At 60.6% G+C, this 57,671-nt stretch carries 34 protein-coding genes (1 of these 34 only partly in view); 12 read left to right on the forward strand and 22 right to left on the reverse strand.

What is annotated here, in order from left to right:
* Positions 1–4 precede the first annotated feature (4 nt).
* Both I6L33_RS18015 and I6L33_RS18020 read right to left on the reverse strand, forming a co-directional pair.
* Positions 5–1,021, reverse strand: a complete 1,017-nt coding sequence (locus I6L33_RS18015; RefSeq protein WP_017764176.1) for an aspartate-semialdehyde dehydrogenase — start codon at positions 1,019–1,021, stop codon at positions 5–7.
* A 140-nt stretch (positions 1,022–1,161) separates the two neighbouring features.
* Positions 1,162–2,292: a 4-phosphoerythronate dehydrogenase gene (locus I6L33_RS18020; RefSeq protein ID WP_216973052.1), complete on the reverse strand. Its 1,131-nt coding sequence runs from the start codon at positions 2,290–2,292 to the stop codon at positions 1,162–1,164.
* Between the two features lie 315 nt (positions 2,293–2,607).
* Between I6L33_RS18020 and I6L33_RS18025 the strand changes: the two genes are divergently transcribed.
* Positions 2,608–3,354 carry a phosphatase PAP2 family protein gene (locus I6L33_RS18025; RefSeq protein WP_254204982.1) on the forward strand — a complete coding sequence of 249 codons (747 nt, stop codon included), beginning with the start codon at positions 2,608–2,610 and terminating at the stop codon, positions 3,352–3,354.
* Positions 3,355–3,424: 70 nt separating this feature from the next.
* Here the strand turns inward: I6L33_RS18025 and I6L33_RS18030 are convergent, their stop codons facing one another.
* Entirely contained in the window at positions 3,425–4,255 is an 831-nt protein-coding gene (locus I6L33_RS18030) for a MetQ/NlpA family ABC transporter substrate-binding protein (RefSeq protein WP_216973053.1), read from the reverse strand.
* A gap of 501 nt (positions 4,256–4,756) precedes the next feature.
* On the opposite strand from I6L33_RS18030, the gene I6L33_RS18035 reads away from it, so the two are divergent.
* The 6 genes from I6L33_RS18035 to I6L33_RS18060 all read left to right on the forward strand — a co-directional run bounded on the left by I6L33_RS18035 (position 4,757) and on the right by I6L33_RS18060 (position 13,358).
* Positions 4,757–6,367 (forward strand): DUF6119 family protein, encoded by a 1,611-nt coding sequence (locus I6L33_RS18035; protein WP_080631324.1) that lies wholly within the window; start codon positions 4,757–4,759, stop codon positions 6,365–6,367.
* Between the two features lie 452 nt (positions 6,368–6,819).
* Complete coding sequence (locus I6L33_RS18040) at positions 6,820–7,194, forward strand: hypothetical protein (RefSeq protein ID WP_213343612.1); 375 nt, start codon at positions 6,820–6,822, stop codon at positions 7,192–7,194.
* A gap of 15 nt (positions 7,195–7,209) precedes the next feature.
* Positions 7,210–7,749: an isochorismatase family protein gene (locus I6L33_RS18045; protein WP_216973054.1), complete on the forward strand. Its 540-nt coding sequence runs from the start codon at positions 7,210–7,212 to the stop codon at positions 7,747–7,749.
* Positions 7,750–8,212: 463 nt separating this feature from the next.
* Positions 8,213–10,087 carry a S8 family serine peptidase gene (locus I6L33_RS18050; protein ID WP_216973055.1) on the forward strand — a complete coding sequence of 625 codons (1,875 nt, stop codon included), beginning with the start codon at positions 8,213–8,215 and terminating at the stop codon, positions 10,085–10,087.
* A 17-nt stretch (positions 10,088–10,104) separates the two neighbouring features.
* Positions 10,105–10,563, forward strand: coding sequence for a hypothetical protein (locus I6L33_RS18055; protein ID WP_017764168.1), 459 nt, complete (start codon positions 10,105–10,107; stop codon positions 10,561–10,563).
* Between the two features lie 413 nt (positions 10,564–10,976).
* Positions 10,977–13,358, forward strand: a complete 2,382-nt coding sequence (locus tag I6L33_RS18060; RefSeq protein WP_216973056.1) for a glycoside hydrolase family 3 protein — start codon at positions 10,977–10,979, stop codon at positions 13,356–13,358.
* Positions 13,359–13,453: 95 nt separating this feature from the next.
* On the opposite strand, the gene I6L33_RS18065 is transcribed toward I6L33_RS18060, so the two are convergent.
* Both I6L33_RS18065 and ppsA read right to left on the reverse strand, forming a co-directional pair.
* The gene (locus tag I6L33_RS18065; protein ID WP_211051876.1) at positions 13,454–14,431 is read right to left on the reverse strand and encodes an AraC family transcriptional regulator; all 978 of its coding nucleotides are present in this window, start codon (positions 14,429–14,431) and stop codon (positions 13,454–13,456) included.
* Between the two features lie 300 nt (positions 14,432–14,731).
* Entirely contained in the window at positions 14,732–17,110 is a 2,379-nt protein-coding gene (gene ppsA / locus I6L33_RS18070) for a phosphoenolpyruvate synthase (RefSeq protein WP_216973057.1), read from the reverse strand.
* Between the two features lie 308 nt (positions 17,111–17,418).
* Here ppsA and I6L33_RS18075 point away from each other — a divergent pair, with 308 nt between their 5' ends.
* The gene (locus I6L33_RS18075) at positions 17,419–18,231 is read left to right on the forward strand and encodes a pyruvate, water dikinase regulatory protein (RefSeq protein WP_005302533.1); all 813 of its coding nucleotides are present in this window, start codon (positions 17,419–17,421) and stop codon (positions 18,229–18,231) included.
* A gap of 90 nt (positions 18,232–18,321) precedes the next feature.
* On the opposite strand, the gene I6L33_RS18080 is transcribed toward I6L33_RS18075, so the two are convergent.
* On the reverse strand, positions 18,322–18,609 hold the full coding sequence (locus I6L33_RS18080; protein WP_005302535.1) for a hypothetical protein: 288 nt from the start codon (positions 18,607–18,609) through the stop codon (positions 18,322–18,324).
* A 362-nt stretch (positions 18,610–18,971) separates the two neighbouring features.
* Between I6L33_RS18080 and I6L33_RS18085 the strand changes: the two genes are divergently transcribed.
* Positions 18,972–20,348, forward strand: coding sequence for an amino acid permease (locus tag I6L33_RS18085; RefSeq protein ID WP_010633582.1), 1,377 nt, complete (start codon positions 18,972–18,974; stop codon positions 20,346–20,348).
* A gap of 265 nt (positions 20,349–20,613) precedes the next feature.
* Here the strand turns inward: I6L33_RS18085 and I6L33_RS18090 are convergent, their stop codons facing one another.
* The 9 genes from I6L33_RS18090 to I6L33_RS18130 form a co-directional block, all read right to left on the reverse strand.
* Positions 20,614–21,318: an SIMPL domain-containing protein gene (locus tag I6L33_RS18090; RefSeq protein ID WP_017783052.1), complete on the reverse strand. Its 705-nt coding sequence runs from the start codon at positions 21,316–21,318 to the stop codon at positions 20,614–20,616.
* 56 nt (positions 21,319–21,374) lie between these two features.
* Positions 21,375–21,932, reverse strand: coding sequence for a hypothetical protein (locus tag I6L33_RS18095; protein WP_117403140.1), 558 nt, complete (start codon positions 21,930–21,932; stop codon positions 21,375–21,377).
* An 86-nt stretch (positions 21,933–22,018) separates the two neighbouring features.
* Entirely contained in the window at positions 22,019–35,677 is a 13,659-nt protein-coding gene (locus tag I6L33_RS18100; protein ID WP_367948369.1) for a retention module-containing protein, read from the reverse strand.
* 260 nt (positions 35,678–35,937) lie between these two features.
* On the reverse strand, positions 35,938–37,863 hold the full coding sequence (locus I6L33_RS18105; protein WP_123247255.1) for a LapD/MoxY N-terminal periplasmic domain-containing protein: 1,926 nt from the start codon (positions 37,861–37,863) through the stop codon (positions 35,938–35,940).
* A 3-nt stretch (positions 37,864–37,866) separates the two neighbouring features.
* Positions 37,867–38,589 (reverse strand): transglutaminase-like cysteine peptidase, encoded by a 723-nt coding sequence (locus I6L33_RS18110; RefSeq protein WP_216974147.1) that lies wholly within the window; start codon positions 38,587–38,589, stop codon positions 37,867–37,869.
* 158 nt (positions 38,590–38,747) lie between these two features.
* Complete coding sequence (locus I6L33_RS18115; RefSeq protein WP_005302546.1) at positions 38,748–40,076, reverse strand: TolC family outer membrane protein; 1,329 nt, start codon at positions 40,074–40,076, stop codon at positions 38,748–38,750.
* Positions 40,077–40,111: 35 nt separating this feature from the next.
* On the reverse strand, positions 40,112–41,530 hold the full coding sequence (locus I6L33_RS18120; RefSeq protein WP_095592471.1) for an HlyD family type I secretion periplasmic adaptor subunit: 1,419 nt from the start codon (positions 41,528–41,530) through the stop codon (positions 40,112–40,114).
* On the reverse strand, positions 41,523–43,667 hold the full coding sequence (locus tag I6L33_RS18125; RefSeq protein ID WP_005302550.1) for a type I secretion system permease/ATPase: 2,145 nt from the start codon (positions 43,665–43,667) through the stop codon (positions 41,523–41,525). The genes I6L33_RS18120 and I6L33_RS18125 overlap by 8 nt, the downstream gene beginning before the upstream one ends.
* 404 nt (positions 43,668–44,071) lie before the next feature.
* Positions 44,072–45,007 (reverse strand): TIGR01212 family radical SAM protein, encoded by a 936-nt coding sequence (locus tag I6L33_RS18130; RefSeq protein WP_216973058.1) that lies wholly within the window; start codon positions 45,005–45,007, stop codon positions 44,072–44,074.
* A gap of 612 nt (positions 45,008–45,619) precedes the next feature.
* Between I6L33_RS18130 and gltB the strand changes: the two genes are divergently transcribed.
* Together gltB and I6L33_RS18140 are read left to right on the forward strand one after the other, a co-directional pair.
* Positions 45,620–50,077, forward strand: a complete 4,458-nt coding sequence (gltB, locus tag I6L33_RS18135; protein ID WP_216973059.1) for a glutamate synthase large subunit — start codon at positions 45,620–45,622, stop codon at positions 50,075–50,077.
* A gap of 12 nt (positions 50,078–50,089) precedes the next feature.
* Positions 50,090–51,505, forward strand: a complete 1,416-nt coding sequence (locus I6L33_RS18140; protein WP_216973060.1) for an FAD-dependent oxidoreductase — start codon at positions 50,090–50,092, stop codon at positions 51,503–51,505.
* Positions 51,506–51,725: 220 nt separating this feature from the next.
* Here the strand turns inward: I6L33_RS18140 and I6L33_RS18145 are convergent, their stop codons facing one another.
* The 3 genes from I6L33_RS18145 to soxR all read right to left on the reverse strand — a co-directional run bounded on the left by I6L33_RS18145 (position 51,726) and on the right by soxR (position 53,264).
* Complete coding sequence (locus I6L33_RS18145; RefSeq protein WP_005302558.1) at positions 51,726–52,136, reverse strand: nuclear transport factor 2 family protein; 411 nt, start codon at positions 52,134–52,136, stop codon at positions 51,726–51,728.
* 10 nt (positions 52,137–52,146) lie between these two features.
* On the reverse strand, positions 52,147–52,725 hold the full coding sequence (locus tag I6L33_RS18150) for an O-methyltransferase (RefSeq protein ID WP_216973061.1): 579 nt from the start codon (positions 52,723–52,725) through the stop codon (positions 52,147–52,149).
* A gap of 68 nt (positions 52,726–52,793) precedes the next feature.
* The gene (gene soxR, locus I6L33_RS18155) at positions 52,794–53,264 is read right to left on the reverse strand and encodes a redox-sensitive transcriptional activator SoxR (RefSeq protein WP_005302563.1); all 471 of its coding nucleotides are present in this window, start codon (positions 53,262–53,264) and stop codon (positions 52,794–52,796) included.
* 66 nt (positions 53,265–53,330) lie between these two features.
* Here soxR and I6L33_RS18160 point away from each other — a divergent pair, with 66 nt between their 5' ends.
* On the forward strand, positions 53,331–54,329 hold the full coding sequence (locus tag I6L33_RS18160) for a questin oxidase family protein (protein ID WP_216973062.1): 999 nt from the start codon (positions 53,331–53,333) through the stop codon (positions 54,327–54,329).
* A 20-nt stretch (positions 54,330–54,349) separates the two neighbouring features.
* Here the strand turns inward: I6L33_RS18160 and I6L33_RS18165 are convergent, their stop codons facing one another.
* The 4 genes from I6L33_RS18165 to I6L33_RS18180 form a co-directional block, all read right to left on the reverse strand.
* A complete protein-coding gene (locus I6L33_RS18165; RefSeq protein WP_216973063.1) occupies positions 54,350–54,784 on the reverse strand; it encodes a protease in 435 nt (144 codons plus the stop codon).
* A 64-nt stretch (positions 54,785–54,848) separates the two neighbouring features.
* Positions 54,849–55,892, reverse strand: a complete 1,044-nt coding sequence (locus I6L33_RS18170; RefSeq protein ID WP_019840285.1) for a M35 family metallo-endopeptidase — start codon at positions 55,890–55,892, stop codon at positions 54,849–54,851.
* A gap of 257 nt (positions 55,893–56,149) precedes the next feature.
* Positions 56,150–56,797: a DUF2913 family protein gene (locus I6L33_RS18175; RefSeq protein ID WP_017780762.1), complete on the reverse strand. Its 648-nt coding sequence runs from the start codon at positions 56,795–56,797 to the stop codon at positions 56,150–56,152.
* A 95-nt stretch (positions 56,798–56,892) separates the two neighbouring features.
* Positions 56,893–57,671: the 3' portion of a DEAD/DEAH box helicase gene (locus tag I6L33_RS18180; protein ID WP_005302574.1), read on the reverse strand. Its footprint extends 517 nt past the window's final position; 779 of the gene's 1,296 nt are visible here — the last part of the coding sequence; its start codon lies beyond the right edge, outside the window; the stop codon is at positions 56,893–56,895.

A 57,671-nucleotide genomic window follows, 5' to 3' on the forward strand; every position in this document is an offset into this window, starting at 1 on the left:
CCGATCAGAGGTAATCGCGCACCAGCAGTTCGGCAATCTGCACGCTGTTGGTCGCGGCGCCCTTACGAACGTTATCGGCCACGATCCACATATTTATACCGCAGGGGTGAGAAATATCCTGGCGAACCCGGCCCACCTGTACCTCGTCCTTGCCGGTTGCGTCGCGCACCGGGGTCGGATAGTCATGCTCGTCGTCAAACAGGGTGACGCCCGGAGCCTGGCGCAGCAGCTCTTTCACCTGCTCGGCGTCGAGCGGCTGATGCAGCTCGACGTGGACCGCCTCGGCATGGCCATAGAAGACCGGCACCCGCACGCAGGTGGGGTTCACGGCGATGCTGGCATCCCCCAGGATCTTCTGGGTCTCCCACACCATCTTCATCTCTTCCCGGGTGTAGCCGTTGTCGGTGAAGCTGTCGATCTGCGGAATGAGGTTGAAGGCGATCTGCTGCGGGTAGAGGCTGGGCTCCACCGGACGACCGTTGAGCAGGTGGGCGGTCTGGCCGGCCAGCTCGCTCACCCCCTCCTTGCCGGAGCCGGAGACGGACTGATAGGTCGCCACGTTGATGCGAGCGATACCCACCTCATCGTGCAAAGGCTTCAGTGCCACCAGCATCTGGATGGTGGAGCAGTTGGGGTTGGCGATGATGTTGCGATTGCGAAAATCGGCCAGAGCGTCCGGGTTCACTTCCGGGATCACCAGCGGGATCTCTTCGTCGTAACGGAAGCAGGAGGTGTTATCGATGACGATGCAGCCGTGCTCGGCGGCAATCGGCGCCCACTTGGCAGAGACCTCGGCCCCGGCGGAGAAGAGGGCGATCTGCACCTGGCTCCAGTCAAACTCCTCCACGTCCAGGATCTCGACATTCTTGCCGGCAAAACGCACCGTGTCGCCGGCGCTGCGGCTGGAGGCCAGCGGATAGAGGGTGGCGACCGGGAAGGCACGCTCTTCCAGGATCTCGATCATCGCCTCGCCCACGGCGCCGCTGGCGCCCAATACCGCTACGTTGAATTGCTGACTCACTGCTGTTCTCTCCTATGATGGTGCCGGTGACGCGCGCTGGCATCACCGCTGGCAGGCGGACCTGCCTGATAGCGGGTCTGGCGTCAGCCAGACCGGGTATGGGCGGGACAAGGCTCCCCCCCTTCAAGTATGTCGAGCGCTCAGCCGAGCTGGCAGACAAACCCGAGCCGGGCCAGGGCATCGCTCGCAAACGGCCCCTTCAGCTGCAGGGCCGAGAGCTCGCGCCGCTCCGGATAATCTTTGCGCTGCTCATCGAAGCTGCCCGCCACACCGAGCCGGTTGCGAAAACGGGCGTCATCACGGCGCACGTCATAAACAAGGTGGACCAGTTGCTTGATCAATGCCTGATCCGCCGGCTGGCCCGGCGTCACCTCGCGCACCTCGGGGATGGGCAGCAGACTCTGCAGATCCTGGCGCGGCGTGCGCCCCAGTTGGCGGCAGAGCGCCTCATAGAGCATCCAGGTGCCACGGGCCTTGCCTTCCAGGCTGTAACCCGCAATGTGCGGCGTCGCCAGCTCGGTATGGGGCACCAGGGCCTGCAGCGGCTCCGGCTCCCCTTCCCACACGTCCATCACCAGCCGCAGCGGCGTCTGGCTCTGCTGGCGCGCCAGCAAGGCCTGGTTGTCCCACACCTCGCCGCGGGAGGCGTTGATGAGGATCTGCCCGGCCGGGCGGGCGGCAATCTGCGCCGCATCCAGCAGATGGAAGGTGGCATCCGGCCCTTGACGGGTGATGGGAACGTGGAAGCTGACGATGTCGGCCTCAAGGGCCTGCTGGTAATCGACAAACTGCACCGCCTCGTTGGCTTCGGCGGCGCGGGCCCGGGGCGGATCGCAGCGCAGCACCCGCATGCCAAGGGCCTCGGCCTTGCCTGCCACGCACTCGCCGGTATTGCCGGCGCCGATGACCGCGAGGCTCATCTCGCTCAAGTTGAGCTCATGGCGCTCGGCCAGCACCAGCAGGGCGGAGAGCACATAGTCGCCGACCGAATATTTGTTGCAGCCGGGGGCACTGAAGAAGGGAATGCCCCGCTCGGCCAGCAGCGCCTTGTCCACATGATCGGTACCGATGGTGGCGGTGCCGACGAAGCTCAGTCGCGGGCAGCTGGCCAAGAGGGCTGCGTCCACCCGGGTGACGGAGCGCACCAGCAGCACGTCGGCCTCTTGCAGATCCGCCGCCTGCATCTGCCTGCCGGGCAGCGGGACGACTTCGCCAAACTCGGCAAACAACTCACGGGCGTGGGGCATATTTTCATCAACGACGATCTTCATCGGGCTCTCTCACTTCGCTAGCGGCCACAAGCGCGCCATTCTAGCCCAAACAGACCGAAGTTTCAGATGCTTATTCACCCATACGCGGCCGTTGCCGCGACTTTCTGCCGGGGTGGGTGCGCTGTTGCCTCATCTGCGCCCGATGAAGCACCCTGCCCGGGCAATATCTGCTGGCCACTCCCGCCATCAGCTGGCCTTGGTCAACAATCAGACCATCACCACACTCATTTGTAACCCCGTGTTACAGGGAGCGGGGCACGACTTGACCGACCGGGTTGGGCTGGCACAATGGCGCCTCTTTTTTTCTGCCCAGGAATGGGCACCTTGCCGAGCCCCGTTATGCCGACTCACGCCTCTTCTCTGCCGCGCCGCCAGGTGCTGTGTTTCAGTGCCGCCCTGATCCTGCCGCTGCTCCTGCTGGTCTGCCTGCCCTGGCAACCGTTCATGAGCCAGGCCCTGCACTCGGACTGGCTCTGGTGGCCCTACGCCCTCACCCGCATGGTGGATGTGCCCGGCATCGGCGTCAGCATCCTGGCCCTGCTGCTGCTGACCCGACACAAGCTGACGCTGAGCCTGCCGGCGCTGCTGGCCCTCGGCGCCGCCCTGTTTGCCGTGCTGGCCGGCGACTGGCTCATCAAGAGCCTGATCAAGCACCTGACCGAGGAGCCCCGCCCCTACCTGCTCTGGCTGGAGAGCCAGAACCTGATCCCCGCCATCCAGCAGTTCTATGCCGGCAAGGTGGAGGTGCGCAGCGAACAGGTCCATGCGGCCAGCCAGCTGCTGGCGCTGCCCGAGTGGCTCGCCAGCCACTGGCAGGCGGAGGTGAACTACGCCTTCCCCTCCGGCCACAGCATCGCCGCCATGAGCCTGGCCCAGTTCTTCGGCCTGATCTGGCTGGCGCGCGCCCCCGCCGGCGCCTGGTTGCTGCCGCTGTGGGCCATAGGTGTCGGCCTGTCGCGCATGCTGATCGGCATGCACTGGCCACTGGATGTACTGGCGAGCGCCCTGCTCGGCAGCCTCACCTCGCTGTTCGCGGTGCGCTGGTGGCTGCGCCGTTACTAACATCCGCACGATACAAAAAACGGGCACCTGCGGGTGCCCGTTGTTGTTCTCTGCTCTCTGCCGTGGTGGCTCAGTTGCTGGCGCTCGCGCCCTGCCACCCCTGCGGGTACTTGTAGCCGACGAAGCGCTTGGCGGCATAGGCCTTGAAGGCGGCCGAGTTGTAGGCCTCTGCCACATCTTTGGCGAAGGGCTTGTCCGCATCGGCACTTTTTACCACCACCCAGTTGATGAAGTCGTAGCTGCGCTCAAGGAACAACCCGGAACTGAAAGGAATGCCGCTTGAGGCGGCAAAGTTGCCGTTGATGACCGAGAAGTCTACGTCTTCGCGCGAGCGGGGCAGCTGGGCCGCCTCCAGCAGCACCAGCTTGATGCCGTGGGGATTCTTCACCACGTCGAACTCGCTCGCCTTGAGCGGGTTGATCCCCTCCTTGAGGGTCAGCCAGCCCAGATCCTGCAACATAAGCAGCGCCCGCGCCTGATTGGTGGGGTCGTTCGGTATGGCCACCGTGCTCCCCTTCTGCACCGCCTTCAGATCTCCCAGCTTGCCGGCATAGAGCCCCATGGGACCGGTCGGTACCTGGGTGATGGGGGCGAGCGACAGCCCCCGATCCTTGGCAAAGCTCTCCAGATAGGGCTTGTGCTGGAAGCAGTTCACATCGAGCGAGCCGTCGGCCAGCGCGATATTGGGGGTCACATAGTCGGTGAACTCCACCAGTTTGACCTGGTAGCCCTTGGCTTCGAGCTGGGGCTTGATGGAGTCGGTCACCATGTCGGCAAAATCCCCCACCGTGGTGCCGATGACGATCGCCTGTTTGGCCGGATCGGCGGCCAGCGCGGCCAATGGCAGGGTGCCGGCCAGCAGGGCCAGGGCGGAAAGGGCAAAGAAGGAACGACGCTGCATAAAAACTCCCTGTAAACATCTCAACGGCTGGCGTGATGGCAGAGTCGTGCTTGAACCACCGCAACCATCTAGCCATCCAAACGGCTAATTAAGCACACCATAACAGAGCCGTTTCTCTTCGCCAAGCAACAAAACCGGGCAAGGTTTGCCGGATGCTTGCTAACCCCGGCTTTCAACCTTGCTGGGTACCCAAACAAGAAATATTTGATAAACCACACAGTTATTGCTTGACCCCCTCCCCAAGCCGGCCTCAAGTGACTTATTGTGGTCATTCGGTACCATTTTGCGTCAGGGTGCCAGGTTCGCTTTGTCAGGCTCAACCCACGGAATAAATACATACTGGAGGCGTCATTCAGGGGCGGTAGCGTATATTTTTTAAACTAAAGTCTAGTTTCTTTTACCCTCTAATATCTAATAGCAACGTCTATGTAATATTACAAAAAAAATAACTACTATATATTACCAATGAACAAGTTTTGATAACCTTCACGGAGTTTGACAATGAGTATCACGTACAACATTTATAGAATTAGTACATCAAATCTATCTAGATTAATTCAGGGTCTCAGTAAAACTGAACTAGTGAAACAAAAAACTAAAATAACAAATAATTTTACATCAACGTTCTATTTTTCAGAAAACCCTATAGGACATGATGTATGGTGGGCAGATGCTTATAAAGAATATTTAATTGATAATAGCTCCAAGCCAAGGAATATTTTTTACTATGCTCTTCTAATATCAGAACCAAAGTCACTAAAAGCAAAACATGCTTATTTGGTTAGCTTAGGAAAGTCACACTTCTATCTTAATAAGTTTATAGATAGAGACTTTGGGATCAATCTTGCGGTGAGAATAGCAGATGAAGAAACCATTTTATTAAAGAAGAGCACTTATTTTTCAAGTGTAAAAACCGGAGAGTTATCTTCTTATATAAGATTCATAAAAAACAATTATGACCCTGGAGAGTCAGTAGACCACCTTAAACTTAAAGCATCCAAAGTTGATATCTGGGGTGATAAGAATATTATATTTTCAGATTCGATTCAAATTAGTTCAGATATCATTCCGACAGATATAGAGGAACTACTAAATAGAATAGAGCAGCATATGTCACACAATGAGGTGATACATCTCCCAAAACTAGAGACTGTACGAGACTCACTTTTCAGAGATGAATTGGATGGCCATTTATTAACCGCAATAAGAAAAGATCAATTTGAATTTTCATTATCAGAATTTGAAGTAACTGGTTGTAATATTCGACTAGAGTCAATTAATTTTGATTATGACATATATATAAAGGATGGAAGAGGACCAGAAAATACCAGAGAAAAATTAGGTGACAGTCTAAATAAAAATGGCGTATCAGAATACATAAAGAAACTCGATGAAAATATTCCTCTATGTGATATAAAAATAAAGTCTACTTGCGACCTAATGGGGCGACGTACTAGAGCGCTAAGAGAAGTCATTGAGTTTTCGTTTCAATTACACGAAAGCCAGTACATATTGAAAAGAGGGATCTGGTATATATTCAATAATACCTTTATGCAACTTCTTAAAAAATCGCTTGAGAATATCTCATATTCATATAGAGATAACCTCTATGAAAGTGAGTATCAAAAATGGAAAAGTGATAAAGAATGTGAAATAAAAAGAAATAATTCAAACACTCTCAATAAAATTCTATATAGAGAGTTTTTCTTTAATGAGAAAATGTGTGAAAAATATAACTATGAACTTCTTGACAGAAAAACAGAAAATGTTGAATCAATGACTGTCACAGCCCGTGACTATAAAGTTGAAATTGCCGACCTATATGACAAAGATAAAAGAGAGGCTATATCAGTCAAAATATCAGATGACTCTAGCTCCCTTATTTACAATATAGTGCAATCATTAACATCTATAGAGCTTCATATAAATAACTCACTATCTAAAGATCGAAAAATAGAGACTGCATCGCTATGGTTTATTTTTACACAAAAAGTAAACAAAATCACGGAGTTCAACTCTATTCAATTTCTACTTTCTTTAGAGTCTTGGAAGAAAAGAATGAATGCGATTGGTGTAAAGCCAAACATTTACATATCACAACATATAAAATAGACTTATTGAATTATGGTTTTGCATTAGCATCTGTATTACTCAATATCGTACTAACGTCAATCAATTGACAAACCACTCTTAATATAAACAGCAAGAAAGTTAAGAAGCCAGCCTATATTGTTAAATATATAGTCAGATTAAAAACCAATAATCACTCATAAAATAAATATATTTTTCAATATTTTGTCATTCTGATCGGCCAATAGAAAAGCGTTAGTAAGATTGCCTCTTCCTAGCTACTCATTTATTGTCATAGTGACATTTCCATCACTATATTTACAATTTGAATTACTTTATTTTTGACCTGCTCCGGCCCTGCCGGTAGGTTTATGCCTTATCGACACAGTGCCGTGACTCATATTTTATACGTCACCTTGTCACTCGCGAACGACATGGAGGGTTCGCTAACTCACCAGCAGGGAGCACAACCACCCCCTATTCAAGGAGTATTCATGACCCCCAAACAACATCTGCTCGCCAAGGCCATCTTTATCCTTGCCACTCTGTTCTCCCTGGCCATGATCGCCTTCGTCGCCTGGGCCGTCGTCACGGTCAGTCCGCTCCACCCGGCTGACATGGCGCCGTCGCAGAGTCTCAGCCTTGGCCTGGCAACCGCCATCGCCCTGTTTGTGCTCGCCTTCAACTATGTGGCCTACCGCGGGCTCACCGAACAGGTGACGGCCCTCAAGGTGGTCTTCTGGTGCTTCGTCGCCCTGCAGTTGTTCGCCTTTCCGATCGGTACCGTCATCGCGCTGACCCTCATCTATCTGTGGAACCAGTCGCGCGCCTCCCTCACCCGCCCACTCGGCGCCACTGTCTCACTCTGATCCTGGAGAGTATCCATGCTGACCACCACGAACACCGGCCTGCTGGTCGTCGATATTCAGGGCAAACTGGCCCGTCTCGTCGAGGGGAGCGATGCCCTCATCGCCAATGCCGCCAGACTGGTGGCGGGGGCCCGTCTATTGGGCCTACCGGTTGTCTGGCTGGAGCAGAACCCGGACAAGCTTGGGGCCACAGTGCCCGAGCTGCAGCTGATGCAGGCAGGCGATCTGGTGCTGCCCAAGCACAGCTTCGGCGCGCTGGGGGAACCGGCGCTGGCCGACGCCCTTGCCCGCCAGGGGGTCAGCCACTGGCTGGTGTGCGGCATCGAGGCCCATATCTGCGTCTACCAGACGGTGTTGGGATTGCTGGAGGCGGGCAGCCAGGTGTCGCTGGTGGTGGATGCGGTGTCGTCGCGCAGCGCCGCCAACCGGGAGCTCGCCATCCACAAGCTGGCGGCGCACGGGGCCGAACTCACCTCGGTGGAGATGTGCCTCTACGAGCTGCTGGGCGATTGTCGCCATCCGGCGTTTCGATCCATTCTGGCGTTAATCAAATAGCCCCTACCGTCCGGCGTTTCGTACCATATTGCTGGCGCTGATCAAATAGCCTCCCCTATCGGCCAGTCCCTCCAGACCACCCGGCGCCATTGGCGCCGTGTGGCTTGCCTGCAGTGCCCCCTGTTTTCATCGCAGCGGCGCTCCCGCCAGCGCGAAGATTTCCCCCATCCTGCGCAGATCCGCCCCACCTATCTCACACCGGTAGCGGCCCGTCAGACGTTAACAAATGGTTACTAATTGATTGATATAAAAAGATAAATATCAATAGCACCAAACTGAGAAAAGTTCTCAATACAGCACAGAAAAGGATTCATAGGAACCCCCACATGGTCTGTCGATGATTTGTTGTGAGATTTCTTTGAGCCTTATCTCAGAATGAAAATGAGTTCTTTTTGACTCTGTTTTTCCCATGTATAGATGCCAGTCGCACCCAGGACGGTGCGATATAAGATGGAGTTTATTAATGAGAAAAACATCGTTAGCGTTGGCAATCTCGGCCCTGCTCTCGGCCCTGCCCATCGCTTCAGTTCAGGCGAGTGAGAGTTGCACCCCATTGACCGGCAAGGAAGTCGGCCTCGATACCGGCCGCAGCAGCGCCGAGCGCTGCCTGCCCGGCATCAACCCGCTGCAGGATCAGCAGTGGCACCTGCTCAACAGCGGCCAGAATGCCTTCAGCCCCCGCGGCGGCGTGGCAGGCAACGACCTCAACCTCTGGTGGGCACACCGTACCGGCGTGCAGGGCCAGGGCATCAACGTGGCCGTGGTGGATGACGGCCTGGCCATCGCCCACCCGGACCTGGCCGACAATGTGCGCCCCGGCTCGAAGAACGTGGTGACCGGCAGTAGCGACCCCACCCCGACCGATCCGGACAGTGCCCACGGCACCTCGGTCTCTGGCCTGATCGGGGCGGTCGACAACCGCATCGGCACCCTGGGGGTGGCCCCTCGCGTCCAGCTGCAGGGGTTCAACCTGCTGGATGAGCGCAGCAAGCAGCTGCAGAAAGACTGGCTCTATGCGCTGGGCGGCAGCCCCGCCACCGCCGACAACCGGGTCTTCAACCAGAGCTACGGCATGAGCCTGGTGGATCCGCAAAGCGCCAGCGGGCTGGATCAGGTTCAGCTCGATCGCCTGTTCGAACAGCAGACCCAGCAGGCACAGGGCGCGGCCTACATCAAGGCGGCAGGCAACGGCTTCAACCGCATCGCCGCGGGTGACTACATGTTCAGCCGCACTGGCGTCCTGCCCAAGCTGCCGTTCGAGAACAGCAACATAGACCCCTCCAACAGCAACTTCTGGAACCTGGTGGTGAGCGCCATCAACGCCGATGGAGTGCGTTCCTCCTACTCCAGCGTCGGCAGCAACGTCTTCCTGAGCGCCCCCGGCGGGGAGTACGGTACCGATGCGCCGGCCATGGTGACCACGGATCTGCCCGGCTGCGACATGGGCTACAACCGCACCGACGATCCCAGCACCAACCGGCTGCACAACAACCCGCAGCTGGATGCCACCTGCGACTACAACGGCGTGATGAACGGCACCTCGTCAGCCACCCCCAACACCTCGGGCGCCATGGCGCTGCTGATGTCCGCCTATCCGGATCTGTCGGTGCGGGATCTGCGCGATCTGCTGGCCCGCAACGCCACCCGCATCGATGCCGGCCAGCAGCCGGTCCAGGTCAGCTATACCGCCGCCAACGGCCAACCCCGCCAGGTCACCGGCCTGGAAGGGTGGGAGCGCAACGCCGCCGGCCTCTGGTACAGTCCCACCTATGGCTTTGGCCTCATCGACGTGAACAAGACCCTGACGGCCGCCGCCAACCACACCCCGCTGCCGCCGCTGGTGCAGTTGCCGGCTCAGAAGGTGACTGTGCCGCGCAGTGAAGGGAGCATCGCGGATGTGGGCAGCAGTGCCACCCGCTCCAGCACCCAGGTGGCGCAAGCCTTGACCGTGGAAGCGGTCCAGGTCACGGTGAGCCTGGATCACCAGCGCCTGCCCGACCTGCTGATCGAGTTGGTCTCCCCGTCCGGCACCCGCAGCGTGCTGCTCAACCCCAACAACAGCCTGGTGGGGCAATCCCTCGACCGGCAGCAGCTGGGTTATGTGCGCACCAAGGGGCTGCGCGACATGCGCATGCTCTCCCACAAGTTCTATGGCGAAACGGCTCAGGGCGAGTGGCGACTGGAGGTGACCGACGTCTCCAACAGCAGCCGCCAGATGACGCTGGTTGACCTCAACACCAACCGCCGCAGCACCCTGACCGAGCGCAACAACAGCCAGCCGGGTCAACTGCTCAACTGGTCCCTGCGGGTGATCGGCCACGATGCCGCCCGCTCATGATCACAAGGAGTCACAAGATGAAACACAGCTTACTCGGCCTGGCCCTGGCCGGCCTCCTGGCTTCGGCCGGCGTGCACGCCGCCGATGAATCGGTGGTGATCGACGGCAAGCAGTACCGCACCATCGAGGTGAACGGTCAGACCTACCTCACCCCGGACAACGGCAGCAAGCAGCGGGTCGCCCGCAGCGCAGACGGCAAGGCGCCCCGGCAAACCCTGCGCAGCGGCGACGTGCTGCTGCAAGGGGTAGCCAGCCCGGAGCTCACCGCCAGCGGCACCCTGTTGGTGGAAGCCGATGACAACCAGGCCAGCGCGCTGGCCAGCCGCCACGGCCTGCGCTTCAAACAGAGCAGCGGCGGCATCGCCCTGCTGGAAGCCAAGCCGGGCACCGATCTGAACGCCGTCGCCACGGCGCTCAAGCAGGAGGGGGTCAAGGTGCAGATTGAACTCGCCGGGGCCCTCAAACGGCCCAAGTAAACCGCTCCAGGCCACTGCCCGGACGTTTTGGCTTATCTTCGAGGGGGCCACCGGCCCCCTCGCGTGTTGCCAGCGTCATTGGCCATCAGGCCACCCCTTTTTCCCCATCTCCCCTGCCCTTCTCCCCTCTTGTCACTTTCAGCCCTTGGTTTGGCACCGCCTTTCGATGCGACCTTGCTCACAACTCTGCCCCCTTGCTCCCGCCGGCACATTTCTCGCTCCCCCGGGGCAAGGCGGCCATCGTCCGACTTGTTAACCTGCGGGCAGCCAAACGCCGGCCCACGGGCCCGTTCGGCCTTCCTTGCGATATCCAATGTCAGCCGCCAGCAGAGCGGCCCAGCCCGGGCGGATGCCTTGCACCCGGTATCGATATCTCCTTTTTATTTTTATTCAGACAGTTACGAGGACGTCTTATGCCTATTACCACAAAATTGAAAGCGGTTTCACTGGGTGTCAGCCTGGCGCTGGCCGGCCTGCTGGTCGGTTGCAACCAGAATGACTCGGATCCCCTGATCAAGGACGATGCCTATTACCGCGGCCAGGCCGAGGCCATGGTGGCCAAGCTGACACTGAGCGAGAAGCTGGACCTGCTCTCCGGCCCCGGTTACGGCAGTGCCAACGGCGCCATCAACGTCAAACAGGACGTGCCCGGCGTGGCGGGTTACATCAACGGCGTGCTGCGCAGCGCGGACGGCATCGACATTCCGGCCCTCAAACTGGCGGACGGGCCGGCCGGGGTGCGGATCAACGCCAACCGCGACGGTGACAGCGCCAGCTACTACGCTACCGCCTGGCCCATCGGCTCGCTGCTCGCCTCCAGCTGGGACGTCAAGCTGGTCAAGGCCATCGGCGAAGCCATGGGGGACGAGGTGCGCCAGTACGGGGTCGACATCCTGCTGGCCCCGGGCATGAACATCCAGCGCAACCCGCTCAATGGCCGCAACTTCGAGTACTACTCGGAAGACCCCCTGCTCACCGGCAAAATCGGTGCCGCCATGGTCAACGGGGTGGAAAGCAACGGGGTGGGCACTACCATCAAGCACTACTTCGGCAACAACTCCGAGACCAACCGCAACCAGATCAACGACATCGGCGAACCGAGAACCTTCCGCGAGATCTACCTGCGCGGCTTCCAGATAGCGGTGGACGAGGCCCAGCCCTGGGCGGTGATGACCTCCTACAACAAGGTCAACGGCACCTATGTCAACGAGCGCAGGGATGCGGTGACCGACCTGCTGCGCGGCGAGTGGAAGTTCGACGGCCTGGTGATGTCCGACTGGTTTGCCGGCGACGTGGCCAACAACGCCTACAAGCAGGTGCTGGCGGGACAGGATTTGATCGAGCCGGGCAACGTCAAGGAGCAGTTGCAGCAATCCATCGAGCACGGCCAGCTCGACGAGGCCAAGGTGAACGAGGCCGCCATCCACATCCTGACCCAGGTGATGAAGAGCCCCTCCTACAACCAGCTGGCCATCAGCAACAGTCCGGATCTGACCGCCCATGCCAAACTGGCCCGTCAGGCCGGCGCCGAGAGCATGGTGCTGCTGCGCAACGAGGCCGCGGCCCTGCCGCTGGCGACAAGCAGCAGCCTGGCCAGTTTTGGCATCAACCAGATCAACACCTACAAGGGCGGCACCGGCAGCGGGGATGTGAACGCCGCCAGCACCACCACCATCGCGCAGGGACTGGCGGCACGCTTCCCGGTCAACGAGGCGTTGCAGAGCTATTACCGCGATTTTTACGAGAACAACAAGGTCTATCACGAGGGGCAATTTGGCGCCAAGGGCTACTACACCTGCGCCGAGGCGCCAATCAGCGGCGATCTGGCGGCCCTCATCGCCAATGCGGCCGCCACCCAGCAAGCCGCCGTCATCAGCATCGGCCGCCAGGCCGGGGAAGGGGCGGATCGCAGCAGCGGCAAGGGGGACTATCTGCTCGGTGATGACGAACGCGCCCTCATCGATGCGGTGAGCAGCGCCTTCCACGCCAAGGGCAAGAAGGTGGTGGTGGTGCTCAACGTCAACGGCGTCATCGACACCGCCCAGTGGGGCGACAAGGTGGATGGCATCCTGCTGGCCTACATGGCTGGCCAGGAGACCGGCCACGCGGTGGCGGACGTACTCTCCGGCGCGGTCAACCCGAGCGGCAAGCTGGCCCAGAGCTTCCCGCAAAGCTACGCCAGCGTTCCCTCCGCCGGCACCTTCCCGGGCGAGGACACCGATGGGGACGGCGAACCGGACGATCTCTACTACAACGAGGGGATCTACGTGGGCTATCGCTACTACAGCACCTTCGAGCAGGCGGTCTCCTACCCGTTCGGCTTCGGTCTCTCCTACACCAGCTTCAGCTACACCAGCCCCGCCATCGCCAGCAATACCTTGGAGGGTGGCAGCGCCGGCAACCTGGTGCTGACCGCCACCATCACCAACACCGGCGCCGTGGCAGGCAAGGAGGCGGCCCAGGTCTATGTGACCGCCCCCGAGGTCAAGCTGAAGAAACCGCTCATCGAGCTCAAGGCCTTTGCCAAGACGGCGCAACTGGCACCGGGGGCCAGCGAACAGCTGAGCTTCACCATTCCGGCCAGCATCCTCGCCAGCTTCGATGAGGCCAGCAACCAGTGGATCGTGGAGCCGGGTCGCTACAGCGCCTACATCAGCCCCTCGTCGGATGTCTCCGCCAGCACGCCGATCAGCTTCACGGTGAGCAAGGAGATAGTGGTGAGCAACACCACGCCGGGGGCACTGGCACTGCCGGCCGGAGTGGATCCTGCCAGCGTCACTACCGTTACCCGCTAACAGAGGCAGGCAAGGCCGGGCACCCAGCCCGGCCATGCCTGACAGTTGCCCAGCAATGACCCGACCACGGGACCGGCCTTGCGCCGGTCCCGTTCTTATTGGCGGGCGTTGCGATAGGCCAGCGGCGTCATTCGGGTGTTGGCCTTGAAAAAGCGATTGAAGGCGCTCTGGGACGAGAAGCCGACCCGATCGCTGATGTCCTGCAGCGGTTGATCCCCCTCACCCAGCAAGCGGCAGGCTTCGCTCACCCTCGCGTCCCTCAGCAGGGTGGAGAAGCTGCTCCCCTCCCCCTGCAATTTGCGATTGAGGGTCCAGCGGCTGACATTCATGGCCGCGCACACCTCCTTGAGCAGGCTCTCGTCGCTCTCCAGCTCCCCTTCCCGGATCTTGTGGCGGATCCGCTCCCCCACCAGACAGGCAAAGGGGGCCCGCTCGGCAATGTCGGCGCAGATCTGCGCCAGCTGGGCCAGTTGCAGATGACCCAGCGGCTCGTTGTAGCAGTGGCTGGGGCAGTCGAGTTGGGCGTTGTCGATGGTCAGGGTGTTTTCCCCCTGCTCCCAGCGGCAGCGGGCTCCAAAGAACTGGTCCAGCAGTTGATGGCGCGGTGGCGGCAGTCCCGTGAAACCCACCGAGACCCGGGGATCCGCCAGATAGACCCGCAAAATCCGGTAGAGGATGATGAAGTTGGGGATGGCCTGACTCGCCCCCAGGCTGGCGGGCCCCTGATTGACATACAGGTATTGGCTGGCCTGCGCCCCCCGCCGCACCCGCAGCTCGTCACAACTGCCGATGATGGGGCGATAGGCCAGCAGCACCTCGAGCGCCGCCCGCGGCGAGGGCTGGTTCAGGCACAGGCTGATGAGCGGCGGATAGTGCTGGTAGAGCTGGCCGATGTCGTAGGAGAGGATGGTCTCGTGAAAACTGGCCAGATAGGGCTGCATCAGTTGCAGCATCCGGTAGTGGCTGTGGGCCGGCAGCCGGCCCTGCTCCCGCTCGATGTCGAACGACGTGAGGCCGCCCGCCATCAAAATGGCATCGGGATCGCCCCCCTGCTGCTGGCAGGCTCCCAGCATTCGTCTGATCACCTGGTTTGATACGCTCTGTGACATCTGCCGTCCTGGCCTCCGTGCTGACAGGAAACTGCTCGTGATCCCCCGGCCCGCCACTGACGGCGGGCCTGCCACCCCGGGCAGCGGGCTGGCGGGACCATTATGGGGCGGTTGCAAAGCGAGCAGATGTAACGGAGTGTAAAAGCACGCGCCAGCGCGCCATTTTGGGCACATTTGGCCGCCATATCGGACCAGTTGCGTCAGGTTCGGTCATGAAAAATGGCGCCCGTGGGCGCCATCTTGATGGGGGCAGTGCAGCCTGCGTCAGTTCGCCTTGTGCTGCTCGGCCAGATAGAGCCAGGTGTCGACCACGGTATCCGGGTTGAGCGACACAGAGTCTATGCCCTGCTCGACCAGCCAGGCGGCGAAGTCCGGGTGATCGGACGGCCCCTGGCCGCAGATCCCCACGTACTTGCCCGCCTTGCGGGCGGCGGCAATGGCCATCGCCAGCAGCGCCTTGACCGCCTCGTTGCGCTCGTCGAACAGGTGGGCGATGAGCCCGGAGTCCCGATCCAGCCCCAGGGTCAACTGGGTCATGTCATTGGAGCCGATGGAGAAGCCGTCGAAGTGCTCGAGGAACTTGTCCGCCAGCAGCGCATTGGAGGGCAGCTCGCACATCATGATGACTTTCAGGCCGCGCTCGCCACGGCGCAGACCGTTCTCGGCCAGGATGTCGATCACCTGCTCCGCCTCGCCTACGGTGCGCACGAAGGGGATCATCACCTCGACGTTGGTCAGCCCCATGACATCGCGCACCCGCTTGATCGCCTCGCATTCGAGGGCAAAACAGGGGCGGAAGCTGTCGGCGATGTAGCGCGACGCACCGCGAAAACCGATCATCGGGTTCTCTTCATGAGGCTCGTAGTCACGACCGCCCACCAGGTTGGCGTACTCGTTGGACTTGAAGTCCGACATCCGCACGATCACCCGCTCCGGCCAGAAGGCGGCGGCCAGGGTGGCGATGCCTTCGGTCAGCTTGGCGACATAGAACTCGCGTGGGCTCTCGTAGCCGGCGATCATCTTGCCGATGGTGGCCTTGAGCTCGGGGCTCTGCTGGTCGAATTCCAGCAGCGCCTTGGGGTGCACCCCGATCATCCGGTTGATGATGAACTCCAGGCGGGCCAGACCGACACCGGCGTTCGGCAGCTGGGCGAAGTCGAATGCCCTGTCCGGGTTGCCGACGTTCATCATGATCTTGATGGGCAGGCGCGGCATGTTGCCCACCTCGGTCACCGCCACGTCAAAGTCGAGTTCGCCGTCGTAGATGAAACCGGTGTCCCCTTCCGCACAGGAGACGGTAATGAGCTGGCCCGGTTCGATGCGCTTGGTGGCATCACCACAACCCACCACCGCCGGAATGCCCAGCTCGCGGGCGATGATGGCAGCGTGACAGGTACGGCCGCCCCGGTTGGTGACGATGGCGGAGGCCCGCTTCATGATGGGCTCCCAGTCCGGATCGGTCATGTCGGTGACCAGCACGTCGCCAGGCTGCACTTCGTCCATCTGGCTGATGGAGGAGATGACCCGCGCCGGGCCCGCGCCGATCTTGTGGCCGATGGCGCGCCCCTCGATCAGCACCTTGCCCGCTTGCTTGAGGGCGAAGCGCTCGAGGGTGTTGGCCTCCTGGCGGCTGCGCACGGTTTCCGGACGCGCCTGCACTATGTAGAGCTTGCCATCCTGCCCATCCTTGGCCCACTCGATGTCCATCGGGCGGCCATAGTGCTGCTCGATGATGAGGGCCTGCTTGGCCAGCTCCATCACCTCGGCATCCGTGATGCAGAAGCGGCTGCGCTCGGCCTCATCGGTGTCGACGATCTGCACCTGGCGGCCGTGGCTGGCATCGCCGGAATAGGTCATCTTGATGAGTTTGGAGCCGAGGGTCTTGCGCACCACCGCCGGGCGTCCTGCCTTGAGGGTCGGCTTGTGCACGTAGAACTCGTCGGGGTTGACTGCCCCCTGAACCACCATCTCGCCAAGGCCCTGAGCGCCGGTGATGAACACCACGTCGTTGAAACCCGACTCGGTATCCAGGGTAAACATGACGCCGGATGCTGCGAGATCCGAGCGCACCATGCGCTGGATCCCGGCCGACAGGGCGACACCCTTGTGGTCATAGCCCTGATGCACCCGATAGGAGATGGCGCGATCGTTGAACAGTGAAGCAAACACATGCTTGACGGCAATCATGACGGCGTCGATGCCGCGCACGTTGAGGAAGGTCTCCTGCTGGCCGGCAAACGAGGCATCCGGCATGTCCTCGGCAGTGGCGGAGGAGCGCACCGCAAAGGACGCGTCAAGCCCGCCGCTGAGCTTGTCGTAGGCAACCCGGATCGCCTGCTCCAGCTCGCTCTGGAACGGGGCGTCGATCACCCAGTCACGGATCTGCTGGCCGGCCCGGTTGAGGGCGGCGATGTCGTCCACATCCAGGCTGTCGAGCAGATCGTGGATCTTGCCGTTGAGGCCGCTTGACTCCAGAAACTCGTTAAACGCAAAGGCGGTGGTGGCAAACCCGCCCGGCACGGAAACTCCGGCACCAGAGAGGTTGCTGATCATCTCGCCAAGGGATGCATTTTTGCCGCCAACTCGTTCTACATCCTGCATTCCGAGTTGCTCGTACCAGAGTACGTACTGTTGCACTTGCATGTCTCCAGGTTGGTGGGCACTGTGCCGCCATGGCACCTTGTGCGCCAGTTTATGTGCGTTATTGTCTGTTTCTACTGTTGCCAACGACCATGAAAACGTTTTCTACTTATTGTCAAAAAAATCCCCGAGCAAGATTTGGGGATGGTCGAATGACACAGACATTCTACAATGCCAACACAAAAAGGTAACGACTCAGGTTTGCAAGCCACTTCACAACTTGGGCACGGCAGACCGGTTGACAAAAACGATATGGTTTCGAGAGATACTTCTTGCCAGCCAGCTCGCCGATCCCCTCACAGGAGCCCCCAGTGCACACCGTATTCTATGTTTCAGACGGCACCGCCATCACAGCCGAAGTGTTCGGTCACGCCGTGTTGAGCCAGTTTCCGCTGGCCTTCGAGCAGATCACCATCCCCTTTGTCGAAACCCTGGAGAAGGCGCGCCAGGTACGGATGCGCATCGACGAGCAGTTCCGCCAGACCGGGGTTCGCCCCATTCTGTTCCACACCATCGTCGATCATCAGGTACGCGAGGAGGTGCTCAAGGCCCAGGCCAGCAGCCACGACTTTCTCAACACCTTCGTCAGCCCGCTGGAGCACGAGCTCGGGGTGAAGGCCGAGCCCAGACTGCACCGCACTCACGGCATGGAGAACCGCAAGCTCTATGACGACCGCATCGAGGCGGTCAACTTCGCGCTGGCCAACGACGATGGCATCACCACCAAGGAGTACGAGGAGGCCGACATCATCCTGATCGGGGTCTCCCGCTGCGGCAAGACGCCGACCAGCCTCTATCTGGCGCTGCAGTTCGGCATTCGCGCCGCCAACTACCCCTTCATCGAGCAGGACATGGGGGTTCTGGATCTGCCGGCCGCCCTCAAGGCCAATCGCCACAAGCTGTTCGGCCTAACCATCGCCCCCCAGCGACTGCACGAGATCCGCAACCAGCGCCGCGCCAACAGCCGCTACTCCTCGCTGGAGCAGTGCGAGCAGGAGCTGGCCTGCGTCGAGCGGCTGTTTCGCCAGGAGGCGATCCGCTTCCTCGACACCAGCTCCCACTCGGTGGAGGAGATCAGCGCCAAGATCCTCGAGGCCACCGGCCTGCGCCGTCAGCTTTATTGAGCAACGCCGCGCGCCGGCAAGCTGACGACACGGCAAACGCCAATAAAAAAGCGCCGGATACATCTGTATCCGGCGCTTGTGGACTGAACCTCAACGGGATTGGGAGCCCGGACGGTTCAGCTCTCTGTTGTTCATCAGCATGGCGTAGAAGTTGAGCACACCGTGACGCCGCCGTACCCGTTCAGTCAGCCAGAGGGCCGGCAGCAGGCCGATGGCACCGGCGATCAACAAGACAGTCCGCAAGTGCATCACCAGATAGTCATCACCCTGCACGGCCCACACCAGCAGGCATCCCGCCGCCATGGTCAGCAGCAGGGGCGAAAGCCACACGGTCAGCCACAGCGCGACGGCCAGCAAACTGCCAATAATACGTTGCATGAAGCGCATCCTTGTTGCACAGGAGGCTTCATAGAACAGGAAATACCAGAAGAGTCAACCGAGCAGCATTCGATTGTTCACAATACAGCCAAACACTTCCCTGCCAGCTTCATCGCTCCCTAAAAACCTGCTTTTCGTCGAAAAAACCAGCGAATGATGAGGAAAACAGGTGCATCCGCGATGGATTATCACTATTCTGCTTCCGTTGGTAGTCGCCATAAAAAACAGAAAGCAACCAACCGTAACGAAATAAATACGGATTTCGTCACGTTTCAGGCACGCTTTGCCGTGCACGGTCACATGGAGTGACCCGACGGACGAGATGACAGACGAATGACTTCAGAAGACGTAAGGAAGGAAGAATGGATCTTCAACAAAACGGCGAGGAGCTGAAGCGCGGTTTGAAAAACCGCCATATCCAGCTCATCGCACTGGGCGGCGCCATCGGCACCGGCCTGTTTCTCGGCATTGCCCAGACCATCAAGATGGCGGGCCCCTCCGTGCTGCTTGGCTATGCCATCGGCGGTTTTATCGCCTTCCTGATCATGCGCCAGCTGGGCGAGATGGTGGTGGAAGAGCCGGTAGCCGGCTCCTTCAGCCACTTCGCCTACAAATACTGGGGTGACTTCGCCGGCTTTGCCTCCGGCTGGAACTACTGGGTGCTCTACGTGCTGGTGAGCATGGCCGAGCTGACTGCGGTGGGCATTTATGTTCAGTACTGGTGGCCCGAGATCCCGACCTGGATGTCGGCAGCCTTCTTCTTCGTGTTGATCAACGCCATCAACCTCTCCAACGTCAAGGCGTTTGGCGAGATGGAGTTCTGGTTCGCCATCATCAAGGTGGTGGCCATCATCGGCATGATTGGCTTTGGCGGCTACCTGCTGGCCAGCGGCAACGGCGGCCCGGACGCCAGCGTCAGCAACCTGTGGGCTCAGGGCGGCTTCTTCCCCAACGGCATCAGCGGTCTGGTGATGGCGATGGCGGTGATCATGTTCTCGTTCGGCGGGCTCGAGCTGGTCGGCATCACGGCCGCCGAGGCCGACAATCCCGAGAAGAGCATCCCCAAGGCCACCAATCAGGTGATCTACCGGATCCTCATCTTCTACATCGGCGCCCTAGCCGTGCTGATGTCCCTCTACCCCTGGGGCAAGGTGGTAGAAGGCGGCAGTCCCTTCGTCATGATCTTCCACGCACTGGACAGCAATCTGGTAGCCACCGTGCTCAACATGGTGGTACTGACCGCAGCCCTGTCGGTTTACAACAGCTGTGTCTACTGCAACAGCCGCATGCTGTTTGGTCTGGCCAAGCAGGGCAACGGCCCGCGCAGCCTGCTCAAGACCAACAAGAGCGGTGTGCCTGTGGTGGCCATCTCCGTCTCCGCGGCGGCAACCCTGCTGTGCGTACTCATCAACTACCTGATGCCGGGCAAGGCGTTCGAGCTGTTGATGGCGCTGGTGGTCTCCGCCCTGGTCATCAACTGGGCCATGATAAGCCTCGCGCACCTGAAGTTTCGCAAGAGCAAGCAGGCCGAAGGCGTGGTTCCCAAGTTCAAGGCGTTCTGGTATCCGTTCGGCAATTATCTCTGCCTCGCCTTCATGGCCGGCATCCTGGTCATCATGTATCTGACCCCGGGCATCCAGATCTCGGTACTGCTCATCCCGGTCTGGATCATCGTGCTGGCCATCGGCTATCAGTTCAAGCAGAAGCGCCAGGCTCGCGTCGCGGCCAACCTGGGCTAACCCCTTTCCTCGCTCCTCTTCAATGCCGGTCACTGACCGGCATTTTTCTGGCCGGCGTTCCCTCCGCGAACCAACATCCATATCGGCCCCCCCTCTTCACCTATGCAGATGACACCATATGCAGATGGCCCAGAGCCGGGTCAACCTCAAGCGCGGGCCGTCACAGCCCGGCAAAATCTGCCTGCAAGAGGGCAGCGCCCGGAAAGCAACAAGCCCGAGACACTGGGCTCGGGCTTGGAAGATACAAGGGGCGAAAGCCGCTGGATTATTCCAGCAGGAAGACGGCTTCCACGTTGTCGGTAATACTGATCTGTTGCTGTTGATAGCTGTTTTCCATCATGTCGGCGGCGGGCGACATGGCGGCAGCCTTGAGAGCCCGGCTGTAGATCGGCATGGGGGTATTGTTGCGATATTCGACGCTGTAAACCTTGCCGAGCTTCATGCCAAATGCCTTGGCCAGCGACTCCGCCTTGCTTCTGGCATCCTCAACCGCACCGAGGCGAGCCTGTTCTTTCATGGCTTGCGGTGTCTTTAGGCCGTATTCAATCTGGGAAACGGACTCCAGCCCGGCCTTGAGCGCGGTATCCATCAGCTCGCTCAGCTTGTCGAGTTGATAGAGCTTGACCGCCAGCTGGCGCTGAGCACGATAACCCACCAGTTCCGGCTTCTTGTTCTGCGGATACTGATACTCCGGGGAGATCACCAGATTACCCGCCTCAACGTCAGTGCGCTTGATGCCCAGCCCTTCGAGCTGACCAAAGAAGGCGGCGACCTTGCCATCCACCTGCTGTTTGGCCTTGATGCCCTGCTTCTCCAGCGCTGTCACGGAGACATTCAGGGTCAGCATGTCGGGCTCTGCTTTTTGCTCGGCATAGCCGCTCACCACCAGATGGGGAGCCTGCGGCACTTCGATGGCAAACAGGGGAGCACTGACCACCAGAGCGGACAGGGTAAGAAGGGGACGCCACATAAAAAAAGACCTCAATCTATTGGAGTGAGGTCATTATGCCCGTCGCCGAATGGGATTCATATATCGTGCAACGGCGGGATCTGATCCAGTACCTGATTGGTCATGTCGATATTGATGCTGATCTCACTGCCAGCCTGCTCCGGATGGCCAGCCGTTACGGGGGAGGCACTGCGGGAGCTGAGCAGCACATCATCATCAAAGTGGAAGGAGTCCCACGACAGAACATGTCCGGCCAGCGGGGTAACCGGGTCTGCCATGGTATCCACCGTCAGAGGGGCGCAGTCGATGTTGTCGGAATGACCGAGCAGATCCTGCAGGCTGATATCGCTCAGACTTTGCAGCGTATACTCCTGCTCCCCCTGCTCATGGCCAACCAGCACCATCATATGAGGTGGCTGCTCACCCTGGGCCGGCGTGAAGGAAATGGTTGCCGCTGCAAAGTCCACATTCAGTGAACCCGCCACCTCGCCATCATCGCTCTCCAGATCCAGCGCATCAATCCGATCACCCGCCATCGTGGCGTGATAGCCAAACTGGCCGGTACAGGTAATGCTGCCCTGCCCGTCCCAGCTATAGCGAATGCCATCGATATCGATCCAATTAAATGACTGCATGGTGACCCTCTCCTGTACTGCCGCTATCTTAGCCGCCCCCTCAGTCAAAAAACAGGGGCCAGGCATGGCCCGGCCCCGTTCACTGGTTACGGATCAACCTTGAGGTTGCCGTCATCCAGCAGCTGCTTGATGATGTCGTGGTTGGTTGTGAGCCCTCCGTTTTGATCCAGATCCAGGTTGCCTTGGAACTGGACGGTCAATTGAGAGCCGCCACTCGCCGATCCGTTCGTGTCTATGGTCAGCTTGTTGGTCGTGGTGTCGAACTGCAGATAGTTGTTGAGCACCGTGGCCAGATCATTGTTGTTGAACCCCGAGGGGACACCGACCAGCAGATCCGACAGATCCAGCACATCCCCCCCGTTGGACGGGTTGCCCAGCGTGAAGTCGGTAATGGTGTCGGTACTGCCATCCGCATCGCCAGCAATCCACTTGAAGGTATCGCTGCCAGCGCCCCCCGTCATGGTGTCGCTGCCCAGACCACCGATCAACAGATCGTTGCCATCTCCTCCTTGCAATATGTCGTTGCCAATTCCGCCGATCAGGGTGTCATTGCCGGATTCCCCATAAAGGGTATCGTTGCCGCTGCCACCATCCAGCACATCATTGCCCGACCCGCCAACCAGAGTGTCTTTGCCTCCCATCCCGTACAGCAGATCATCACCATCACCACCCGACAGGATGTTGTCCAGGCTGTTGCCCGTGATGCTGTCTCCAAAGTCGGACCCGATGGCGTGCCCTTGCGTACTGGTCAGGGTCACATTCACCGCGCTGGCGGAGTCTTCGTAGTCCACGGTAAAGGGGGCATCCGGCAGCAGGCTCAGACCGATGTTGCTGTGAACGGCATCACCATCGCCGTCCGTCAGTGTGACCGGCAACTGCAAGTTGACCGGAACACCCGGAGTCGCCACGCTGGAGCCGAAGTCGCCAATCTTGAAGGTGCTCCCTGCGGCATAGTGGAACTCCAGGCTGTTGTAACCATCTGCGGTATACGCCGCCAGTTTGGTATTGGAGATCACCCCGGCAACTGTCGCGACATAGGCCACACCAGCGGTCGGATCGTCATCGGTAAAGTTGACCGTGAAGCTGTGGCCTCCCACCGAGACAACCTGGGACATGCCGGCTCCGATACTGACAATCCTGGTTGAACCGTTGTAGCTGATCGCCACGGCGGTCAGTGACTCCTTGTTGCCATCGCCAATATCGTTGTCATTGTCCACATCCTGACGGGCTACCAGTTTTACACTGGAGCTGCTATTGATCGCCGTAAACATGGCGGAGGCACCATTTACATCGTAGTGAGCCTCAAAGGCATGGGTCTGGTTCGCCAGGACGCCGTAGGAGCCACCACTGACCGGGTTGCCGGTCAGATCGATGACAAAGTCTATCCGCATCGCCTCACCCGACCCGACGGATGAACCGCTACTGATCCCCCCCGTGTTGGCAGAGGTGTTGACGGTACCGCCATCCACACCATTGGTCATCGCCGTCAGCAGCAGATCCTTGCTGTTGTCATTCGCTGCCGTATTAAAACCGGCCCAGGACGCATTGCCGCCAACGAAGTCGTAACCCCCGCCGTTGAAGTCGATGGTGGTTTGCCCGCCGTCCACTTCGCCAATCATCTGGATCTGATAAGTCCCGGATGCAGGTTGCAGGGTGGCAATAAACACGGTGCCGGCCGCCGTTGTAGCGGTCAGGGTGATACCATCCGACGACAAGGTATAGGTGATGGGCAAGCCACCCGAGGTCAGGCCACTGCTGCCATTCAGACTGCTGTCAAAGCGGATCGAACCACCATCAGCCCCGTAGTTGTTCAACAGCGAGCCATCGCCATCCAGCAGGAAGGTCTCAGTAAGCCCGGACTGGTTCAACATGACTCCCATTGCGGGCGTCATGACAAGGGGCACATCATCTTCAACCTGCACGATGAAATCCCGTACCAGAGTCACATTGTCCGGTCCTTCATGGGCAGTGATCGCACTGGAGAGGTTCAACGCCTTCAGTTCCAGATCATTGCCATCAGCCTGAGCATGATCTATCGGCCCCTGCAGGGTGAAGGTGTAATCACCATCCGCCTCCACCGCCAGCGTAAAGATCGGTTTGCTGCCGGCCATGGCCACCAGGGTATCCACCCCGACACCATGAACGATGCTGTAGGTGATCGGCACACCGCCTGAGGTCAACGCCGGCAAGCCGGCTGTGCTGCCAACACCGAAACTGACGCTGGCACTGTCAATCACCATATGGGCCAGTGAGCCGCCCACGGTTGTCAGGGACGGGTCGTTGCCAGGCAGGCCGGTGGGCAAACCATCCTCGAACACGGAGGCCGTGATCGGTGTGGTATCCAGCACCAGTATCTTCAGCAAGGCACTGGAGGTGTCACCATCTGCATCCACTATGGTGTAGGTAAAGGTCTCCAACGTATCCACTGCTACATCATTGGGCGGTGTGTAGGAGTAGGAGCCGTCGGCATTGACCACCAACTGGCCACCCAGAGGCGTAGTCATGGGACCCGTTGTTCCTCCTTGCACCAGGAAGGTCACGACATTGCCATTGATGCTGTCGGCAACCCCCACATACGCAGCCGGATTGCTGACGGTGAAGCTGACCTGGAACACGGTTGCGGGGGCATCGGCGCCTGCACTGTCCACGCCGGCAGTAGCATCCACATCCGTGATCACATTGCCAGTGGCAGGAGGCGGCACAGTCGCCTGCAAAGTGGCATCCAGGTCATAGATATTGTTGACCAGCGTCACCGCATCTCCGTTGTCTTCCACCAGTCCCAGCTGGGCGATCGCCGAGGCATTGCCGCTCACGTTCAGACCAACGGCGTAAACTTCAACGTTGTTGTTGTTCACAAAGCTGGTCCAGCCGGCGGGGACATTGCCTTCATTGGGCGCACCATCCGACAGGAAATAGACCTTGGTTTCATACCCGGCCAAGGCAGGGTTTGCCAAATCCGTTGTCAGTTGATTCTGCGCCAGTACCAGGGGGGCGTTGTAGTTGGTACCACCGCCATCCGTCGGCAAACCGGAAATGCTGGCCTTGGCCACATCAGGATCACTGGTTTGCGGGATCAGGACTGCACCACTGGCAAAATCAATGACCGTAATGACCAATGGAACCCCCAGCGCCACATACGAGTCGATCATGTGGTTCAGGGCATCCTTGGCCAGTTCCAGACGGTTTGGCGAGCCATTTGACGTCGTACCTATCTGCCACAACATGCTGCCCGAGGTATCGATCACCATGACGAGGTTGAAAGGCGGCAAGCCCGCCTCAGTAATGACGATGCTGTTGTCCTTGGCTGTCGGCACATCGTCCTCAAAGTTGATGTTGCCGCCAAGGTCCGCACTCACCGTCCCGGTCGCGGTGTCGTTGTCGCCATCCACCACCGTCACGGTCGCACTCAGCAGCACCTTGCCATTGGCCAGGCTGATGAGGTTGTTGTCGTTGCTGTTGTCCACGTCCTCCGGCAGATGGTCCAGCTCCGCCGACTGCGTCAGCGTCACCGTGCCATTGCTCGCCACGCTGATGCGGAACACCTCCCCGTCCGTGGTCGAGCCCACGATGTCGTTGCCCACCTTGGTCAGGGTGATGGCCAGCCCGTTGCTGGTCAGCCCGCTGTTGCTGTCGGTCACGCTCAGGCTGTAGCCGCTCACCGTGGTGCTGCCCGGACCGTCCGCCCCATAGTTCGGCACCGCCGCCGCCAGGAACGCCGCCGCAAAGCTGCCGGTCGCCGTGTCACTGGCCGCACCGATGGTCTGTGCATCCTGGGTGGTCAGGGTGATGCCACCGTCTGCCACCGCATTGATGGTCACGCTCGGCACATCGTCTTCAAAGTTGATGTTGCCGCCAAGGTCCGCACTCACCGTCCCGGTCGCGGTGTCGTTGTCGCCATCCACCACCGTCACGGTCGCACTCAGCAGCACCTTGCCATTGGCCAGGCTGATGAGGTTGTTGTCGTTGCTGTTGTCCACGTCCTCCGGCAGATGGTCCAGCTCCGCCGACTGCGTCAGCGTCACCGTGCCATTGCTCGCCACGCTGATGCGGAACACCTCCCCGTCCGTGGTCGAGCCCACGATGTCGTTGCCCACCTTGGTCAGGGTGATGGCCAGCCCGTTGCTGGTCAGCCCGCTGTTGCTGTCGGTCACGCTCAGGCTGTAGCCGCTCACCGTGGTGCTGCCCGGACCGTCCGCCCCATAGTTCGGCACCGCCGCCGCCAGGAACGCCGCCGCAAAGCTGCCGGTCGCCGTGTCACTGGCCGCACCGATGGTCTGTGCATCCTGGGTGGTCAGGGTGATGCCACCGTCTGCCACCGCATTGATGGTCACGCTCGGCACATCGTCTTCAAAGTTGATGTTGCCGCCAAGGTCCGCACTCACCGTCCCGGTCGCGGTGTCGTTGTCGCCATCCACCACCGTCACGGTCGCACTCAGCAGCACCTTGCCATTGGCCAGGCTGATGAGGTTGTTGTCGTTGCTGTTGTCCACGTCCTCCGGCAGATGGTCCAGCTCCGCCGACTGCGTCAGCGTCACCGTGCCATTGCTCGCCACGCTGATGCGGAACACCTCCCCGTCCGTGGTCGAGCCCACGATGTCGTTGCCCACCTTGGTCAGGGTGATGGCCAGCCCGTTGCTGGTCAGCCCGCTGTTGCTGTCGGTCACGCTCAGGCTGTAGCCGCTCACCGTGGTGCTGCCCGGACCGTCCGCCCCATAGTTCGGCACCGCCGCCGCCAGGAACGCCGCCGCAAAGCTGCCGGTCGCCGTGTCACTGGCCGCACCGATGGTCTGTGCATCCTGGGTGGTCAGGGTGATGCCACCGTCTGCCACCGCATTGATGGTCACGCTCGGCACATCGTCTTCAAAGTTGATGTTGCCGCCAAGGTCCGCACTCACCGTCCCGGTCGCGGTGTCGTTGTCGCCATCCACCACCGTCACGGTCGCACTCAGCAGCACCTTGCCATTGGCCAGGCTGATGAGGTTGTTGTCGTTGCTGTTGTCCACGTCCTCCGGCAGATGGTCCAGCTCCGCCGACTGCGTCAGCGTCACCGTGCCATTGCTCGCCACGCTGATGCGGAACACCTCCCCGTCCGTGGTCGAGCCCACAATGTCGTTACCCACCTTAGTCAGGGTGATGGCCAGCCCGTTGCTGGTCAGCCCGCTGTTGCTGTCGGTCACGCTCAGGCTGTAGCCGCTCACCGTGGTGCTGCCCGGACCGTCCGCCCCATAGTTCGGCACCGCCGCCGCCAGGAACGCCGCCGCAAAGCTGCCGGTCGCCGTGTCACTGGCCGCACCGATGGTCTGTGCATCCTGGGTGGTCAGGGTGATGCCACCGTCTGCCACCGCATTGATGGTCACGCTCGGCACATCGTCTTCAAAGTTGATGTTGCCGCCAAGGTCCGCACTCACCGTCCCGGTCGCGGTGTCGTTGTCGCCATCCACCACCGTCACGGTCGCACTCAGCAGCACCTTGCCATTGGCCAGGCTGATGAGGTTGTTGTCGTTGCTGTTGTCCACGTCCTCCGGCAGATGGTCCAGCTCCGCCGACTGCGTCAGCGTCACCGTGCCATTGCTCGCCACGCTGATGCGGAACACCTCCCCGTCCGTGGTCGAGCCCACAATGTCGTTACCCACCTTAGTCAGGGTGATGGCCAGCCCGTTGCTGGTCAGCCCGCTGTTGCTGTCGGTCACGCTCAGGCTGTAGCCGCTCACCGTGGTGCTGCCCGGACCGTCCGCCCCATAGTTCGGCACCGCCGCCGCCAGGAACGCCGCCGCAAAGCTGCCGGTCGCCGTGTCACTGGCCGCACCGATGGTCTGTGCATCCTGGGTGGTCAGGGTGATGCCACCGTCTGCCACCGCATTGATGGTCACGCTCGGCACATCGTCTTCAAAGTTGATGTTGCCGCCAAGGTCCGCACTCACCGTCCCGGTCGCGGTGTCGTTGTCGCCATCCACCACCGTCACGGTCGCACTCAGCAGCACCTTGCCATTGGCCAGGCTGATGAGGTTGTTGTCGTTGCTGTTGTCCACGTCCTCCGGCAGATGGTCCAGCTCCGCCGACTGCGTCAGCGTCACCGTGCCATTGCTCGCCACGCTGATGCGGAACACCTCCCCGTCCGTGGTCGAGCCCACGATGTCGTTGCCCACCTTGGTCAGGGTGATGGCCAGCCCGTTGCTGGTCAGCCCGCTGTTGCTGTCGGTCACGCTCAGGCTGTAGCCGCTCACCGTGGTGCTGCCCGGACCGTCCGCCCCATAGTTCGGCACCGCCGCCGCCAGGAACGCCGCCGCAAAGCTGCCGGTCGCCGTGTCACTGGCCGCACCGATGGTCTGTGCATCCTGGGTGGTCAGGGTGATGCCACCGTCTGCCACCGCATTGATGGTCACGCTCGGCACATCGTCTTCAAAGTTGATGTTGCCGCCAAGGTCCGCACTCACCGTCCCGGTCGCGGTGTCGTTGTCGCCATCCACCACCGTCACGGTCGCACTCAGCAGCACCTTGCCATTGGCCAGGCTGATGAGGTTGTTGTCGTTGCTGTTGTCCACGTCCTCCGGCAGATGGTCCAGCTCCGCCGACTGCGTCAGCGTCACCGTGCCATTGCTCGCCACGCTGATGCGGAACACCTCCCCGTCCGTGGTCGAGCCCACGATGTCGTTGCCCACCTTGGTCAGGGTGATGGCCAGCCCGTTGCTGGTCAGCCCGCTGTTGCTGTCGGTCACGCTCAGGCTGTAGCCGCTCACCGTGGTGCTGCCCGGACCGTCCGCCCCATAGTTCGGCACCGCCGCCGCCAGGAACGCCGCCGCAAAGCTGCCGGTCGCCGTGTCACTGGCCGCACCGATGGTCTGTGCATCCTGGGTGGTCAGGGTGATGCCACCGTCTGCCACCGCATTGATGGTCACGCTCGGCACATCGTCTTCAAAGTTGATGTTGCCGCCAAGGTCCGCACTCACCGTCCCGGTCGCGGTGTCGTTGTCGCCATCCACCACCGTCACGGTCGCACTCAGCAGCACCTTGCCATTGGCCAGGCTGATGAGGTTGTTGTCGTTGCTGTTGTCCACGTCCTCCGGCAGATGGTCCAGCTCCGCCGACTGCGTCAGCGTCACCGTGCCATTGCTCGCCACGCTGATGCGGAACACCTCCCCGTCCGTGGTCGAGCCCACGATGTCGTTGCCCACCTTGGTCAGGGTGATGGCCAGCCCGTTGCTGGTCAGCCCGCTGTTGCTGTCGGTCACGCTCAGGCTGTAGCCGCTCACCGTGGTGCTGCCCGGACCGTCCGCCCCATAGTTCGGCACCGCCGCCGCCAGGAACGCCGCCGCAAAGCTGCCGGTCGCCGTGTCACTGGCCGCACCGATGGTCTGTGCATCCTGGGTGGTCAGGGTGATGCCACCGTCTGCCACCGCATTGATGGTCACGCTCGGCACATCGTCTTCAAAGTTGATGTTGCCGCCAAGGTCCGCACTCACCGTCCCGGTCGCGGTGTCGTTGTCGCCATCCACCACCGTCACGGTCGCACTCAGCAGCACCTTGCCATTGGCCAGGCTGATGAGGTTGTTGTCGTTGCTGTTGTCCACGTCCTCCGGCAGATGGTCCAGCTCCGCCGACTGCGTCAGCGTCACCGTGCCATTGCTCGCCACGCTGATGCGGAACACCTCCCCGTCCGTGGTCGAGCCCACAATGTCGTTACCCACCTTAGTCAGGGTGATGGCCAGCCCGTTGCTGGTCAGCCCGCTGTTGCTGTCGGTCACGCTCAGGCTGTAGCCGCTCACCGTGGTGCTGCCCGGACCGTCCGCCCCATAGTTCGGCACCGCCGCCGCCAGGAACGCCGCCGCAAAGCTGCCGGTCGCCGTGTCACTGGCCGCACCGATGGTCTGTGCATCCTGGGTGGTCAGGGTGATGCCACCGTCTGCCACCGCATTGATGGTCACGCTCGGCACATCGTCTTCAAAGTTGATGTTGCCGCCAAGGTCCGCACTCACCGTCCCGGTCGCGGTGTCGTTGTCGCCATCCACCACCGTCACGGTCGCACTCAGCAGCACCTTGCCATTGGCCAGGCTGATGAGGTTGTTGTCGTTGCTGTTGTCCACGTCCTCCGGCAGATGGTCCAGCTCCGCCGACTGCGTCAGCGTCACCGTGCCATTGCTCGCCACGCTGATGCGGAACACCTCCCCGTCCGTGGTCGAGCCCACAATGTCGTTACCCACCTTAGTCAGGGTGATGGCCAGCCCGTTGCTGGTCAGCCCGCTGTTGCTGTCGGTCACGCTCAGGCTGTAGCCGCTCACCGTGGTGCTGCCCGGACCGTCCGCCCCATAGTTCGGCACCGCCGCCGCCAGGAACGCCGCCGCAAAGCTGCCGGTCGCCGTGTCACTGGCCGCACCGATGGTCTGTGCATCCTGGGTGGTCAGGGTGATGCCACCGTCTGCCACCGCATTGATGGTCACGCTCGGCACATCGTCTTCAAAGTTGATGTTGCCGCCAAGGTCCGCACTCACCGTCCCGGTCGCGGTGTCGTTGTCGCCATCCACCACCGTCACGGTCGCACTCAGCAGCACCTTGCCATTGGCCAGGCTGATGAGGTTGTTGTCGTTGCTGTTGTCCACGTCCTCCGGCAGATGGTCCAGCTCCGCCGACTGCGTCAGCGTCACCGTGCCATTGCTCGCCACGCTGATGCGGAACACCTCCCCGTCCGTGGTCGAGCCCACAATGTCGTTACCCACCTTAGTCAGGGTGATGGCCAGCCCGTTGCTGGTCAGCCCGCTGTTGCTGTCGGTCACGCTCAGGCTGTAGCCGCTCACCGTGGTGCTGCCCGGACCGTCCGCCCCATAGTTCGGCACCGCCGCCGCCAGGAACGCCGCCGCAAAGCTGCCGGTCGCCGTGTCACTGGCCGCACCGATGGTCTGTGCATCCTGGGTGGTCAGGGTGATGCCACCGTCTGCCACCGCATTGATGGTCACGCTCGGCACATCGTCTTCAAAGTTGATGTTGCCGCCAAGGTCCGCACTCACCGTCCCGGTCGCGGTGTCGTTGTCGCCATCCACCACCGTCACGGTCGCACTCAGCAGCACCTTGCCATTGGCCAGGCTGATGAGGTTGTTGTCGTTGCTGTTGTCCACGTCCTCCGGCAGATGGTCCAGCTCCGCCGACTGCGTCAGCGTCACCGTGCCATTGCTCGCCACGCTGATGCGGAACACCTCCCCGTCCGTGGTCGAGCCCACAATGTCGTTACCCACCTTAGTCAGGGTGATGGCCAGCCCGTTGCTGGTCAGCCCGCTGTTGCTGTCGGTCACGCTCAGGCTGTAGCCGCTCACCGTGGTGCTGCCCGGACCGTCCGCCCCATAGTTCGGCACCGCCGCCGCCAGGAACGCCGCCGCAAAGCTGCCGGTCGCCGTGTCACTGGCCGCACCGATGGTCTGTGCATCCTGGGTGGTCAGGGTGATGCCACCGTCTGCCACAGCATTGATGGTCACGCTCGGGCCGTCATCCTCGAAGCGGAACACACTGTTGGCGCCCAGATCCACCGCCGCACTGGCACGGTCGCCATCGGCGTCGGTCACGGTCTGCACCAGGGTCAGTACGCCCTGCCCCACGGTCAGTGCCACGCTGTCATCTGCATTGCTGGTGTCGCCATGCCAGACGTTGTCCAGCAGGGCCAGGGTCACTTCCCCGCTGGTCGGGTTGATGGTCAGGGTGAAGTAATCCACCCCGCCGGCGCTGCCGGTGATGACGTTGCCCACCTGATTGAGCAGGATGGCCGCCCCCTGGCCGTTGGCGGCCAGCGGATCCACCGCATAGAGGCCGCTTGCCACGTTGCTGCCGCTCAGCGCCAGGCTGTAGCCAATGCTGCCTGCCCCGTCGGCCCCGAAGGCCGGGTTGAACTGGGCCTGCACGTCGGCCGCGCTCAGGCTGGCACTGGCCACCCCGTCGCCGCCCACCCCGCCCAGGCTGACCAGGCTCTCGTCCACGGTCGCCCCCAGGCTCGGCGCTTCTTCTGCGAGGCCAGCCCGCGGGCCGTCATCCTCGAAGCGGAACACGCTGTTGGCACCCAGATCCACCGCCGCACTGGCACGGTCGCCATCGGCGTCGGTCACGGTCTGCACCAGGGTCAGTACGCCCTGTCCCACGGTCAGTGCCACGCTGTCATCTGCATTGCTGGTGTCGCCATGCCAGACGTTGTCCAGCAGGGCCAGGGTCACTTCCCCGCTGGTCGGGTTGATGGTCAGGGTGAAGTAATCCACCCCGCCGGCGCTGCCGGTGATGACGTTGCCCACCTGATTGAGCAGGATGGCCGCCCCCTGGCCGTTGGCGGTCAGCGGATCCACCGCATAGAGGCCGCTTGCCACGTTGCTGCCGCTCAGCGCCAGGCTGTAGCCGATGCTGCCCGCCCCGTCGGCCCCGAAGGCCGGGTTGAACTGGGCCTGCACGTCGGCCGCGCTCAGGCTGGCACTGGCCACCCCGTCGCCGCCCACCCCGCCCAGGCTGACCAGGCTCTCGTCCACGGTCGCCCCCAGGCTCGGCGCTTCTTCTGCGAGGCCAGCCCGCGGGCCGTCATCCTCGAAGCGGAACACGCTGTTGGCACCCAGATCCACCGCCGCACTGGCACGGTCGCCATCGGCGTCGGTCACGGTCTGCACCAGGGTCAGTACGCCCTGTCCCACGGTCAGTGCCACGCTGTCATCTGCATTGCTGGTGTCGCCATGCCAGACGTTGTCCAGCAGGGCCAGGGTCACTTCCCCGCTGGTCGGGTTGATGGTCAGGGTGAAGTAATCCACCCCGCCCGCGCTGCCGGTGATGACGTTGCCCACCTGATTGAGCAGGATGGCCGCCCCCTGGCCGTTGGCAGCCAGCGGATCCACCGCATAGAGGCCGCTTGCCACGTTGCTGCCGCTCAGCGCCAGGCTGTAGCCGATGCTGCCCGCCCCGTCGGCCCCGAAGGCCGGGTTGAACTGGGCCTGCACGTCGGCCGCGCTCAGGCTGGCACTGGCCACCCCGTCGCCGCCCACCCCGCCCAGGCTGACCAGGCTCTCGTCCACGGTCGCCCCCAGGCTCGGCGCTTCTTCTGCGAGGCCAGCCCGCGGGCCGTCATCCTCGAAGCGGAACACGCTGTTGGCACCCAGATCCACCGCCACACTGGCACGGTCGCCATCGGCGTCGGTCACGGTCTGCACCAGGGTCAGTACGCCCTGTCCCACGGTCAGTGCCACGCTGTCATCTGCATTGCTGGTGTCGCCATGCCAGACGTTGTCCAGCAGGGCCAGGGTCACTTCCCCGCTGGTCGGGTTGATGGTCAGGGTGAAGTAATCCACCCCGCCCGCGCTGCCGGTGATGACGTTGCCCACCTGATTGAGCAGGATGGCCGCCCCCTGGCCGTTGGCAGCCAGCGGATCCACCGCATAGAGGCCGCTTGCCACGTTGCTGCCGCTCAGCGCCAGGCTGTAGCCGATGCTGCCCGCCCCGTCGGCCCCGAAGGCCGGGTTGAACTGGGCCTGCACGTCGGCCGCGCTCAGGCTGGCACTGGCCACCCCGTCGCCGCCCACCCCGCCCAGGCTGACCAGGCTCTCGTCCACGGTCGCCCCCAGGCTCGGCGCTTCTTCTGCGAGGCCAGCCCGCGGGCCGTCATCCTCGAAGCGGAACACGCTGTTGGCACCCAGATCCACCGCCGCACTGGCACGGTCGCCATCGGCGTCGGTCACGGTCTGCACCAGGGTCAGCACGCCCTGCCCCACGGTCAGTGCCACGCTGTCATCTGCATTGCTGGTGTCGCCATGCCAGACGTTGTCCAGCAGGGCCAGGGTCACTTCCCCGCTGGTCGGGTTGATGGTCAGGGTGAAGTAATCCACCCCGCCCGCGCTGCCGGTGATGACGTTGCCCACCTGATTGAGCAAGATGGCCGCCCCCTGGCCGTTGGCAGCCAGCGGATCCACCGCATAGAGGCCGCTTGCCACGTTGCTGCCGCTCAGCGCCAGGCTGTAGCCGATGCTGCCCGCCCCGTCGGCCCCGAAGGCCGGGTTGAACTGGGCCTGCACGTCGGCCGCGCTCAGGCTGGCACTGGCCACCCCGTCGCCGCCCACCCCGCCCAGGCTGACCAGGCTCTCGTCGACGGAGACAGTCCCCAGCCCTTGCGTATTGGAAGTCAGGGTGACGCTGGGAATATCATCCAGAATGACGACATCCAGACTGCCATTGGCCGTGTCACCATCCGGATCGACCAGCACAACATTGAAACTCTCCACCAGTGATGCATCGTTAGCTGGTTGAGTGTGTGTCTCGCTGTCGTTCAGCGTATAGCTGTAACTCACACTCCCCGTTCCAGTTGCAGGGTTGTAATTGATGCCAGTAACAGTCAACTGATTGCCCAACGGGCTGGCGATGGTTTGCGGGAACGAAGTGATGGTTTGTCCATTGGTGATCAGTGCAACACCACCCAGGGTCAAGCTCTGGACACCATCGGCCGCACTGAAGGTAAAAATACCGCTCTGGGTCAAGGCTGCTGCATTGGGATTACTGCCATCTGCTAAAGAGGCTTCATTGAGCGTCAGCTCTCCTCCTTCCACCTGCAAACCAGCCAGTTCGACCGGTTCATCAACCGGCGTGATAGTAATGGTCAAAGTGGATTGGACGGTATCTACACCATCGGTGACGGTGTAGCTGACGGCGGGAACGGGACCATCATAATTGAGAGCCGGCGTGAACTGATAGCTACCATCCGCATTGATCAGCAGAGTACCGATCCCTGCCAGGCTGACAGGTGTACCCAAGGTGGCATTGGCAACCCCACCCCAGCTAAATCCAGACACGGAAGCCGCCTGCGGACCATCATTGTCGATGGTGTTGGCAAGCAGATTGCCCGATACGGCTACATCTTCCGTCACCACCACACTCTCTCCCTCATCGGCGAGATCATTGATGGGGGTGATCGTCAACTCCAAGGTGGATTGCACCGTGTCGGTGCCATCAGTCACGGTATATATCACTGGTGGAACGGCGCCATCGTAGTTGGGAGCCGGTGTGAATGTGAAACTGCCATCCGTATTGACGATGAGTGTGCCTACCCCATCGATGGTCACGCTGGTACCGGCAGCTATATTGGCATTGTCCCCCCAGGTGAAGATCAGTACTGACGCAGCCTGCGGCCCATCGGTATTCACCGTGTTATCCAGCAGATTACCACTCAGAGATCCGTCTTCAGCAACGGTCAGTTGCTCTCCCTGATCCGTCAGCTCATTGACCAGCAAGGGCTCCGCTATCTGCTGGGTATCCACCACCGGCTCAGCTTGGTAGGTAGTGTCAAACCCGGCGGCGGCGATAGTGGCATCGCCAATCCTGTCGATGGTTACAAAACCACCGTTACCGCTGGCTCCAGCAACCCCACCGATCCCACCGCCACCACCTGCAGCCGGAGCACCACCCGCAGCTGACGCTTCAAAGTTTTGCGTCGGGTCAACCCCTTGCAAAATCGACTTTTGCAAGGCGGCTATATCAGGAGAGGCCGCATTTCCGGCATCCGGAGCCGGTGGCAGGCCGGTAGCAGGCGCATCATGGGCTGGAGCATCCGGTGTGGCAGCCGCCGGTGAATCATCGTAGGGCGCCAATAACAATTTGGCATCATCTGCAATGTTGAGCTTTGCCCCGGGTTGCAGGATCTCTCCTTTTTGCAGAGGGCGGCTGCTTCCATCAGCCAGCACGATTTGCACATTGCCTTCAACTGCAGAAACCACAACGGTTTTGTCGATGATTTGGGTACGCATGTCCATTGCTCCAACGTGACGGATCTCGATGTCTACACCATAGATGTCCGTGCTTCTTGCATCCGTTGCAAAAATGTATGGGATTCGTGTCAAAACTGGGGAGGGGAAATGTACGAAATCGAATGTTCTTTTTTATATCGTCAAATCAATCAGTTGCGCGACACCAAATGAAGCCATCTAGTCTAATTAAACTGAGAATAAGCATGCTTATTAATTTTTCGAATAAAAAAGGGGCCCTTGTGGGCCCCTGAAATACTTGGTCATGCTCACGGCAACGGAAATGCCGGGTGTACAAAGCCCTGGTAACCATCGATATGAAGCTTTGAAAGCAACTCGACCTGGTGTTGATCCTCCACTCTGGTCGCAATGGTTGTAACGCCGGCATTGTGGGCGGCACGACATACCGCAGCCAGGAAGGAAGTATCAGCCCCAGGCTCCATAACCTGGCTGGTATAACCGTGGTCAACCTTGACATAGGAAGGTGCAAGCTCCTCCAGATACCCCAGTGACTGGAAGTGGCGTCCATAGTGATCCACCCCCCACTGAAAGTCATGCTCTTGCAGAACATGAACCAGAGCGGTCACATGCTCCTTGTGCTTCATGATGGCGGCTTCAGGGATCTCGAACAGCAAGCGCTCTTTCAATCCGGCATTGTCGCTCAGATAGCCGGTCAGCCAAGTACGGAATTCATCTGAACACAGCGAACCAGCCGTAATATTGACCGCCAGGACCAGATCAGGTTGCTGCTGCAGTAATGGAACTGACGCATCCAGTATTGCCTGGTCAAACTCACCACCCAGCTTGAACTGCTCGATGGCAGGCAGGAACTGGCCTGCGAAATAATCGGTACCATCGCGAGAGATGGAGGCAAACAGTTCTGCATGCATACGCAGACCATTATCAAACCGGCAGGCTGGCTGCGCCTTGAAACGCCACAAATGCCGTGCAATCGCATCCTGAACCAGATCACGCCAAGCCAGACGTCCCATCAACCCCTGATCTGTGCCCCCTTCCATGACCACGGCACCACGACGTTCATTGCGGGCCCTGCCCAGCGCATTGTCAGCCTTGGTCAGCAGTGCCGACAAATCATCGTTGCCATCTCGGCCAGCAATACCAATGACGGACAAGGCGCCCCCCTCACCCATGGGATTCACCACCAGATCGGCGATGCGACTATTGATCACTTCAGCCAAATCCTTCAATTGGGAAAGGTCATCTGTCGGGCACAACAGGGCATATTCCGTTGCCGAGATCCGCGCCACAGCAGAGCCATCCCACCCTTTCAATTGTTCTTTCAAAGCCTGGGCTATCGATTTGACCATGTTGTCACGCGCAGCAAATCCCTCTTCGCGGTACAGCTCGTCCAGCATGTCGACGGCAACCAGCATGACCCCCCCTTGACCAGCCTCTGCAATCCAGGCGTTGACCTGACCCACGAAATAAGCCCGGTTGCCCAAGCCGGAAACGGCGTCGACGTAAACCCGCTCCCGCAGTTTTTCAGCCTCGTCGGCCTGCTCTTTGAATTGCACGGCCAACTTGCTGGAGAGGGTATTGATGGCCTGAACCACCTGTTTCAATTCATGGGTCTTGGGCTCGGGAATGGCATGGCCAAAGTGATGCAACTCTATCTCGACGGCCTGCTCACAAATCTGCTTGAGCGGCTTGAGCAGGTAGTTGAGTGCCCGCATGAGCAAGATGGTGGTGATCAGAAAACCTATAAGGAACCAGCTGGCAAGCTCACTCATTCCACGCCACAACTCGTAATAGGCCTGGCCGGGATGGCCAACGACCTTCAATTTACCCAGTTGCAGCCAGCCCGACGTCAGGATCGACTCATTGGATACCTCGGGAAACAACCCAAGATTGATGAACCATTGGGGAACACCTTGAATGTTATTGGTATTTTCCTGCTCGATGACATCCTTGGAAGCCAGCAAGTCCAGACGGACCAGACGATAATATCCCCCGTCAAATATCGCCTGAATGACGGACTCAGCCCCCACCTTGTCACCATTTTCCAAATAAGGGGTCAGTGCCAGCCCCAGAGATGTGGCTGTATTGATGACGGTGGTTTCCTGCTGTTGGGCCAGATAGGTACGAGTCGAGTTGAATTGCACCCAATAGGTAGCTGCAAACAACAACCCGAACAGGATCAACATGGTTGCCAATAATTGTCTGTAGAGCGTCATAGGTTAATCATCCAAATTCAACACAGGCTGAGCCAATCGCCCCGACGTCATGCGATTGCGTAAATCATTCCATAATCCCAGGCGTGAGGACTGTCCAGCCAGTTCCCCTTGACCACGCGCCTTCATCAACCACAAGTGACTACCGTTAAAGCTGTATATCGGCACCAGATCCCTACGTTGACTGGCAGGCCGAATCGACCCTATCAAATTATCCAAAATGACGGGCACCGCAGACGGTGTTTCATAGTAAGCAACGACCATATGAAACTGGTTGTAATCCAATGCCTTGACATAGACCATCCGCATCTTTTCATCCGGAACACCCAGCTCCAGCAGGGTAAAGTATTTTGAAATGCTGAAGTCTTCACAATCGCCACCAGCCGCACCCAAAAACTCCAGCGGGGTTGCCCAGTAGTCTTTTTTTCGCCACAACTTGATGTCGTCGATAAACCGCATCTGGTTGAAAAACTGGTTAACCTTCTCCAGTTTCTGACGGTCGGTCAGGCCAGCAGCGCGATTTTGCATTACCAGTGTGCGCCAGGTGGTGACCCGTTTGCCGGCTCTGACGCCGTAGGTCTCCTGAGCCCGTTGTACCAGTTTGAGATCTTCAGGGGTAAGAGGCTGGCTGGCGGAGAGCAGTAGCGGCAGAGATATCAGAAGCAGCCAAAGTGACCAGCGTAACCAGCGAGCGCGCAGCCGCTGGGTCAAACCGGAGGTTGACGCCATGCCGATACTGCTTGCTCTATCCCATCCGGTCACATGCATCTTCGACAGATCCAATGGTACTCACTGCATTGGCCAGAGATGGCCGTCAGAGACAAGGGATGGCGGCAGCCCGGCTGCAACCATCCCTTTCACTCGCATCAAACCTGATGCGCACTCCATTACTGTTTGGCTTGCCAATCGGCCGGCTGCTTCACATTGAATGCGTTGAGCAGGCTGCCAGTGGCATTGAGGATCCGATAATCCGCCAGCAGGGAGTCATACTCGGCGGTAATGTAGCTGCGGCGCGCTTCAAACAGTTCGTTTTCGGTGTTCAATACGTCCAACAAGGTACGTTGACCGAGACCAAACTGCTTCTTGTACGCCTGCACAGTGTCATAGCTTGCATCCACGTGTTCTTTCAGGAAGGTCTTCTGTTTAGCCAAAGACTCTTTTGCGTTCCAGGCCAGGCGGGTTCCTTCCTCTACCTGACGGAAGGCATTCATGTGAATGTCCTTGGCCTGGGAATAGAGTGCGGAAGTGGCCTTGCTCTGGGCCAGATCGGAACCACCGCGGAACAAGTTGTAGCGCATCCGTACCATGGCGGTCAGGTCATCGTTGCGCCCCTTGACGGCATCAATATCCTCATTCCAGTTTTGGTCCACTTCAAAGGTGACGTTGGGATAAAAACCGGATTTGGAACCTTCATGCTGGTATTTGGCAGCTTCGATATCCTGCAGGGAGGAGAGCAGCGTCGGGTGAACTTCGGTTGCCGTCTTCAGTGCAGCATCCAGGCTGCTAGGAATGAGCTGAGCATCCGGAACCGGCTGTACCAAATCTTTTGGCATCTCGTTGACCACCCGGATGAACTCACTTTCGGCATCGCGATAGTTGTTCTCGGCGGCAGCCTGGTTGGCATAGGCTCTGGCTACCCGGCCATCGATCTGGGTCTGGTCAGCGGTCGAACCCAACCCCGAATCGGTCCGCTTGCTGATGTCGCTGCGGATCTGTTCGTGGGTTTCCAGGTTCTGCTTGGACAGCTCCAGGATCTCCTGCTGGCGCAGCATGTTGAGGTAGACCTCGGCCACCCGCAGTGCCGTGTTCTCCGCCTCGGAGATCATGGCCAGGCGCTGGGCATTGGCTTCGGCATCGGTACGCGCCACGTTGCTGCTGACGTTGAAGCCGTCGAACAACATCTGGCGCAGGCTGATACCAGCCTCTTTACGGGTCATGGAGTCATCGATGGTGGTCGAGTTTGCACCGGCCGCACGGGTGGTCGGGCTGTCAGTCTTCTCGTAGCCGACACCGCCACGCAGATCGATGGTGGGGTAGTAACCCCCTTTGGCCCCATCATGCTGATACAGTCGCGCCTGATAGAGATCAAAAGCTTCCTTGATTTTGGGATGGGTAGCCAATGACTGTGCCACTGACTCCTCCAGTGTTTGTGCCTGGCTTAGGCCCGGGAACAGCACGGCGCCACTTACTAACATGGCAACAATCGTCTTCTTCATGGTATCTCCAGTCATGTTGTTTTTAGATTGTTGGCTTATCGTTCTCTCAGTGCCGACTGCTTTGCCCGTAATATCGGCTTAAGCAAATAGTCTAGGACACTTTTTTTACCAGTAATAATATCTGTACTGGCTAACATACCGGGGATGATGGGAAGTGCGTTAAGCTCATCGCCCAAGTAACTCTTCTCGGTGCGTACCCGAACCAGGTAGAAGGAATTGCCATCTTCATCCTGAATTGAGTCGGCACTTATCTGCTCAACCTTGCCATGCAATCCACCATAAATGGTGAAGTCATAGGCAGTGATCTTGACCACGGCTTCCAGCCCCGGTCGCAGGAATGCGATATCTTTCGGCGACACCTTGGCTTCGACCAGCAGGGTGTCTTCCAGCGGTACTATCTCCATCAGATCCATGCCGGGCTGGACGACGCCACCCAGGGTATTGATCTTGAGCTTCTTGATAGTGCCTTTGAGCGGGGCGATGACGCTGGTGCGATCCACCCGGTCACGCAATCCTACCTGCCCCTCGGACAACTGGCTCAGTTTGCCCTGCCGCTCGTTGAGTTCGGTTTGCGAATCGGCCCGGAACTTCAGCGCAATATCGTTGCGCTTGGAAATGGTTTCTCGCAACACGGAGTCAAGCTTGGGGATCAGCAGCCTATTGCTTTCAAGCTCCCCCTGCATCTCGTTGACCTGGCGTTCCAGCTTGATCAACTCAACCTGGGGCACGATCCCCTCTTTGGCCAGGGGACGGCTGATATTGAGTTCCTGGCGCGCCAGATCCACACTGCGTGCCACCGTCCTTATCTTGGCATTGAGCTCTATGGTCTCCTGCTCTTTCTGCTCGATCTGCTGACCCAGAATATAGAGCTGGTTGCTCAGGTTGTTGAGACGCTCATTCTGCACCGACTTTTCCCGTGTCGCATATTCGGCAAACACGTTCTCATAACCGTCCGGAAAAACGATGGGCTGCTTTTCGACCACCACCTGTTCACGCCAACCCAGATTGGGGCCTGTCTTGACCACCACGCTCTGGATCTCCGCCCGCAGTCTGGCGATATCCCCCTTGAGGGTCACCAGCTCCTGCTCGCGCTCCCGAAAATCGGAACGGAAACGGGTATCATCGATGCGCAGCAGTGGCTGCCCTTTCTCGACGATATCCCCTTCCTTCACAAAGATCTCCTTGACGATCCCCCCCTCCAGGTTCTGGATCACCTGCAGTTGACGTGACGGGATCACCTTGCCCTGGCCGACGGTCACCTCATCAAGCTCGGCCCAGGCCGCCCAGACGATGGCACTCATGAAAAACAGGAAGCAGGCCCACAGCAAGGCACGTGCCCTCGTCGGGGTACTCAGCAGGACGGCGGCCGCACCGTCATCCACAAACTCAAGGTGTTCCGGGGCCGGCAGCACAGTATCGGATGGCGCCTTCTTGAACAGGCCAAACTTAGCCATTGGAGGCCTCCTGTACGCGCACCTTGCCCTCTTTCAGCTGTTGCAACACCATTTCCTTCGGACCATCGGCCACCACCTGGCCCTGCTCGATCACGATGACCCGTGAGGCTACGTCAAGCATGGTGGTCTTGTGAGTGATGACGATCAGGGTCGTTTCCGGCCCAAGTCTGGCCAGCTCATGCTTGACCTGCATCTCCGACTGGTTATCCATGTTGGAGGTCGGTTCGTCCATCACCAGTATGGGGGGATCATTGAGCAAGGCCCGGGCCAGCAAGATGGCCTGACGCTGGCCACCGGAGAGCTGACGGCCCCCTTCCCCTATCTGTCTATCCAGCCCATTGGGATCCCGGTTGGTGAAGTTGGTCACACCGGCCCGCTTGGCAGCCCGCATGACTCGCACATCATCCACCAGCGGATTGCCCAGCATGATGTTGTCGCGTACCGAGCCAAAAAACAGGGTCACATCCTGTGGCACACAGCCTATATTGCGGCGGATCACCGAGGCCGGCAGCTGATCGAGTTCAAAACCATCGAGCCGTACCGAGCCGTCGGTGGGCCGATAGAGGCCCATCAAAATCTTCTCGAGCGTCGTCTTGCCCGCCCCGATCCGGCCAATGATGGCCACCTTCTCACCTGGCTCGATGCGCAGGTTGATATTGTGCAGGGTGCTGGTTTCCATCCCGGGATACTTGAACGACACCTTGTCAAACTCGATCCGACCGGAGATCACGGGATGGTGGATATACTGCTTGCCCTCCTCCTGCTCGCCCGGCGTGATCATGATCTTCTCCAGGATATCCAATGCAGACTTGGCCTGGTTGTAGCGGGTCGAGAGTACCGACAGCTGTACCATGGGCGCGATGGCGCGGCTCGACAGCATGACGGCAGCAATCATGCCCCCCATGGTGACCAGTCCTTCCGAGATCTGGTAAACCCCGACAATCACCAGTGCCACCGTCACCACCTGCTGGATGTAGCTGGCCAGCGATGACATGGAGTTGGTGATGCGGCGGGTCTGTACACCCCAAGTCGAAATGTGGGACACGGCCTGCTCCCAGCGGTGCTGGAACATGCTCTCGGCACCAAAGATCTTCACGGTTTCGAGGCCCGAGATGCTCTCGATCAGGTTGGCGTTTTTCTGGGAAGCGAGCCGTGAGCCCTCTTCGATGGACTGCTTGAGTGGCGCCTGGATATAGAAGCTGTAGATGATGAGGATCACCATGGCCACGATGGGCACCACCACCATAACGCCGGCAAAGATCCAGATAATGAACAGGAAGAAGATGGCAAAGGGCAGATCGATGAGGGTAGATACCGTCGCGGAAGTGAAAAACTCCCGCACCGATTCAAACTCCTGCAGATGCTTGGCAAAGGCACCGGTCGACGCAGGACGCGACTCCATCCGCATGCCCATCACCTTGGCAAAGATCTTGGCAGACAGCAGCACATCGGACTTTTTGCCGGCGATGTCAATGAAGTAACTGCGCAGTTGGCGCATCACGAAGTCGAAGGTGAACACCACCATGGCGCCGACCGCCAGCACCCAGAGCGAATCAAACGCCAGGTTGGGCACTATCTTGTCGTACACGTTCATGGTGAACAGAGGGCTTGCGACTGCAAACAGGTTGATAAGGATGGAGGCGACCAGCACATCCCGATAGATACCGCGAGATTCGAGCAGGGTGCTCCAGAACCAGTGACCATCGCGGGTCTCCAGCACCTTGGGTGAACGCTCATCGAACTTGAACTGCTTTTTGACAAAAAACAGCCGCCCCAGATACTCATCACCCAGTTGAGATGCACTCAGCCATTGGGCCGCATCCCCCGCCTGAGGAAAGATCACCTTGCCCTGGGTTCTGTCTTCGTTCCACTCCAGCAGAATGCAGGCGCCGCCGTTGCGCATCTGCAGCACGCAGGGCAGCAACAGGGGGGAGATCTCGTCGAGAGACTGGATGACTTCCCGGGCGGACAAGCCACCCCGCTCGGCGGCACGGCCGAACAGATTGGGCGTCAGCAGACCGGATACCAGCGGCAGGCCGGTGGTGAGAGCGTCCTTGCTGTTGGGTACCCCATAAAAGCGGGTCAGAAAGACCAGGCACTCCAACAACTCGTCAATACGGTTAGTTTCTGCTTGCATAGCATCCTGTCACTGCATGATTGGGCCGGCTGTCTCGCCATACCGATATTCAAGCCTCACGGGCATCGTTGGCGTAGACATGCCCGTGACATAAAGAACAGCGCTCCCCAAAAAAGGAGCTACAGCCTGATACACACTAAAAGCACAGGTACATGACACTGGATGTCATCGACAGACCTGAACGGCACTATGCCCAAAGCGGGGACGGCAGGTCAGGCTGTTGATCGCGACACAGGGTGGCGTCATGCCCGATATATCCCGTCCAAATTGGAAATAATACAAGCTTATTGATAATGATATCTTTTTCAAGCCAAGTACTATATCAAGACAATTTTACCGAAACTATACCGCAAAGACTGAATTTCATCTAATAACCCACTGTTTTTTTAATGAAATCTGACGACCTAATCAATATTGCCCACAAGGGAAAACGGGCGCCCCAACGCCTGACCCTGAGGACCGGTGCGGGCCAGCGCACTAGCAATATCGGCCATCGCTGTCCAGCGATTCTCGCACCAGGCAGGAGCCAACAGGGTTGGCCGGCGCGCTGAAGCCGAGATGCGGTGATACACCACTTCGGGGGGGGTGTGCTGGATCATGGCGACTGCCGCCTCGACATACTGCTCCAGACTCAAGACATCAAGCCTCCCCGCCTGCCAGGCCTTGCCGAGAGTACTGCCCTCCACCACGTGCAGCGGGTGAAGCTTGATCCCCTCCACGCCGGTATCCACGATACGGTGCAGGGTATCCAGGCTGTCCATCGGCACCTCGCCGGGCAAACCTACGATGAGGTGGGCACACACCTTGATGCCCCGCTGATGGGCCCGGGTCACCGCATCCACATAGGCGGCATAGCCATGGCCCCGGTTGATGCGCTGCAGCGTCTTGTCGTTGGCGCTCTGCAGCCCCAGTTCCAGCCACACCTCGTAACCCCGGGCCTGATAACCGGCCAGCAGGTCCAGCACCGCATCCGGCACGCAATCTGGGCGCGTCCCCACACACAAGCCCACCATGTCGCTCACCGACAACGCCTCTTCATACATGCGCTGCAGGTACTCCACTTCGGCATAGGTGCTGGTATAGGCCTGAAAATAGGCGAGATAGCGCTTGGCGCGGGTCACTTCGTCCCGACGGGCCAGCAGTTGCTGCACCACGGAGAGCTGCTGGGCCGATTCGTCGGCAAAGGAGGAAACACTGCAGAAGGTGCAGCCACCACGCCCCAGGGTGCCATCACGATTGGGGCAGGTGAAAGCGCCGTGAATGGAGAGCTTGTGGATCTTCTGGCCATGGCGCTGCTTGAGATCCTGGCCGAATGTATTGACGAGTTCGTGTAACTGCATGACACCTCCAGTAAAGGAGCGTCATTGTACGAGCTTGCCCGTACGGGGCGCTGCGCTGGATCAAGGGATACGAGAGTCAGAAAACATATAAATATTCACCAATAACAGGATAAATATCAGTTAACCGGACATTCTCGACGCTTTCGAGACCCATCCCCCTTCTGACCAGCCTTCAGCATGGCTGCATAATTGTTAGCTAACATTCTGTTGAATAATGAAAATTTTTCTTTAGACGGGGATTTGGCAAATGCAAGTCATTCACATCAGTAATGTGATCTCAACCAGCCACTCCGGCAGTGAATTGGTAAATTTACTACAAACACCCACACCCACCGAGTCAACCAACAAAACCCGACACATCAGGATTTAATCTCGCAAAAATAAAAAACACCAGAGCAATAGCCAATTACCACCCCATTTATCCTCGCGCATCGAGATTTTGTTATGACATTGTAATAATGAAAACAGCCGGGATGTCCAATTGACCTTGCCGAAAAATCCCATTAGTTTGGAGATTCGCCACCTCAGGCGGACGGAACCACAAGAGCCAATCGCAATTTATGCAGTCTGTTGACGACAGCGCGATGCAAGGCCGAGCAAGGGAGAAATGCAATGTCACTATATGATCCAAAGCTGGAGAGGGATAACTGTGGCTTCGGCCTGTTGGCCCACATGGAAGGTGAAGCCAGCCACAAGCTTGTCCGTCTCGCGATGTCAGCATTGGCTCGCATGCAGCACCGCGGCGGTATCTCCGCCGATGGCAAGACCGGCGACGGCTGCGGTCTGTTGCTGCAAAAACCCGACAGCTTCTTTAGAGCGGTCGCCGAAGAGAAGGGATGGCACCTGGGTCGCAACTACGCGGTCGGCATGCTGTTCCTCAACCCCGATCCCATCCTGGCCCAGGCCACGCGCGACATCATCGACGAGGAGCTGGAAAAGGAGACCCTGAGTCTGGTCGGCTGGCGCAAGGTGCCCATCGATACCAATGTACTCGGCTCCATCGCCAAGGCGTCCCTACCCAGCATTGAACAGGTCTTTGTCAACGCCCCGCCTGGCTGGGTCGACAAGGATCTCGAGCGCCGCCTCTACATCGTGCGCCGCCGCATCGAGAAGCGCATCAGCGATGACTACTTCTATGTGGTCAGCCTCTCCAATCTGGTCACCGTCTATAAAGGGCTGTGCATGCCGGTGGACCTGCCGCGCTTCTATCTGGATCTCGCCGACATCCGCATGCAGGCGGCCATCTGCGTGTTCCACCAGCGCTTCTCCACCAACACCAGCCCACGCTGGCCGCTGGCGCAACCGTTCCGCTATCTGGCCCACAATGGCGAGATCAACACCATCGCCGGCAACCGCCAATGGGCCAAGGCGCGCAGCTACAAGTTTGCCACCCCGCTCATCCCGGATCTGCAAGAGGCCGCCCCCTTCGTCAACACCACGGGGTCGGATTCCTCCAGCCTGGACAACATGCTGGATCTCTTCCTGGCTGGCGGCATGGACCTGTTCCGCGCCATGCGCCTGTTGATCCCGCCGGCGTGGCAGAAGCACCCGAACATGGATGACGACCTGCGCGCCTTCTACGACTTCAACTCCATGCACATGGAGCCCTGGGACGGCCCGGCCGGCATCGTCATGACCGACGGCCGCTACGCCACCTGCGCGCTCGACAGAAACGGCCTGCGTCCGGCCCGCTACGTCATCACCAAGGACAAGTTCATCACGCTGGCCTCCGAAGTGGGCACCTGGGACTACACCCCGGACGAGGTGCTGGAGAAGGGCCGGGTCGGCCCAGGCGAGCTGTTCGTGGTGGATACCAGCAACGGCAAGATCTGGACCAGCTTCGAGATCGACGACGACCTCAAGAGCCGCCACACCTACAAGCAGTGGATGGACAAGCACTGCAAGCGACTGGTGCCGTTCGAGCAGATGGATGACGCCAGCACCGGTGCCCGCGAGTTCTCCGACGATCAGCTGAAAACCTATCAGAAGCTGTTCGGCTACTCCTATGAGGAGCTGGATCAGATCATCCGGGTACTGGGTGAAAACGGCCAGGAAGCGGTGGGCTCCATGGGGGATGACACCCCCATGGCGGTGCTCTCCTCCAGCCAGCGCACCCTGTACGACTACTTCCGCCAGATGTTCGCCCAGGTGACCAACCCGCCCATCGATCCGCTGCGGGAGAACCACGTCATGTCGCTGGCCACCTGTATCGGCCGCGAGCAGAACGTGTTCAACGAGACCTTCGGCCACGCCCACCGGGTGCTGTTCCAGTCGCCGATCCTGCTCTACTCCGACTTCCACCAGCTGCTGGCCCTGGAAGGGGAGCACTACCGCCATCAGGTGATCAGCCTCAACTTCAGGCCCGAAGAGGGGCTGGAAGCGGCCATTCTACGCGTCTGTGAAGAGGCAAAGGCTGCCGCCAAGGCCGGCACCGTGCTGCTGGTGCTCTCGGATCGGGACGTCAGTGCCGACACCCTGCCCATCCCGGCCGCCATGGCGGTGGGGGCGGTGCAGCGCACCCTGGTGGACAACAACCTGCGCTGCGACGCCAACATCCTGGTGGAGACCGCCAGCGTGCGCGACCCGCACCACTTCTCGGTGCTGCTGGGCTTTGGCGCCACCGCCATCTACCCCTACCTCGCCTACGAGACCCTTGCCAAGCAGGTAGAAGAGGGCGTGCTCAAGATGAGCCTGCGCCAGGTCATGCTCAACTACCGCAACGGCATCAACAAGGGGCTCTACAAGGTGATGTCCAAGATGGGCATCAGCACTGTGGCCAGCTACCGTTGCTCCCAGCTGTTTGAAGCGGTGGGCCTCTCCAAAGCCGTGGTCGAGATGTGTTTTCGCGGCGTATCGAGCCGCATCCAGGGTGCCGATTTTGCCGACATCCAGCAGGATCAGTTCAATCTGGCCCGTCAGGCCTGGCTGGCCCGCAAGGCCCTCACCCAGGGCGGCCTGCTCAAATTCGTCCACGGCGGCGAGTACCACACCTACAACCCGGACGTGGTGCAGACCCTGCAAGTGGCGGTGCGCTCCGGCAACTATGCCGATTACAAGGAGTACGCCCGCCTGGTAAACGAGCGGCCGGTCGCCACCCTGCGAGATCTGCTCACCCTCAAGAAGGTCGACAACCCGGTGGCGCTGGAACAGGTGGAGCCTGCGGCCAAGCTGTTCCCCCGCTTCGACTCCGCCGCCATGTCCATCGGCGCGCTGGGCCCGGAGGCCCACGAGGCGCTGGCGGTGGCCATGAACCGCCTCGGCGGTCAGAGCAACTCAGGCGAAGGCGGTGAAGATCCCAAGCGCTTCGGTACCGAGAAGAATTCGCGCATCAAGCAGGTGGCCTCGGGGCGCTTTGGCGTCACCCCCCACTACCTGATGAACGCCGACGTGGTGCAGATCAAGGTGGCCCAGGGCGCCAAGCCCGGCGAAGGGGGCCAGCTGCCCGGTGACAAGGTGACGGCCCAGATCGCCAAGCTGCGTTACTCGGTGCCCGGCGTGACCCTGATCTCGCCGCCGCCCCACCACGACATCTACTCCATCGAGGATCTGGCCCAGCTCATCTTCGACATCAAGCAGATCAACCCGAACTGCCTGGTGTCGGTGAAACTGGTCTCCGAGCCCGGTGTTGGCACCATCGCCTGCGGCGTGGCCAAGGCCTATGCGGACTTCATCACCGTCTCCGGCTACGACGGCGGCACAGGTGCGAGCCCCCTCACCTCGGTCAAGTACGCCGGCTCCCCCTGGGAGTTGGGGCTGGCCGAAACCCAGCAGGCCCTGGTCGCCAACGGCCTGCGCCACAAGGTGCGCCTGCAGGTAGACGGCGGTCTCAAGACAGGTCTGGACATCATCAAGGCGGCCATCCTCGGCGCCGAGAGCTTCGGCTTCGGCACCGGCCCCATGGTGGCGCTCGGCTGCAAATACCTGCGCATCTGCCACCTGAACAACTGCGCCACCGGCGTCGCCACCCAGGATGAGAAGCTGCGTCGCGAGCACTTCACCGGTCTGCCGGAGATGGTGATGAACTACTTCAAGTTCATCGCCGAGGAGACTCGCGAGCTGATGGCCCAACTTGGCGTCACCCAGCTGACCGACCTCATCGGTCGCACCGACTTGCTGGAGGCCCTGCCCGGCCTCACCGCCCGTCAGGCCAAGCTGGACTTGTCCGGCATCCTGGCCCGTCCGGTAGCACCAGAAGGCTCCAGCCTGTTCAGCCAGCAGCACAATCCCACCTTCGACAAGGGGCCGCTCAACCTCAAGATGGTGGAAGACCTGCTGGAGGCCGTCGAGAACATGAGTGGCGGCGAGTTCCGCTACGACATCCGCAACACTGACCGCTCGGTGGGGGCGCGTCTGTCCGGCGAGATCGTCAAGCGCCACGGCAACCAAGGGATGGCGGCCGATCCGGTCAAGGTGCACTTCAACGGCACCGCAGGCCAGAGCTTCGGCGTCTGGAACGCAGGCGGTCTTGAGATGATCCTCACCGGGGATGCCAACGACTACGTGGGCAAGGGGATGACCGGCGGCAAGCTGGTGATCAAGCCCCACGTCGGCGTGGCGTTCAAGTCCCACGAGGCAGCCATCATCGGCAACACCTGCCTCTACGGCGCCACCGGCGGCAAGCTCTATGCGGCCGGCACCGCCGGCGAGCGCTTCGCGGTGCGCAACTCCGGCGCTCTCGCGGTGGTCGAGGGGATTGGCGACAACGGCTGTGAATACATGACAGGCGGTATCGTCACTGTGCTCGGCGAGACCGGCGTCAACTTCGCGGCGGGCATGACAGGGGGCTTCGCCTACGTGCTCGACGAGTGCGGCAGCTTCGCCAAGCGCACCAACCCCGAGCTGGTCGAGCTGCTGGAGGTGGCGGATCTCGCCATCCACCAGGAGCACCTGCGCGGCATCATCACGGCGCACCTCAACGAAACAGGCAGCTCGCGCGCCGAGGAGATCCTGGCCAACTTCGACTCCTATGTGCCCAAGTTCAGGCTGATCAAACCCAAGTCCAGCGACGTCAAGTCCCTCTTGGGCCACACCAGCCGTTCCAGTGCAGAACTCAGAATCCAGGCGCAATAAGGAGGGAACCCTATGAGCCAGAACGTATTCCAGTTTATCGACGTCCAGCGGGTCGACCCGCCCAAGAAGCCGCTCAAGATCCGCAAGATCCAGTTTGTGGAGATCTACGAGCCCTTCAACCAGGCCCAGGTCGGCATGCAGGCGGATCGCTGCCTCGACTGCGGCAACCCCTATTGCGAGTGGAAGTGCCCGGTACACAACTACATCCCCAACTGGCTGAAACTGGCCAACGAGGGGCGCATTCTGGAGGCGGTGGAGCTCTCCCACCAGACGAACAGCCTGCCGGAGGTGTGCGGCCGCGTCTGCCCGCAAGACAGATTGTGCGAGGGTGCCTGCACCCTCAACGATCGCTTCGGCGCCGTGACCATAGGCAACATCGAAAAATACATCACCGACAAGGCGTTCGAGATGGGCTGGCGCCCTGACCTCTCCAAGGTGGTCAAGACCGGCAAGCGGGTCGCCGTCATCGGTGCAGGCCCGGCCGGCCTTGCCTGCGCCGACGTGCTGGCACGCAACGGCGTGACCCCGGTGGTGTTCGACAAATACCCGGAGATAGGTGGCCTGCTCACCTTCGGCATTCCCTCCTTCAAGCTGGAAAAGGAAGTGATGCAGCGCCGTCGCGAGATCTTCGAGGGGATGGGGGTGGAATTTCGCCTCGAGACCGAAGTGGGCCGTGACGTCACCTTCGCCGACCTGCTCGGCGAGTTCGATGCAGTCTTCCTCGGGGTCGGCACCTACAAATTTATGAAGGGCGGCTTTGCCAACGAAGAGGCGCCGGGGGTCTACGACGCCCTGCCCTACCTCATCTCCAACGCGAACCGCTTGCTGGGCTTCGAGAAGGCGCAAGCCGACTACATCGACTTCGCCGGCAAGCAGGTGGTGGTGCTGGGGGGCGGTGACACCGCCATGGACTGCGTGCGCACCGCCATCCGTCAGGGGGCCGAGCGGGTGATCTGCGCCTACCGCCGGGATGCCGAGAACATGCCGGGCTCCAAGCGGGAGGTGAAGAACGCCCAGGAGGAAGGGGTGGAGTTCATGTTCAACCTCCAGCCCATCGGCGTGGAGCTGGACGCCCATGGCCGTACCTGCGGCATCAAGGTGGTGAGCACCGCGCTCGGTGAGCCCGATGCCAATGGCCGACGCAATCCTGTCGTGATCGAAGGCTCAGAGCAGGTGCTGCCCGCCGATGCGGTGGTGATGGCGTTCGGCTTCCAGCCTAACCCCCAGCCCTGGATGGCAGAGCACGGGGTCGAGCTCGACGGCCGGGATCGTATCAAGGCGCCGGAGAAGGCCGAGTACGCTTTCCAGACCAGCAACCCCAAGGTGTTTGCCGGTGGTGACGCGGTGCGCGGCTCGGATCTGGTGGTGACCGCCATCTACGAGGGTCGCAAGGCGGCCGAAGGGATCATGGACTATCTGGCCGTATAACCCGCCATCCCTGACCTGTACCAACTAACAAACAGCCCCGCTTATGCGGGGCTGTTGTTTTATGTTTGCCGCAAACTGCGATGCAATAGCGGGCACACCCTAGCCGGGTCATGTCGATGAGGCGCTTGGAGATCATGAAAAAGGGACATGAGACGAGCGGCGGGATGGTCACGGCACATCATGAACGACTCCGCTGGCGGTAGCGCGCCAGCGGAGGGGATCAGGCGGGTTGCGGCTCCCGCGGTATGGTGGTGACCCAGTGACGACGCCAGTGCGGCGCCTCGTAGAGATCGGGCCAGAACTCGGTCTGGTGCCAGATGGCATTGCCGCGCACAGTGTGAAAGGTGATGGCACGGGCCTCCACCTCGCCATCGGTGATCAGCACCTCGGTCACCACTTCCCGCCCCTGCTCCAGCAGGCGGACGACGTCGAAGTTCCAGGGACCGGCCGCCGGATAGCGCCGGTTAATCTCGACGAAGTTGCAGCGCCCTTCTATTCGCTCCCCCGACTGGGGCCAGTCGCAGATGAAATCTTCGCACAGCCAGCGGGCTGCCTTGGCAAAATCATTGCTCTGCATGGCCTGCCAGTAGGCCTCCACCACCGCTCTTGGTTCCATGGTCTTGTTTTCCATGCCAGCCCTCCTACAGACGCACCACCAGCCACTCCCCCTTGCCCACCGGCACCAGCGAGGTCGCGAAGGCCGGATCCTGCTCCACCTCTGCCATCCACTCGGCCAGCTCCTCCCGATGGGAGACGGCATTGTCCACCACCAGCAGGCCGCGGGGGGCCAGCAGGCGCAGGATCTCGGGCCACCAGGCCTGGTAGTGGCGGCGATCGGAGTCGAGGAAGATGAGCTGATAAGCGGCCTTCGGCAGGGTGGGCAGCAGGGTGCCTGCGTCCCCTGCCAGCTGCTCAATCCAGGGGTCGAGCCCGGCGCGCTCAAAGTTGGCGGCCGCCATGGCCCGTTTGCCCTCGTCCAGCTCTATGGTGGTGACCCGGCCCCCCAGCCGTTTCACTGCCTCGGCCAGCCAGAGGGTGGAGTAACCGTTGGAGGTGCCTATCTCCAGCACCACCTGTGCCCCTCTCGTCTGGACCAGCACCGCCAGCAGTTCGCCGGTGTCGCGGGTAATGTTGAGCATCTTGCTGCCACGGGAGTGTTGTGCGCCGTCGTGCCGCTCGCCAAACAGCTCCAGCTCCCGTTTCAGTTGTTCCAGTGCCATGTCTCCTCCTTGACGGTGTAAACGAGTCGGCCCGGTGCATGGCATGGCTGGGCCGACCCCGATGTTCATCATGTGGCTGCCTGTTCGTCATCCGGGGGCGTATCCCCCAGCAGGTAGCGAGGGCCGCTGCCAAGGGCGGCGGCCTGATCATCCGGATTGTAAAGTGCGCAGTGCTCGAGGGAGAGGCAACCACAGCCGACACAGGCGCCGAGCTTCTCCTTGAGCTGCTGCAGGGCCGCGATGCGCCGATCGAGCAGCCCCTGCCACTGACCGGCAATCCCGACCCAGTCGCTGCGATCCGGGGTGCGCCCCTCGGGCAGGCCGGCCAGGGCCTCGCCTATCTCGCCAAGGCTCAGCCCCATGCCCTGCGCCACCCGGATGAAGGCGATGCGGCGCAGCACATCCTGCGGATAGAGCCGCTGTCCCCCGTCGCTGCGCACGCTGCGGATCAGCCCCTTCTGCTCGTAAAAGCGCAGGGCGCTGGCCTTGACGCCGGAGCGTTTGGCAATCTGGCCGATGGCCAGCCATTTGCGTTCCATCGCCACGCTTGACCTCAAGTTAGCTTTAACTTGCACAATCCTGTCTCCCCTCATGAAAGGAGTCAAATGATTATGCATTATCTTCATCAACTGCTCGATGCCAACCAGGCATTTGCCCTCAATGGTCGCGGCACCACCAACCACTGCCCGATGGCGCTGCACGCCCTGCATGAGATGGGCGCAAGCCCAGTACGGCTGCAGCATTTCTTTGCCCACTGGCAGGCCAATCATGCCCTGCCGGGGGGTGAGCAACAGCAGGGGAATGAAAAGGAGATGCAGTTTGTCCGGCTGCGTCAGCAGTTGGCAGCACGGCTGGCCGACGAGGGATGGCTGCCCGCCTTTGGCAACCTGCTGGAGCAGGGGCTCTCGCCAGCGGGCGGCGCCTTTCATCCGCTGATCCGCCTGGCCTGCGCGCTGGAAAATGGTCACCTGGGAGAGCAGGCTGCCGCCCTGGCTGCATGGCAATGCAGCCCCTTGCGGGTGCCGGCCGGGCAGGGAGCACCGGTGCAGGATATCGACGACCTGCTGAGCGTACTGGCGCAGCAGTGGGAAGGGTCGCGCTGGCAGGGCGACTGGATCACCGAGCGACTGCGGCAGGTGACAGATGCGCCGACCTGGGCGGCGAGATTGCCGGGCGGGCTCCCGTCATCCTCGGATCTGCTGGTGCAGCTGGCCGACGCAGCCCTCGCCCTCTACTGGCAGACCGGCAACTTTACCGTGCTGCACATGGTGACCGGCAGTCGCGCCGCCGCCATCGTCGCCCGCCATTTGCCCGCGTCATGGCAAGGGCGCTGGCAGACCCTGATGTGGCAAGCGGTAGCGGCCGCCTATGTCACGGTCGGCGCACCGTCACTGCAAAGGCCGGTCTGGCCCGATACCGGCAAGCTGGCGTGGCAACACGTGCTGGCCAGCGCGGTGGAGAGCCTCGACGATCATGTGATCAAGCTGGTGCATTGCTGCTGGCGGGAGGGACTCGCCAGGCCTTTGCTGGCAGAGCATTATCTGGCGGTGGCCGCCCGTGCAACGGGTCTGCTGGCTCCTCTCACCAAGCCGGATGCCATCTAGGTAGTACGGAGGGGCCGCCCCTAGGAGGCGGGCAGCCGGGTGAAGTGAATGACGGGGCAGCGGGGGGCCACGCCCCGGGTCAGGGTCAGCGGCTGGGCACGGTAGCTGAGCCGGTAGCTGCCGGGCCGGGAGAGATCGTAGACCAGGGTCAGGTCCGCGTCGGCCTGACTCTGCTGACCGGCCCCCAGCAAGAAGAAATCCTCGGCGCCCGGGTTGCCCCGCTTGGCCAGCGGGCCCTTGTAAGGTATAGGCTGTTCGTCGAGGGTGAGATCGATGGCATCGGCAAACCAGCCTTCAAACGGCGTGAACCAGCTCAGCACCTCGAGTGGCCTCTCCCCCCGGTTGGTCAGGGTCATCACCAGCGGCAGCGGCTCGTTGACCCGGCTGTGTGCCTTGACCGACAGATCGCACTGCAGGGGGGCCAGCGCCAGGGTGGTGAGCAAGAGTGTCATCATGGTCGCTCCTTCCTGTGACAAACGGCATGGACAAGAAGGGGCCTTGCGGCCCCCGGTCGGCAAATCAGTTTTCGCTCGGCGTATTCTCGGCGAAGTACTCGTGGTTGTCGGCGTTGTTGAGCGCCTTGACCGGATCCGTCTTCGCCAGGTTGCGGGCATTGGCCTGACCGTAACCCAGATCGTCGGTGCCCGCCACCACATTGAAGTGGCTCAGCTCGTGGACAATGGTGCCGGCACGGGAGTCAGTCCCGCTGACCGGTGCGGTCCAGAAGCTCTTGCACAGGTAGACCTTGTAGGGCTGATCCGGATAGACATAGGCAAAGTAGCTCTGCTTGCAACCACAGTCGAAGGTGAGCGGCTTGTTGTCGATGGCATCCTTGATCTTGCTGAAGTGGGTCTCTGCCTGATCCCAGCGCGACGCATCATAGGCGCCAAACCAGCTGCGGTAACGCTGGCCATCCGGCTTGTCCACCGCCAGGTAGCTGCTGGAGTTGTTGGTGATGCCGCTGGCGGCATCCAGCGCCGCCAGGATGTCGCTCTTCTGGGTGTTGGTGCAGCGGCCGCTGAAACTGACCGAGGCGGTCACCGCCTGCGGCTCGACCAGGGGAGCCGCCTTGGCCAGCACCCGTTCGTCGCTCACCCCTTCCACCCACAGGGTCACGGCATTGGACTCGCTCGCCTGGGCCTGCTTGGCCTTGGCGGCTTTCGCCTCTTGTGGCAGCGTCGGCAGCAGATAGCGGATGCTGTACTGGCCCTGGGCGCTCATGTCGTAGAGACCGGAGACTTCAGCCTGCACCGTCAGGCTCTGGCCGGCCTTGAGCAGCTGGAAGTCCTTGTCGGTCGGGGCAGCCCGCTTGATCAGGGCCCCCTCATAGCTGACCTGCTGGCCGTCCCGCTCCACCAGGAACAGGGGGGCATCCTCGCTGCCCGGCAGTTGCCATTTGAGCAGGCGAACCGGCTTGTCCCCTGTGTTGGTCAGGGTCAGGTTGACGCGCACGTCGTCGCTGCTGCCATCCACCAGGGTGAGCTTGGCATCGAGCCCGGCGGCGCAGAGCGGAGAGGCCAGCACGCCGGCCAGCAACAGGGCAATGGGAGTCGCTTTCATCATGTTTCCTCATTCATTGAGTGTCGCCTTGTCAGGCGGTTTGCTTCCTTCAAGGCCCTCTTTGGGGCTCAACCACCCTAGAGCAGTTTTTTTCTGCGACCATCCCACCATATGGGTGACGCCCCCCAGGATAGGGGGAACGCCAGGCATCCCTCGCTGCTGCGACAACAATCGCGGCCCCTCCCCCTTGCCCCTTGTCTGCGGCGGATTGCGTCCATAAAAGACCCCGGCACCGAGCCGGGGTCTTAGACAAATGGCACTCACTCTTTGCAGGGGCCCGCCAGCAGGGCCAGCGCTGGCAGCGCATTGCCCGGCACCAACCGGTAGGCCTTGTGGTGCTTGACCAGGGTGGTCTTCTTGTTGCCCTGGCTCAGCAGCAGGCCGTGGGTGAAGGCGCCTTGCGCCAATCGGGCCTCGTCGCCGCGCACATAGAGGGTGAGCGGCTTGACCAGCTCACCCGCCTCGATATGGCCCTGATATTCGCTGGCACTGATGATGAGGCTCGGCTGGCCGCCCGACTGCAGGCGCAGCTTGGCGCTCACCTCGCTGTCGGTGATCACTAACCAACCCTCGGCCGCGAGCTCGGCCAGCAGGGCCGCCAGCTTGCTCCCCAGCTGCAGCGGTTCGCATGTGGCCCGCTCATACTGGCGAATGATCCGCTCAAGCAGCCCCTTGAGATCGGCGCCGGCCCCCAGGGTGCGGCCCAGCTGCACCCACTCTTTCAAATCTTCCATCACCAGGCGGGAGAAGCGCTTCTCCTTGAGGGATTCCGCCATCCAGCTGCAGAGAAAGTGGCTCTCTTGCGCCGGGGTGCGCTTGCCAGCCTTCTGCTCGGCGGTACGGGCCAGTTCGGCCAGGCTCTGGCCGGCCATCTCGAGCAGGGCCTGATTGTAGGTGGGAGAGGTCATAAGCAATCCTTCAGTTGACCGCGACGGGTCAACACCGATGACAGAGAAGGCAAAGGCGCCAGTGGCGCCTTTGCGGTTCAATAGAGCGTGCGCCCTTATTTAGGCTGACGCGGCTTCTTGGCGGCCGCCAGGCGCTTGAGGCGCTGGCCCTGCAACTTGGACTCCGCCATGGCCTGGGCGGCGGCGTTGTCTTCACGCTGGGGGCGCTTGCCGAAGCGGCGGCGCTCCTGCAGCTGCTTGATCAGCTCGTCGCGGCTGCTCACCTCGTAGCCCGGCACCATGATGCGGCGGATCTTCTGGCCGATCAGCGCCTCGATCTCCAGCAGGGTGCGCTCTTCTTCGCGGCTGACGAAGGAGATGGCCATGCCGCTCTTGCCGGCGCGACCGGTACGGCCGATGCGGTGCACATAGTCTTCGGCGAGGAACGGCAGATCATAGTTGACCACGTATTCGAGGTTCGGGATGTCCAGCCCGCGCGCGGCCACTTCGGTGGCTACCAGCACCCGCAGCTTGCCTTCGCTGAATTCGCGCAGGGCGCGGCGACGGCTGCCCTGGGCCTTGTCACCGTGCACCACGGCGGACTTGATGCCATCCAGGTTCAGCTCCTCCACCAGCTCGTCGCAGCTCTCGCGGGTGCTGGCGAACACCAGTACCTGCTGCCAGTTCTGCTTGCCGATGAGCTCGGAGAGCAGCTCGCGCTTGCGCTTCTGCTCCACCGGGTAAACGGTGTGACTGACGGTGTCGGCAGTGGAGTTCTGCTTGTTGACCGCCACCACCTGCGGCTTGTCCAGCATCAGGTTGGCCAGCTTTTTCACCGCCTCGGAGAAGGTGGCGGAGAACAGCAGGTTCTGGCGGGTCTTGTTGACCGCCTGCA

Source organism: Aeromonas sp. FDAARGOS 1403 (assembly GCF_019047325.1).
In the GTDB taxonomy this organism is placed as follows: domain Bacteria; phylum Pseudomonadota; class Gammaproteobacteria; order Enterobacterales; family Aeromonadaceae; genus Aeromonas; species Aeromonas dhakensis.

Coding starts and splice junctions, on each gene's coding strand:
- I6L33_RS18020 (WP_216973052.1), bottom strand. CDS start 2,292: ATGAAGATCGTCGTTGATGAAAATATGCCCCACGCCCGTGAGTTGTTT.
- I6L33_RS18025 (WP_254204982.1), top strand. CDS start 2,608: ATGGGCACCTTGCCGAGCCCCGTTATGCCGACTCACGCCTCTTCTCTG.
- I6L33_RS18030 (WP_216973053.1), bottom strand. CDS start 4,255: ATGCAGCGTCGTTCCTTCTTTGCCCTTTCCGCCCTGGCCCTGCTGGCC.
- I6L33_RS18035 (WP_080631324.1), top strand. CDS start 4,757: ATGAGTATCACGTACAACATTTATAGAATTAGTACATCAAATCTATCT.
- I6L33_RS18040 (WP_213343612.1), top strand. CDS start 6,820: ATGACCCCCAAACAACATCTGCTCGCCAAGGCCATCTTTATCCTTGCC.
- I6L33_RS18045 (WP_216973054.1), top strand. CDS start 7,210: ATGCTGACCACCACGAACACCGGCCTGCTGGTCGTCGATATTCAGGGC.
- I6L33_RS18050 (WP_216973055.1), top strand. CDS start 8,213: ATGAGAAAAACATCGTTAGCGTTGGCAATCTCGGCCCTGCTCTCGGCC.
- I6L33_RS18055 (WP_017764168.1), top strand. CDS start 10,105: ATGAAACACAGCTTACTCGGCCTGGCCCTGGCCGGCCTCCTGGCTTCG.
- I6L33_RS18060 (WP_216973056.1), top strand. CDS start 10,977: ATGCCTATTACCACAAAATTGAAAGCGGTTTCACTGGGTGTCAGCCTG.
- I6L33_RS18065 (WP_211051876.1), bottom strand. CDS start 14,431: ATGCTGGGAGCCTGCCAGCAGCAGGGGGGCGATCCCGATGCCATTTTG.
- ppsA (WP_216973057.1), bottom strand. CDS start 17,110: ATGCAAGTGCAACAGTACGTACTCTGGTACGAGCAACTCGGAATGCAG.
- I6L33_RS18080 (WP_005302535.1), bottom strand. CDS start 18,609: ATGCAACGTATTATTGGCAGTTTGCTGGCCGTCGCGCTGTGGCTGACC.
- I6L33_RS18085 (WP_010633582.1), top strand. CDS start 18,972: ATGGATCTTCAACAAAACGGCGAGGAGCTGAAGCGCGGTTTGAAAAAC.
- I6L33_RS18090 (WP_017783052.1), bottom strand. CDS start 21,318: ATGTGGCGTCCCCTTCTTACCCTGTCCGCTCTGGTGGTCAGTGCTCCC.
- I6L33_RS18095 (WP_117403140.1), bottom strand. CDS start 21,932: ATGCAGTCATTTAATTGGATCGATATCGATGGCATTCGCTATAGCTGG.
- I6L33_RS18100 (WP_367948369.1), bottom strand. CDS start 35,677: ATGGACATGCGTACCCAAATCATCGACAAAACCGTTGTGGTTTCTGCA.
- I6L33_RS18105 (WP_123247255.1), bottom strand. CDS start 37,863: ATGACGCTCTACAGACAATTATTGGCAACCATGTTGATCCTGTTCGGG.
- I6L33_RS18110 (WP_216974147.1), bottom strand. CDS start 38,589: ATGGCGTCAACCTCCGGTTTGACCCAGCGGCTGCGCGCTCGCTGGTTA.
- I6L33_RS18115 (WP_005302546.1), bottom strand. CDS start 40,076: ATGAAGAAGACGATTGTTGCCATGTTAGTAAGTGGCGCCGTGCTGTTC.
- I6L33_RS18120 (WP_095592471.1), bottom strand. CDS start 41,530: ATGGCTAAGTTTGGCCTGTTCAAGAAGGCGCCATCCGATACTGTGCTG.
- I6L33_RS18125 (WP_005302550.1), bottom strand. CDS start 43,667: ATGCAAGCAGAAACTAACCGTATTGACGAGTTGTTGGAGTGCCTGGTC.
- I6L33_RS18130 (WP_216973058.1), bottom strand. CDS start 45,007: ATGCAGTTACACGAACTCGTCAATACATTCGGCCAGGATCTCAAGCAG.
- gltB (WP_216973059.1), top strand. CDS start 45,620: ATGTCACTATATGATCCAAAGCTGGAGAGGGATAACTGTGGCTTCGGC.
- I6L33_RS18140 (WP_216973060.1), top strand. CDS start 50,090: ATGAGCCAGAACGTATTCCAGTTTATCGACGTCCAGCGGGTCGACCCG.
- I6L33_RS18145 (WP_005302558.1), bottom strand. CDS start 52,136: ATGGAAAACAAGACCATGGAACCAAGAGCGGTGGTGGAGGCCTACTGG.
- I6L33_RS18150 (WP_216973061.1), bottom strand. CDS start 52,725: ATGGCACTGGAACAACTGAAACGGGAGCTGGAGCTGTTTGGCGAGCGG.
- soxR (WP_005302563.1), bottom strand. CDS start 53,264: ATGGAACGCAAATGGCTGGCCATCGGCCAGATTGCCAAACGCTCCGGC.
- I6L33_RS18160 (WP_216973062.1), top strand. CDS start 53,331: ATGATTATGCATTATCTTCATCAACTGCTCGATGCCAACCAGGCATTT.
- I6L33_RS18165 (WP_216973063.1), bottom strand. CDS start 54,784: ATGATGACACTCTTGCTCACCACCCTGGCGCTGGCCCCCCTGCAGTGC.
- I6L33_RS18170 (WP_019840285.1), bottom strand. CDS start 55,892: ATGATGAAAGCGACTCCCATTGCCCTGTTGCTGGCCGGCGTGCTGGCC.
- I6L33_RS18175 (WP_017780762.1), bottom strand. CDS start 56,797: ATGACCTCTCCCACCTACAATCAGGCCCTGCTCGAGATGGCCGGCCAG.